Below are 57,671 nucleotides of genomic sequence, written 5' to 3'. Positions count from 1 at the left end.
CCGGGCCCGCACCCACCTTCACCTCGCCGACCTTCTCGCCGCGCGCGGTCTCCACCACCGCGAGCACCCCGGTGTCCGCGTCCACCACGTACAAGAAGGCGTCATCCCGGCTGAGCGCCACCGAGCCCGACGCGTTGGTCCACCCGTCGCGCGCCGACGAGTCCTCGCAAGCCGTCAGCCCGAGCGTCGCCGCCAACACACCGGCCAGAACGTGCCGTCTCATGAAGTGTCCTCCTCGCGTTTCCCGACGAGAATGCCGCCCGCCGCTCTCATCGCTGGGAATGCCGCGCCGTGTCGTGGAGGGGAAATGGCGCCCGGCCCTGGTCGCTCGCCGCCCCCACGAGCCAGCCATGCTTGCATCAGAAGGCCCCCGAAGTCGATTCCTTCCCCTCCCAGGGTGCGGGTGGCGAACAGTCGAGCCCCGGCGCCCGGGAGAAACGCCACGAGCGTGTAGCGCCGGGTGGGAGTAAAGGAGAGGGGCGTGTCCCGCTCCCCCTCCGTCATCCTCAGCTTCCGACGCACCTTCGCGCTGCTCATCATCCTGGTGGTGCTGCCGTCCGCGGGCCTGTCCGGCTTCGGGGTGGTGGCCATCATCAATGAGCGCGCCGCGGTGGAGAAGCGTCTGGAGTCCGCGTGGCGGGGCACGCTGGAGGCGCTGTCCCAGGAGCTGCCCCGGGAGCTGGCCGCCGCGAAGCTGGAGGAGGAAGGCGGCAAGCTGAGCCTGGTGGCCCCGGACGGACGCGTCCTGTCGGAGCCCGACGGCACCTTCCAGCTCTCCGGCGGGCGCACCATCACCGAGGACCCGCTGTTGATGGAGGCCCTGGGCGCGGTGCTCCCGGAGGCCGGCTCATTCCCCGAGACGCCCACCGTCTTCTCCCTCTCCGCCGGAGGCCGCTCCGTCGTCGTGGTGGCCGAGCGTCAGGGCGACAAGGTGCGCGGCGTGCGGCTGTCCGTGCGCGCGCTGGAGCTGCTGCTGACGGAGCGCGTGGAGCCTCGCGCGGTGTCCAGCGAGCCGGTGCGCTTCACGCTGATGCCCGTGCCTCGCGAGAGCAACGAAGGCGGCGGGCTGATGGGCAAGCTGGTGTCGGAGGTGGCGCAGGCCCGCGCCAGCGCGCTGGGGCCGCAGGTGCTGGCCGAGCGCGTGCTGTCCCCTCCCCTTCAAGATTTCCGGCTGGTGGTGCTGCCCACCGGCGAGGACCCCGTCGCACGGGCCTCCGCGCGCAACCGCGCCGTGTACGGCGTGCTGCTCGGCCTGTTCTACCTGACGCTGACGTTCGGCGTCGTCTACACGGGCCGCGTGCTCTACCGAGAGGCCCGGCTGTCGCGCATGAAGACGGACTTCGTCTCGCTGGTGAGCCATGAGCTGCGCACGCCGCTGACATCCATCCGCATGTTCATCGAGACGCTGGCCCTGGGACGACTGAAGGACCCGGCGCAGATGCAGGAGGTGCTCACCCTGCTGACGAAGGAGACGGAGCGCCTGTCCGTCTTCATCGAGCGGGTGCTGGACTGGTCTCGAATCGAAAGCGGCCGCAAGGTGTACCAGCGCGAGACGATGCCGGTGATGGACGTGGTGGATACGGCGGTGACGGCCTTCCGCGCGCAGCGCCTGGAGGGCGGCGTGGACCTGAAGGTCGAGGTGGCCGAGGGGCTGCCACGCGTGGACGTGGACAAGGCCGCCGTGGCCGGGGCGCTGCTCAACCTGCTCCAGAATGCCTACAAGTACAGCGGGCCGAAGGACCGGCGCATCGAGCTGAGCGCGCGCCGCTCCGGCCGGTGGGTGGACCTGGCGGTGGAGGACAACGGCGTGGGAATCGCTCCGAAGGAACGCAAGCGCATCTTCGAGCGCTTCTACCGGGTGGACAATCTGCTGACCCGCAAGACGGAGGGAAGCGGGCTGGGGCTGGCCATCGCCCGGCGTATCATCGAGGCTCACGGCGGACGCATCGCCGTGAAGAGCGAACTCGGTCGAGGCAGCCGGTTCACCATCCACCTGCCGGTGCAGAAGGCATGAGCGAGACGACCCGCCGCATCCTGGTGGTGGAGGATGACCTGTCCATCCTCGCCGGCCTGTCCATGAACCTGCGCTTCGAGGGCTACGAGGTGCTCCAGGCCCAGGACGGTCGCACGGGGCTCCAGCGCGCGCTGGACGAAGCCCCGGACCTCGTCGTTCTCGACTTGATGCTCCCGGAGCTCAACGGCTTCGAGCTGCTCAAGGAGCTGCGCCAGCGCGGCCGCGACACCCCCGTCGTCGTCCTGTCCGCAAAGGGCATGGAGACGGACAAGATTCTGGGCCTCAACCTGGGCGCGGACGACTACGTGGTGAAGCCCTTCGGGCTCCAGGAGCTCTTGGCGCGAATCAAGGCCGTGCTGCGCCGGCGCTACCCGACGCTCGGGGCCGCGCCACCGGTGACGTTCGGCGACGTCAGCGTGGACATGAACGCGCGCACGGTGGCCAAGGCCGGCACGCCGGTGGAGCTGACGGCGCAGGAGTTCAAGCTGCTGGCGCACTTCCTGGCCCACCCGGAGCGGACCTTCACGCGGGAGGAGCTCTTGTCCGGCGCGTGGGGCTACCACTACGAGGGCAGCGCGCGCACGGTGGACAACTTCATGCGCCAGCTGCGCCTCAAGTTCGAACCGAACCCCGAGGACCCCCGCCACTTCGTCACCGTGCGGGGCCTGGGCTACCGCTTCGAGAAGTGAGCACGCTCCGGCCCCGACTCACGGGCCGGCGACACCGATGTGGCGCGAGTCCTCCAAATCGAAGGGCTTGCCGTCGAAGCGGCCATAGCGCTCGCGCGGAATGAAGCCCGCGCCGGTGAGGGCCGCGTCCAGCTCCTCCGGAGAGAAGTGCCGCAGCTTGAGGCGGCGGATGGGGCTGGGCGCGCCGGGCTGCTTGCGCTCTCGCAGGTGGAGGGCGAACAGCGGGCGGCGCGGCTCCAGCCCCGCGTTGGGCTCCTCGTCGTCGCGCGGCAGCACCGGCTCGCGCGGCGTGTTGAGCACGTCGTAGACGAAGGTGCCCCCCGGGGTGAGGTGGTGGCGCACCGTGGACAGGAACGCCTCCAAATCGTCATTGCCGGGCATCAGCCCCAGCGCGTGCTGCGGGGCGAGCACCAGCGGGAAGTGCTCTTGTAGCCGGATGGAGCGCAGGTCCGCGACGAGGAAGCGGGCGCGGCTGGAGACCTCTGGGGGTTCCGAGGCGCGGCGCTCCTCGGCGGAGCGAATCATCACCTCCGAGGGGTCCACTCCCACGGCGGTGAAGCCGTGCTCGGCCAGGGCCCAGACCACGCGGCCGTTGGCGGCGCCCAATACCAACACGGGCGTCCCGTGCTCGGTCGCCTGGCGTGTGTAGAACAGGAGGTCCGGCTCCTGGCCCACCAATGACAACGGTGTGCGACCGCGTGCGTCGTTCCCACCCATTTCCGATAGCCACTAGCACGAATGAGGGGGTCTTCGGGACAGCGACTTTCCCTGACTGGGGAATGCGTTTCCCACCGGCTGTCCGGGAACGGACGGAGTCCTGCCTGGAACGGCGGCCGGCCCTGGCATCGACCTTGCGATGGAAAGGCCCCGGACGGCTGCCCATTCTGGGCGGCCCAGGTTTTCGCGGGGTGGGTTCGGATGACGCGGGGATGGCGCTGGGCAGGGGCGCTCGTCATGGCGGGCGCGATGTGGACCGTGGCGGGTTGCGGTTCCAACAAGGGCAACGACGAGTCGGAGCAGGACAACCCGGGCATGGATGACCCGATTCCTCCTCCCGGGCGTCCGGGCTCTCCGGACGAAGTCCCCGACGCGGGCACTCCGACGGAGACTCCCGACTCGGGCACACCCACGGAGACCCCCGACTCGGGAACTCCCACGGAGACTCCCGACTCGGGAACTCCGACAGATGGCGGCACTCCCACCACGGATGGCGGCACTCCGACGGACCCTCGCCAGGACGTGGAGATTCCGCCGCTGCCGACGCCCGCGGGCTGGCGCTTCTATGGAGCGGACCAGGGCGGCCCCGTCACCATCTACGGTGTGACGGCCGACGAGGGCGGCAACGTCTGGGTGGCCGGCGGCGCGGAGGGCCTGTTCCTGCTCAAGCGCGGCGCGGAGAAGTTCGAGCGCTTCGGCATGGAGAACGGCCTGCGCCCCTATGGCTTCATGGCGGACGGCAGCATTCCGCCGGGGCCCAAGTACCTGAAGGTCATCTCCGTGGCGGGCGGCAAGTCGGGCACCGTCTTCGTCGGCTACGAGGGCATGCCGGGCACGGGCTCGGACCACTGCGAGAACAACTGGGACGGGCCGAGCCCGGACCCGGCGCGCTACAAGAGCGGTGACGCGGACAAGGTGACGCTCAACTCGGACGGCACGCTGGACGTGGTGCACTACGACATCTTCTCCGGCCCCAACGTGGTGGCGGCCGAGAAGCGGGGGCGCGAGAAGATCTGCAACGTGCTGCGCATCCGCTACGACAAGCACGCCCTGGGCAACAACAAGTCGAGCGTGTGGTTCGGCGGCAACCACGGCTTCGCGCGAGGCAACGCGGAGTTCGACGGCGCGCCCATGTGCAACGGCCAGCTCAACTGCACCGGCGTCTTCGAGCACGTGCACCCGCACGTCAACGCCCTGGACGCGCAGGGCCGCGTGGTGCTGCTGACGGATGCCTACTACGGCGTCGCGGTGGACCCGAGCGGCGATGTCTGGTTCGGAGGCTCGGACCGCACCACGCGCTTCCGCTACGGCACCAACGCGGGCAACTTCTGGCGCGCGCAGACGGGCTCGGAGAACGACTCCAGCAACAAGCTGGATTTGTGGCCGGACGCCAAGCCCGAGTACTCGAAGCCGGGTGAGCGCGTGCCGGACAACATCTCCGGCGCGGTGGTGGCGCGCGACGGCACGGTGTGGCTGAGCTCGTTCGGCAACGGGCTGGTGCACGTGGACGCGAACGGCAACGTGCTGGGCCACATGGGCTCCGGCTCCGGGCTGGTGGACAAGTACCTGTCCGCCATCGGCCTGGACCCGTCCGACGGCAGCATCTGGGTGGGCGCGTCGTGGGGCGGTGGCCTGTCCCGACTCAAGGGCGGCAGCATCACCCACTACGGCCTGTCTGAGTTCGGCCGCAAGTACGGCATGTCCCGCATCAGCGACATCCAGGCGGACAGCTCCGGCGGCGGCCGGCGCATCCTGGTGAGCTTCATGGGCTACCAGGACACCACCACGAAGAAGTGGGTGGCGGGCGCCATCGGTATCTACGAAGGCAACTGACCCACGAGCAGCCCTCGTCCTTGAAGTCACACGCGGCGGCCGTCCTCACCTGGGGGCGGCCGCCGTCGCACGTCGAGGCTCGCGCTACTTCGCCGGCAGCACGCGGTGCTTCTCGAACAGGGCCTGCTGACGGCTGACGAGCGGCACTTGCTGGCCGGCCAGCCACATGCCCACGGGCCGCGACGCGGACTCCAGCGGGTCGCCGTTCCACAGCACCACGTCCGCCACCGCGCCCGGCGCGAGCCTGCCCACGGGCAGACCGAACGCGTCCGCCACGCTGGAGGTCATCGCACGCAGGGCCTCCGTGTGAGGCAGGCCCCACGCCACCGCGTTGCCCGCCTCCTGCGCGAGCGTGCGCACCATGGCGGGCTCTCCCAACACGGAGAAGAGCACCTTCACGCCCGCGCCACTCAGCAACGCCGCGGAGTCCAGCCGGCTGTTGAGCCGGTCGAAGTCCATGGGCAGGTTCTGCGTGGGCTGGAGAATCACCGGCACCTTCGCCGCCGCCAGCTCCGCCGCCACCAGCCACGCCTCGCTGCCTCCGGCGATGACGAGCTTGAGGTTGTACTCGCGCGCCAGCCCCAGCGCCGCGCGGATGTCCGACGCCTTCTGCGCCGTCACCACCACCGGCAGCGTGCCCGCCAGCACCGGCTGGAGCGCCTCCAAGTCCAACCGGCTCGCGGACACGTCCCGCATGCGCCGCTGCTCGAAGTCACCCTTGCGGCGGCCGTACTCGCGCGCGTCGGAGAGGACCTCGCGCAGCCTCTCCAGCACCAGCGCCCGCGAGCCCGATACGGCATCCCGTCCACCGATGCCCAGGTTGACGTGCATCGCCAACGAGGCGCGGCGCACCGAGCCGTCCGTCGCCACGAAGGCGCTCTGTCCGGCCACCAGGCCCCCGTGCTGCACCGTCACCGCGCTGGTGACACCGCCGAGCCGCGCCACCGGGAACGCCGCCGAGACAGGATTGACGCTGTCGGCCGACACCAGCGCCGCGCGCACATCCCGCTTCGCCGCGTCTCCGCGCAGCCCGTCATCCTGCGTGGACACCTCCGCGCCCACCTCCACCAACCCCAGCGACGTGAGAGGGTCCACCAGGCCCGGCGTCAACAGCCGCCCCTTGCCCTCCACCGTCCTGCAGCCCGAGGGGAGCGCGCCGCCTTCACGCACGCTGGACACCTTGCCGCCCTCCAGCACCACCGTGGCGCCCTTCACCCAGCCCGTGCCCGTGAAGGCCGTCACGCCCTGGAACACCGTGCACGCCTCCTGCCCCTGCGGCACCAGCTCCGCGCACGCGCGCTCCTTCGAGACGTCGCAGCGGGCGACGAGGCCCAGCTCCGCGAGGGACGGCGTCGGCGCGGGAGCAGCCACCAGCTTCGCCGCGCCCGCCGCCAGCTCACCCACCTCGAAGTCGCTCGCCTCCACCGCGCCCGCGCCCGCGTCGAACGTCACCACGCCGTCCGCCCACACGCGCTGCGCCCGCGCGTAGACGCTCAGCGGGTGGTTCTTCCACAGCACCACGTCCGCCATCTTCCCCGGCTCCAGCGAGCCGGTGACGCCCTCCACGCCCATCACCCACGCGGCGTTCAGCGTCACCCAGCGCAGCGCCTCTTCCTCCGAAATGGGGATGCCGGACTCGCGCGCCCGCCACATCGCCTTGCCGGCCTCCTGGTTCAGCCGCTGGATTCCAAAGCCCGAGTCCGAGTGGATGACGCTCTTGCCACCCGCCTGCGACACCAGCCCGGCGTTCTCGGGGATGCCGTCCCACGCCTCCAGCTTGAAGCCCCACCAGTCCGCCCACGTCGCCACCGCCACGCCCTTCGCGGCCAGGCTGTCGCGGACCTTGTAGGCCTCCAGCGCGTGGTGGAAGGCGCGAATCGAGTAGCCCGCCTCCTCGGCCACCTGGAGCATCACCTCCATCTCGTCCGCGCGATAGCAGTGGGTCTGCACCAGGATGTTGCCGCGCAGCACCTCCGCCAGCGTCTCCAGCTTCAAGTCGCGCAGCGGCGCGGGGCCCGCCTCGTCCGGCGTCTTCTGCTTCTTCTTCGCCCACTCGTCCAACTTGGACATGTACTCGCGGGTCTGGGCGAACGCCTGCCGGTAACCCGCCACGTTGGCCATGCGGGTGGACGGCGCGACATTGCGGCCCTCGCCGTAGACGCGGCGGGGATTCTCGCCACACGCCATCTTCAGCGCGTCCTTCGCGCCCGGGAAGCGGACCTCCGCCGCCGAGCGTCCGAAGTGCAGCTTCACCGGGAAGCCCCGGCCACCAATCAGGTTGGCGCTACCCGGTAGCACCAGCAGCGACGTGACACCACCGGCCGCGGCGCGCCGCAGCCCCGGGTCCTGCGGCCAGAAGGAGTGTTCGGCGGAGACCTCCGCCGTCACCGGCGCCGTGGCCTCGTTGCCATCTCCCGTGGAGAATGTCTCCGGCGTCGCGTAGACGCCCAGGTGGCTGTGGGCGTCGATGATGCCCGGGGTGACGTAGAGGCCGGTGCCGTCCACCTCCTCCGCGCCCGGAGGCGTCGTCACGTCCGAGTTACGTCCCACCGCCGTCAACTTGCCGTCCACCCAGGCCACGGCGCCATCCTCGATGGCCGGGCCCGTGGCGGGCATCACCGTGGCATGGCGGACCACCACCGCGCGCGGCTGTTTCCAGACACGCGTGGGAGCCGGGGGGGCCGTCGAGGGGGCGGTGGGGGCGGGAGCCTGCGGGACAGTGGCGCAGGCGGAGGCCAGCATCAGGAGCAGGAAGCGGGTGCGCATAGGGGTGGCCCGTCGTATCACGCTCCGCTGGGGCTCCAACCATGCCCGGCTGGCCGGAGGGCGGGCGCCTCCCGACTTCACAGGAAGTCACCTCGCGACGAGAAGCCGTCTACAATCCCCGCCCGGTCATGCCCCCTCTTCCCCCAGCCCCCATCCCCTCGCACACGGTCATCAACGCGCGGGCACAGGGTGAGCGACTTTCCGCGCAACAATTCCACCTCGTCCTGCTGGACACCGAGCGCGCCGGCACCGTCTTCCCGCTCGCCACCGAAGCGCTTCGCGTGGGCAAGGCGCCCGACAACGACGTCGTCATCGACCACCCCACGGTGAGCCGCAACCACCTGGTGGTGCGTCGCCAGGGCGACCGGTTCCTGGTCCAGGACCTCGGCTCCACCAACGGCACCTTCCTCGACGGTGCCCAGGTGCGCGAGGCGTACCTGCGCCCCGGCGCGCTGCTCGAAGTGGGCGACGTGCGCCTGCGCTTCAGCCCCCAGCTCGCCCCCGTCCAGGTGGAGCCCACGCTGGAGGACCGGCTGGGAGACCTGGTCGGCCGCAGCCTGCCCATGCGGCAGATTTTCGCGCTGCTCCAGCGCATCGCCCCCACCGACTCCACGCTCCTGCTCGTGGGCGAGACGGGCTCCGGCAAGGGCGCCGCCGCCAAGGCCATCCACAAGTTGAGCCCGCGCGCGCCCGGGCCGCTCGTCGTCTTCGACTGCGCCAGCGTCTCCGACTCCCTCATCGAGAGCGAGCTGTTCGGCCATGAGAAGGGCGCCTTCACCGGCGCCGTCAGCCAGCGCATCGGCTGTCTGGAGCGCGCCAACGGGGGCACGCTCTTCCTGGACGAAATCGACGACCTGGCGCTGGACCTCCAGCCCAAGCTCTTGCGAGCGATTGAAGACCGCGAGTTCCGGAGGCTCGGCGCGTCCACGCCCATCACCTTCGACGCGCGCATCGTCGTCGCCAGCAAGAAGGACCTCTGGTCGGAGACGCAGGCGGGCCGCTTCCGCGAGGACCTCTACTTCCGCCTCTCCGTCTTCACCGTGAACCTGCCGCCCCTGAGAGATCGCAAGGAGGACATCCCCCTCCTGGTGGACGCGTTCGCCGGAGAGGGCCTGTGGCTGCGGCTGCCGGAGAAGATTCGCGAGCAGTTCAACGGGCACACCTGGCCGGGCAACGTGCGCGAGCTGCGCAACGCGCTCGAGCGCGCCCGGCACATGGTGGATATCCCGGAGCTGGCCGGGGACACGCTGCTGCGCGAGTTCACCCGCGAGCCTCCCGCTCCCGCCGGTGACTTCCTCCCCGCCGAGTTCACCGGGCCCTTCAAGGTCTGCAAGGACGAGCTCATCCGCGCCTTCGAGCGCGAGTACCTCACGCGCCTGCTCGGCCGGGCCAAGGGCAACATCGCCCGCGCCGCGCGAGAGGCAGAGCTGGACCGCAAGCACCTCTACTCGTTGCTGCACAAGTACGGCCTGGTGCAGAGCGAGGGCGACTGAGCGTCACCGCGCCGGAGCGCACGCGGCGTCCAGCAGCTCCGGCCGGTATTCGAAGTGCATCGTGTCGTAGTGGTACCAGCGCCCGCCCCAGATGAAGCCCTCCGCCTCGAAGGCGTCCACCAGCGCCTGGGGCACCGCGTTGCGCCAGCGCACCGGCGTCCGGGGCCGCTGCCATTCCCAGTAGTGCGAGCGCGCGGTGTTGAGGTCGATGGACACGCCATAGGAATGCGCGCTCCGCCGCGTCGTGTTCGCGATGTTGCGCCAGGCGAAGGTTCCGCCCACGCCCTGGAGGAAGGGCGCGAGCGAAGGGTCCTTCGCCACCAGCGCCTCCAGTCGCGCGGCGAGCCGCTCGAAGGCCGGCGCCACCTTGCGGTGCACCTTGAGCCGCTGGCCGAGGAACACGAGCGGCACCACGTCCACCTTCTCCTTCGCGGCGCCATACGTGGCCTCGAACAGCGGCTCGAAGCGGATGCGCCCGGGGTCCTCGTCCTCGCGAGTCACGGGCGCAATGGGCACCGCGCGGTAGGCGATGGAGAGCGTGTCCTCCAGGTCCGGGGCCTCCAGCTTCCGGGAGAATGACTTCTGCTGTCCGTCGTCGAACGGGAAGGAGCGGCCGTCCGGCAGCGTGAAGCCCCAGCCCGTGTCGAGCCGCACCGGCGTCAGCACCGGATACCACTTCGCGAGACAGGTCAGCGCGGCGGGTGGCGCTTCGACAGGGGGAGCGGCCTCGGACGGCGTCGCCGCCTGGGACAGGAGCCCCATCACCCAGGCTCGCGTGAAGAAGTGGACGAGAATCACCCGGGCATCCTCGCACCCCAGGGTCGACCGAGTGGTGAGCATCGGACGGGGAGACGAACGGGGCGCCGCCGCGAAGACCCGACGTGGCATGGTGGGTCCGCCTTCGCAGTCCTTCCATCCTCCCGAGGAGGGTTCATGATGAAGCGTCCGTCTCCGTGGCTCGCCGTGCTGTGCGCCGGTTTCATCTCCATGCACACGACCGGGTGCTTCGGCAGTTTCAAGCTCACGCAGAAAATCTGGCAGTTCAACAAGAACATCTCAGGTCAGAAGTTCGTGCAGTGGCTGATGTTCCTCGTGCTCGTCATCATCCCCGTCTACGAGATTGGGACGCTCATCGATGCGCTCATCATCAACAGCATCGAGTTCTGGAGCGGCAACAACCCCGTGTCGAGCGCGGACGGAGGCGACGGCGACACGCGCGTCGTCCGGCTGAGCCCCACGGACGTGCTGCGCATGTCGCGCGACGCGGAGAGCGGCATCATGAAGCTGGAGCTGGAGCGCGAGGGGAAGGAGACCCTCATCCGCTACTTCGAGCCGCTGGAGAACGGCATGGCCGTGCGCGACGACGCGGGCGCGCTGCTCGTCCGCGCGGAAGGCGCCGCGGACGGCGCGGTGGCGGTGACGGACGCGACGGGCACCACGCTGACGGTCCACGGCTCGGAGGCCGTGGCGCTCGCGCGGCGCATCTACGAGGAAGGTGGCACGACGGCGCTCGCCCGGCACACCGTGGCCCAGGCCACCGTGTCGCGAGGGCTGGCGTTCAACACCTGCGCGGTGCCGTAGGCCTTGCTCCACACGGAGGAGGGCTGTGTCCCTCCTTCGTGGCGGCTCGCGCTTCGAAGCCAGCGTGGTGACGCCCGAAACTCCAGGCGTCACCCCGGGGACACTCGCGCTACGGGACGACGACGCTACCGTCGAGCGGCTCACCCTCTTCCGGGCCGAAGCCCGCATCCAGCGCCTCGGAGGAGAACGTGCCCTCCAGGCTGCGACCGGCGCCGTAGCCGTCGCCCTTCTTGAAGGACATGGAGAAGTCCCCGCGCGTCTGCTCGCCGGGGTTGCCTCCGGACTCCAGTTGCAAGTCCCCCTTCTCCACCGGCGCGAAGACGCGCGACGGCTCGCCCGCGTTGAGGTGCACCACCGTGGCGCGCGCCAGCCCGGAGGGCGTGTTGCCCGCCAGGTTGATTTTCGCGCCCGGCCGCAGCTCCAACCCTTCCGTGGACACGGTGAGCCGCACCACCAGGTCCACGTCCAGGTCGTTGTTGCGGAAGTAGCTCACCTGGAGCGCCTCCGCGTTGCGGAGAATCTCCACGCGCGACACCTCCAGCGGGAAGAGCTCCGACACGCTGCCGGACAGCGAGTTGTCCGGACGGCTGCACGCCACCATTCCGGCGCCGGAGGCGAAGCCCGCCAGTGTCAGCGCCGCCAGGGCGCGGACCGCATTTCTCATTGCTCCACCGCGAGCGTCAGCACGCCCTTCCTGGTGAGCGCCGCCACCGGGATGCGGTACAGCACCACGCGCTTGCCCGTGGAGAGGAAGCCCAGCTTCGGCGACCAGCCGCCGTTGGTGTCCACCACCGTCTCACGCCAGTTGCCGGCGATGCGCGCGCTGATGAGGAGCTGGTCCTCGTTCGGGTTGCAGCTCGTGTCGTTGCGGCCCGTCTCCGACGAGCAGAGGTAGTGGGCGATGTGCGGCTCGTGGTTCACCGGGTCGAACGCGAGCGACGGATACCAGCCGCCCGTGCCCCGACCGAACACCGGGTCCGGCGTCGACCACTCGCCCGTCGTCGCGCAGCTCGTCGCGCTGGGGCTCGGGCAGTCGTAGTACTGCAACACGTCGCCCCGGGAGGAGCCGCGGTTCTGCACGGCGATGCCGAAGCCCTCCGTCGAGTCGTACGCGATGGACGGGCCCAACTGCGTGTTGCCCACGCTCTCCGCCGTGGCCACCTGCACCGGCGGCGTCCAGGCCGCGCCGTCCGCGTTGCGCCGCTGGAAGACGATGCCCGCGCCCGTCGCCTGCGCGCCTTCCTTCACCTGGTCATGCACCACCGCGGGCTGCGCGCCCGCCATGATGAGGCCGATGTGGCCGCCGTAGCCCGCCTTCGTGTCGCCCGACGAGGCCAGCATGCGGAACGTCCAGCTCGTGGGCCCGCCGCTCGCCAGCTCCAGGTCCGCCGACTCCCAGTCCTGCCGACCGAAGTTGCCGTTGTGTCCGTCGCGATACGCGACGAGCGCCTGATTGCCGGAGAAGACCATGGACGGGTTGAGCCCGATGAGGAAGCCCACGTCGCTCAGCGGGTTGCCGATGGGCGCCGCGTTGGAGCGCGTGGCGACCACGCGCTGCGTCCACGCGCCCGCCGCCGAGCGGAAGGAGACCGCCAGGTCACTCTGGAGCCAGAACGTGGAGTCGTCCCTGTCACCGCCCAGGTACGTCACCGCCGGCTGTCCATCCGGACCGAAGGCGAGCGACACGCCGTACACGCGCTGCACGGTGACAATCTTCTCCACCGGCCCGAGCACGCCCGCGTTGAACTCGCGGTAGCGCAGGTCGTAGTTCACCACGCTGCCCGTCATCGTCCCGTTGTTCACGAAGTACGCCATGCCGATGCGGTCCTCGGGACCGATGGCCATGGCGATGTTGGAGATGGGGTTGAACTCGCTCGGGTCCGCGTCCACCTCCAAGCGCGTGAAGCTCGAATCCGTGGGTCCCGGCCCGGCATCCGGGCGACCCGCGTCCGGATTGTCCGGATTGGAATCCTTCCCGCATCCCAATGCCAGCGCCAATCCCAGTGCCCAGACATGCCGTCTCATCTTCAGTCTCCTTGCGTTGTCGGCCCTGCACATCGTCGTTTCATCCTACGTCACCACCACGCCCGAGGAAGCAGGCGAGCCATGCATCCCGACGCGGCGAAGCGCCGCGCGCTGGGTTACGCTCGCGCACCTATGCCCCGTGCGCGTCCCCCTCGTCAGCGCCTGTCGCGGCGCTCCTTCATCCGGCGGCTGACCTTCCTGGGCGGTGGTGTCGTGCTGCTCGGACCGCTGGCCTGCAAGCGCTCCTCCGAGGAAGCCCCCAAGCCCGCGGTGGACCCCGGCCCCCTGGGCACCGCGCCCGGCGGGCAGCGGACCCACACCTTCTCCTCGTTCGAGCTGGCCGTCGTCGCCGCCGCCGCCGAGCGCATCCTCCCGCGCGACGAGGACCCCGGCGCGCTCGACGCCGACGTGCCTGTCTACATCGACCGCATCCTCCAGACACCGGAGATGCAGCCCATGCGCGACGACTTCCTGGAGGGGCTCGCCGCGCTGGAGCGCCGCTCGCAGCGCATGTTCCAGAAGGGCTTCTCCGCCATCACCCCCGCCGAGCAGGACGAACTGCTCACGCTCTTCAAGGACAGTCCACCCCGGAGCGGCGAGGCGCACTTCCTGGAGCTGCTCACCGTGCTGACGCTGGAGGGCTTCCTGGGTGACCCGTCCTACGGCGGCAACAAGGGCAAGGTGGGCTGGCGGCTGATGGGGTTCGATGCCGTGGGCACCATCGCCATGGCGCCGCCCGAGGGCTACGACGGACCGAAGTGCCTGCGCGAGTGCGGGGTTCACAAGTGAGCCTGCCCCAGGTCGACATCTGCATCATCGGCAGCGGCGCGGGCGGCGCGCCCATGGCGCTGGAGCTGGGCCGCGCGGGCTTCAAGGTCGTCGTGCTGGAGAAGGGCCCCCACTACCGCCCCCAGGACTTCGTCCACGACGAAATCCTCAACAGCCGCCGCAACTTCTTCATGCCGCTGCCCTGGGAGGAGCCGCACCTGGTGCGCAAGGGCGCCAAGGGCAAGTACGAGCGCAGCACGGCGGCGTGGACGGCCAACTGCGTGGGCGGTGGCACCGTGCACATGAGCGGCTTCTTCTACCGCCTCAAGCCGGTGGACTTCCGGCTGCGCAGCACGCTGGGCGCGGTGCCCGGCAGCACGATTGCCGACTGGCCCATCTCCTACGAGGAGCTGGCCCCCTTCTACGACAAGGCCGAGCAGGAGCTGGGCGTGTCCGGACAGGCCGTGGCCCACCCCTTCGCGGAGCCGAGAAGTGGCCCCTACCCGCTGCCGCCCCTGGACGTGCACCCGGTGGCGGGGGAAATCGACAATGCGTGCAAGGTGATGGGCTGGCACTCGCTGCCCACCGCGCGCGGCATCATCAGCCGTCCCTACAAGGGCCGGGCACCGTGCGCGTACTGCGCGCTGTGCGGCAGCTACGGCTGTGAGATGGGCGCCAAGAGCGGCACGAACGCCAGCCTCATCCCCGCCGCCGTGGCCACCGGAAACGTGCAGCTGCGGCCGGGTTGCATGGCGCGCACCGTGGAGGTGGACAAGAAGGGACGCGCGCGCAGCGTCATCTACGTGGACACGGACGGCGTCACCCAGGAGCAGCCGGCGAAGGTCATCGTCGTGTCGTGCACGGCGGTGGAGAGCGCGCGGCTCCTGCTCAACTCCACCTCCAGCCGCTTCGCGAGCGGCCTGGCCAACGGCAGCGGGCTGGTGGGCAAGAACCTCATCTTCAGCTCCTTCGGCGAGTCGCAGGCGACGTTCCGGATGTCGAAGCAGGCCGAGAAGCGGCCGTGGCTCAAGGACCCGGGCCCCTTCGTCAACCGCAGCATCCAGGACTTCTACCTGATGCCGGACGAGCGCTTCGGCTTCCGCAAGGGCGGCACGCTGGGCTTCATGTGGACGCACCCCAATCCCATCCATGCCGCCACGGGGCTGGCCGGCAGCGGCGCCTCCGCCGTCTTCGGCAAGGCGCTGAAGGACCGGATGCGGGCGTACCGCGACTCGCGCATCCTCCAGTTCGAGGTCTACGGGGAGTTCCTCCCCACGCCCGGCAGCTACGTCGGCGTGGAGGGCTCCGTGAAGGACAAGTACGGCATCCCCGTGGCCGCCATCACCGTGGAGCGCCACCCCACGGACCTGGTCGCCACGCGCTTCCTCGTCGAGCGCGGCGAGGAGGTGCTCCTGCGCCTGGAGCCGGACGAGCTCAAGCGCACCAGCACCTCCGGCGAGACGACCATCCTCCAGCACGGCACCTGCCGCTTCGGCGACGACGCCGCCACGTCCGTGCTGGACAGGAATTGCCGCGCGCACGAGGTGCCCAACCTCTATGTCGTGGACGGCAGCTTCATGCCCACCGGCGGCAGCGTGCCCTCCACGCTCACCATCGCCGCCAACAGCTTCCGGGTGGCCAGCCACCTTGTTCGCGCGTTGAAGCAAGGCGTCGCCTCCGGCGGTTAGCGATTGCGCAGGGGCGTCACGTCGACCTTCACGGCGTAGCGCGCCTGCATGTCGGACTCGAACTCGATGAGGTGGTCGCCCACGCCGGTGACGTCCGCCTCCTTCGTGAAGACGCTGAACTTCTCCATCGAGTCGAGCACCGCGCGCCCGTCCGCCGCCAGCCGCGTGCGGGCCCGGCACCCCTCCTCGTGGAAGATGACCACCGTCTCCTCGCCCGCGGCGGTGACCTCGTCCAGGTAGAAGCTCACCTTGACGTGCGACGCCTCCGGCACCTGGACGATGAACTTGCTGCGACCAGGGAAGCGACCCTCCGCATAGCCTTCCGCCCCGAGGATGCAGCCGGCGACGCTGCCACACACGGGCCACGTCTCATCACAGGCATCCTTCACACGCGGGCCAATGAAGTCGTCGCGCGTGTCGCCACAGCCCACCAACGACAACATGAGCAGGAATGCACCGGCGCTCTGGGCCTTACGACAGAACACTGTTACAACATTCATCATCTTCGACCCTCTAGCGAGGAGTGAACGTCCATGCGACTGCGCACCCCGTGGCTCCCCATTCTCTTCTTCTCATTCGCGGCCTGCGGTGAGAGCGCCGAACCACTTCCCAAGGCCCCGCAGCTCATCTCGGACCGCGACGAGATGTCTTTCGACCGCGAGTTCAACTCTGGCACCTTTGTCGGAACGAGTGGCTTCAACTCGGTCATGGTGACGAACATGGGCGAGGATACGCTGGAAGTCACCGACATCGCCCTCAACGCACCGTCCGTGTTCACGATGAAGGTCTCCCAAGAGGGGGCCGAGCATCCGGCCAATCAGCCCATGCAGGTCCTCGCATTGAAGCGCTTCTTCATCGAGGTGACCTTCAGGCCCCGCGAGGCCCAAGCGTATCAGGGCACACTCACCATCAAGTCCAACGCGGCGAACCTTCCCGAAAAGGTCATCGCCCTCAACGGACTGGGTGTCGCGCCTCCGGCGCCCTGAAGCTCCCTCGGGTGGAGGGTGACGGGCACCACCCGCCACCCCACCCAGGTGGGTGTCATCCGCTCGCCCGCCCGCCGTGTCTCGCGGGCAATCACACACATCCAGCCAGACAGCGGGTGACGGCCCCTTGCAAGCCGGGTCTCCCCGCACGAGCCACCCCAGGTGGCCGCGCCTCACGCGGGCCACCTGCTCGCCTCGACTGCTCAGGGCTGACGGGTGAAGACGCAGCCCCCGCGCGGCGCGACTCCACCGTCCGGCGTGCCCGCGTCGTCCAGCCCCGGGCACTGCGTCGCGACGCCGCCATCCCGCGTGTACGACTGGGGATAGTCGCCGTAGCCGGTGCGCAGGGTGTACTCCACCTGCTCGTAGGACGTGCGCTCGGCCGCCGACACCTCCACGCGCATCTTCCCGCCACGGATGAAGCGCGGCTCCAGGCAGCCGCACGCGTACGGCGCCAGGGTGACGACGGTGGAGCCAGGGCGCTCCTCCAGCGTGTACAGTGGCTGGAGGCTGCTCACCGAGGCGTTCGCCGGCGTGTGCCAAGCCCGCAGCGCGTCCGAGCGGTAGCCCAGCGTCAGCGACTGGTTGCGGCTGCCCGCCCTCACCGCCACGCACCCCTCGCCCATGCCGCTGTCCGGCACCGTGCCTCCATCGGCGCCCGCGACGGCGTCGCCATCACAGAAGGTCAGGTCCAGCGCGAGGCCGTGCACGGAGCCACCGTCCTGCTGCTTCGCCACCTCCCACTGCACCAGCCACGCGCGGTCTTCCGGCGCCGGCACGGAGGGGAGCTGGAACAGGTAGGAGTCCACGTCCGACGGCACCGCGTCGTAGTCCATGGGGCCGCGCACACCCCGGCCGTTGACGCGGTCATCGCCGTTGCGCAGCCGCCCGTAGCCATGCGACAGCCGGCCGGTGACGGTGTACTCCGCCGTGTCCGGAGGCGACGGGTAGGCCGAGGTGGAGGCCAGGGGCTTGGAGACGGGCGACTCCGTCGACGTCCCACCAAAGCGGCTGACCTCGTCCGCGTCCTCCGCCTCCCAGGTCACGTCCAGCCGGTAGTCCTTGTCATCCGCCCAGTTGGTGCCGTCGTCCTGGACGTTGAAGTAGTAAGTCGCGATGCCCGCGTGCGGGGGCACCGGGATGACGCCCTCGAAGTTGCTCAGGTTGGTGAAACGCGGGTTGTTCGCCGTCTCCTCGCGCAGCGAGTGAAGACACATGGGCGCCGGCAAGTCCGTGCGCTGGCAATAGCCCTGCACCAGCGCGACGATGTCCGGATTCTCTCCGTAGCCCTTGGGGCACGCCGTCGCGTCGTTGGTGCACGAGGTCCGCCACTCATCCAGGTTCGCACCCTTCGACACCAGGGTGAACACGAGCACCTGGCGGTCCGGCGTGTCGGGCAGCGGAGGGAAGCGGCCTCCGGTGGCCAGCGGCGCCATGCGGTAGTGCAGCCGCGTGGGCACGTTGGACGCCGGCACGCGCACGCCGTACCAGTCCTGGTCCCCGATGTAGCCAATGCGTCCGGAGAAAGCCGTGGACGAGGCGGGCGACGGCGAGGCCAGGTCTCGCAGCAGCGCGTCCGCGACCTTGTCGTTGCCAGGCGCCGTCTGGTCCTGGGCGTCCGCCTCGTCCAGCACGCGGATCTCCACGTCATACCCCTGGCGCACGTCCCCCTGCGACGTGTCCCGGTCGCTGATGCCCCGGTAGCCGCGCACCACCAGCATCCACTTGCCCGCGTGCTCCGCCTTCACCTTGCGCGCCGTCGCCAGCACGCCCGGGCGCACCTGCGGACGCACCTCGCCCTCGTCCTCCTTCTCCTCCTTGGTGAGGAAACCGGGGCGCAAGAGCTGGTACGACAGCCGCCAGTTGGGCACGAAGCCCAGGTCCGGCGCCGTCACGCTCACGTACGCCACCTTCCCCGTCGGCAGGTCGAAGGTGTAGCGGTCCACGTCGTTGTCCGTCGCCAGGAAGCCCGACACCGTCCCCACCTGCACGCCCGCGCCCTGCGCCACCAGCGGCAGCGGCGTGGCGGCGGTGATGGCGTCGTTGGGCTCGTGCGTGTCCGGGTTCTCGGTGATTTGCAGCGTCAGCCGGTAGGGGTTGCGCGCATCGAACTTGGGCTGGGAGACGACGTCCGGCGCGTCCTGCACCAGCACCAGCAGCGTCTTGCCCTTCAGGTCATCGCGCAGCGGCACCACCATGTCCACCGGCTTCGGCGCGCCCTGGCCGTGCTTGTCGTCCTTCTTCGCCAGCGAGCCTTCCGTCCCGTCAGGCAGCGGCCCCAGCACGCTGATGGACAGCTGCACCGCGGTGCTGGAGGCCACGTAGAGGCCGTTCAGGTTGAGCAACGTGCGCGCGCTGGTGTTGGCGGGCAGGACGATGCGGTACCAGTCCTGGTCGCCCTCGCGCGTCGCGCCTTCCTTGACGAGCAGGCGCTCCAGCGGGACGCCGGGCTTCAGCTCGCACTCGGCCAGCGTCAGCGCCTCTTCCCGGCTGTTGCAGAGGTCCTGCACCTGGGGCGTGCCCGCGTCATCCTTGTCATCGCCCCCGGAGGAGCAGGCGGCGAGGGCGAGCAGCGCGAGCGACAACAGTCGGACTTGGGTCTTCATGGGAGCGTCGATTCTCACGGCGTCGGAAGCGAGACGTCGGCGCGGCCGGGGCAGCCGTCGACGAAGTCCTCGGGGGCTACGCGGATGATGCCGTCGGAGGGGGACTTGATGCCGCCCACCGGGTAGCGCACGGTGTCCACGCGGAAGGTGCGCACCAGGGTGCGCGCGGTCGGGTCGTCCGCGGGCACCATCGCCACGGACAACGCCACGTTGTTGAAGCCCGCGCCGCGCGTGACGATGCCCGCGTCATCCGCGGCGGCGATGGTGGGCGCCAGCAGCACGTTGTCCACGCGCAGCGTGTAGCACTGCCGGCCCAGCTCATCCGGAGGGCCGTCCGCCTCGAAGGCGTACCGGTAGCCCTCCGCCGCGAGGTTCGCGGTGTCCACCTCCAGCGGGCGGGTGTGCAGGCGCAGCTCCTGGCGGCTGGTCAGCCCGTCGTTGTCCGGGTCCTCGTCCAGGTCGTTGCTCGCGCCCTGCGTGCCGCCGCGCCACTCGATTCCGTCCGGCACGCCGTCGCGGTCGCTGTCCGCCAGCGTCGCGTTGGTGCCGATGAACTGCTCGTCGCAGTCCAGGAGTCCGTCACAGTCGCTGTCCGAGGCGCGCAGGAGCGGAGGACAGCCCTTGTCCAGGCCGCCACCGTCCGGGTCCGCCACCTGCGTCGGGTCGAAGTCCACGCCGCGGTCGCGGAAGTAGACCTCCACGCCGTCGCTGAAGCCGTCACCATCGGTGTCCATCAGGTTGGGGTTGGTCCCCACCTCGGCCTCGCGCGCATCAGACAGGCCGTCCCCGTCCGTGTCCGCCTCGTCCAGCGGGCTGCCCGGCGGCGCGGAGAAGTTGGTCGCGATGACCTCCTTCACGATGAACGTGCGCCGCACCTGCCCGAAGGAGAAGTCCAGGAAGTTGATGGGCTCGTTGTTGCGGAAGTCGCGGAAGTTGCCACCGCCCAGCGCGGCCATCTTCTCCAGCCGGTCCGCGTTCTGGTTGATGATGAGCAGCGGGCAGCCGCCGTCTCCGGACAGGTCACACACCGACGACACCGGCTGCGTGGGGTTGAAGACGTGCACGGTGTTGACGCGAACGTCCTCCACCAGGTCCCGGAGCTGCCGGATGCGCACCACCGCGTCACCCTGGAGCAGCTCGTCGTCCTGGTCCGTGGTGGGACGGCCGTCCGACAGGAACACGAGCGAGTAGCGCGCCTGCGCCAGCGCCTGCTGCCCGCCCGGCTCCAGCCGGCTGCGCGCGATGTCCGTGTTGATGAGCGAGTAGATGTCCGACAGCGGCTTGACGAAGTCCGTCGAGTCCCGGTTCGGGGAGTTGTCCGGGTTGCGGAAGGTGAGCAGTTGCTCGGTGAGCTGGCGCAGCCGGGCGTCGTCCATGGAGGACACCTGCACGAAGCCATCCTCCGGCGGGTTGCCCGGCGCCTGGGTGAGGAACGCCGTGGTGCTGCCGGCGAAGAGCACCACCGCCAGGTAGACCTCCGGGTCTCTCGGCAGGTTCTGGATGAGGTCCACCAGCGCGGTGGCGCGCGTGCCGTCCGGGTCGCTCACGCGCATGGACTGCGAGGCGTCCATGGCGATGATGAGCTTGATGGGGCGCACCACCTCGTTGGAGCCGACGGTGCAGAAGCGGCCCTGCAACGAGATGGCCCGGTCCACGGGGACTTCCACGTCCCGGCGCGGGTCATACAGATACGAATCGGAGCAGGCCACCACCAGCACGAGGGCGACGAGCAGGCCCGCCAGGACACGTCCAGCCACACTCACGGGGTGAATCCTCCCTGCTGGCCCGCGGGCGGCGAGCCCACGCATCGACCCTGGTTCTCCCAGGGGTTGCCCATCTCCGTGGGCACCATGAAGTTGTCGTTCGTCAGCGTCAGCTCCGGGCCCACCGGGACGCGGATGCTCGGCGGCGCGTACTGGGACCAGGCACAGGCCGAGCGCCACACACCGTAGTCGGTGGCCACGCCGCTCTCCGGCGCCTCCGCGAACCACAGCTTGAAGAGGTTGAAGCCCTGCTTCGCCCCCACGCGGTCCGGCGTCGTCACCATCTGGAGGTTGGTGACGGTGTAGTCGTAGCAGATGCTGCCGTTGGGCAGCACCTCCGCGATGCGCGTCTCATACTGGAAGCCGTTCTTCTCGAAGAAGGACCTGTCCCGCCGCGTGGGGTCCGTGCCCGCGCGCAGCTCCACCTCGTCCGGCAGGCCGTCACCATCCGTGTCCAGGCCCGCCACGCTGGGCTCCAGCGGGTTGAGGCCCCAGCGCGCCTCGATGCTGTCGGGGATGCCGTCGCCATCACTGTCGACGATGGTCTCCCGCGTGCGCAGGTACCCTTCCGCGAACTGCGACAGGCCATCTCCGTCCGTGTCGCGGCACGTGCAACGCGGCGTCAAGGGAGAGTCCGGGTTGCACCCGCGCGCGTCCAAATCGTTGGCCGGCTTGAAGCCCTGGTCCTCGCGGCGATGCTCGAAGCCGTCGCTCAGGCAATCCCGGTCGCTGTCGGCGTTGAACGGGTTGGTCTTCAGCGTGAAGGAGTTGTCGATGTCGTCCGGCACGCCGTCGCCGTCGCTGTCCACCACCCGCGAGTCCAGCCCCGGTCCGGAGCTGAGCGGCTCCACCAGCAGCGTCTTCATCACGTTGCGCGACGCGAAGGACGAGTAGTCCAGCGCGCCCAGGCCCAGGTTGGAGATTTCGGCGGTGTCGTTGAACTCCTGGTACACGCCGTTGCCCATCTCCGCGAAGCGCGTCAGCAGCCAGGAGGCGATCTTCTTCGCCGCCGCCGGGTACTCGGCCTGCGGCACGCCCGGGTAGATGCCATAGATTTCCTGGCAGATGGGGCCACACGCGCGCACGGCCTCCTGGTTGAAGAGCAACACCGTGTGCATGCGCACGTCACCCACGTTGTACTGGTCCTTCAGCTCCATCAGCCGGCGCACGTAGCTGAAGAGCTGGTAGTTCTGGTTGCGGTCCGTCCCAATCTCGAAGCCGTCAATCTGGTCCGTCGTGTTCGTCGCGTTGCAGAAGCTCACGATGGAGTCCGCCCACGTCAGGTCCGGGTTGTCCGGGTTGGCGTAGACGCTGAGGTTGTCGGTGGCGGAGCAGCGCGGATACGGCGTGCCGTCGGTGAGGAAGACCACGACGTAGCGGGTGCGCGGCAGCACTTCCGGGTTGGACAGCGAGACGGCGTTGATGTCGCTGGCGATGAGGCTGTAGGCGTACGACAGGGCGCCCTGGTAGTCGGTGCCCTTGCCCAGCTGGCTCTGCAGGCCGTCGATATAGGTGTCGATGTTGGTGTCCGGCCGGGCGAAGCGGTCACCCGTCGTGGCGGGGGGCCAGACGTTGCGGACGTTCGTCTCGAAGGGGGCGACGGACACCTGCACGTTGCCGCCCGCGGCGTTGACCTGCCGGAACTGCGCGACCAGGCGCTTGAGGGCGCGCACGCGCGCGGGCTCGGTGACGCCGGGAGGGATGATGGCCTGGACCGCGGCCTGCTGGCAGAAGCCGCTGTCCAGCTGCGCGCCGGGCGGGTCGGAGATGCACATGCTGCCCGACTCGTCGAGCACCACCACCACCTTCACGGGGAAGCCGGCGGGGTTGGGCGGGCGCGTGCAGACGCGCCCCTGGAGCATCACCCGGTCATCGACGTGGTTCTGCAGTTCCGTTCGAGGCTCGAGCATCGAGTCGGTACAGGACAACAGTCCCGTGGCCAGGAGGCCCGCCGCGAACAGCGGGTAACGAAGAAGGCGGCGCATAGGGGAACGACCTCCTGGCAACACAGACAGCGGGATTTACTGCTCGCGGCGACGACGGCGCATCAGCACGCCCAGCAGCGCGGCGCCAAGGGCCGTGGCGCTGAAGCCCGCGGGCACGGAGCTGCAGTTGGAACCCTCGTCATCACCCTTGCCCACCGTCAGCACGAGGGTGGAGGTGGCGACGCGGCTGTCCGGGAAGACGCGGTCGGCGAAGGCCAGGCGGGCCTCCACGGTCAGCTCGTACGTGCCCTCGGTGTCCGGCACGAAGTTGGGGACGCTGCCGTCCACGTAGGTGTACTGCCAGTTGCGGCTGAGCGTCACCGCGCCCTGGGGATTCTCCACCACGGCGTTGGAGCCGTCGGGGCGCCTGGTCACCGTCCAGCGGTACTCCATGGCCGCGCCGTTGCGGTTGGCGAACAGCGGCGGACGCAGCGTGTCGCCCGACTTCTCCAGGCGCATGGTGCCACCGGCGCTGACCGTGAAGGGCGACTTCGGGTCCAGGCACTTGTCCTTCTGGGTCGGGTCCACCACGAGGCAGTAGAGGCTGTCGCACGCATCGCCCAGGCCGTCGCGGTCGTCGTCCGCCTGGTCGCGGTTGGCCACGTCACGGCAGTTGTCGGCCTCGTTCAGGATGCTGTCGTCGTCGATGTCCGCGTCGCACGCGTCGCCCAGGCCGTCGTTGTCCTTGTCGGACTGGTCCGGGTTGGCGATGCCGGGGCAGTTGTCACCGTTGTCGGAGATGTTGTCGCCGTCCGCGTCCACGCGGCACTGGCTGCCATCCGCCGGCATCACCTGGTCCGGGTTGGCCAGACGGGGGCAGTTGTCCGCGCCGTCCGGCACGCCGTCGTTGTCGTCGTCGGGGTCACACACGTCGCCGAGCGCGTCGCTGTCCAGGTTGGACTGGTCCCGGTTCGGAATCAGCGGGCAGTTGTCGGCCGCGTTGGCCACGCCGTCGTTGTCCTGGTCCGGGTCGCAGTCGTCGCCCACGCCGTCGCCGTCCGCGTCGCGCTGCTGGAAGTTGGAGAGCCCCGAGCAGTTGTCACAGACGTTGCCGACACCGTCGCCGTCACTGTCCGTCTGGTCGCGGTTGGACGCGAACGGGCAGTTGTCGCGGTCGTCCGCGCGGCCGTCGCCGTCCGCGTCGTCCGTGTAGGCCAGCGTGTCGCCGTCATCCGTGTAGTTCACCCACACGGAGCCTCCGCAACCACAACCACAACCTCCTCCCTCCTCCTGAGGGCGGCCGCAGCTATCGCCGAGGCATTCCGGGTTGTCCGGGTTGTCGTTGGACTGCGCCTGAGCGGTGCTGGGGTTCACGACCAGGAAAGCTCCGAGCAGCAGCGCGGGAGCAAGACGAACGAGTGACATGGTGACTCCTTTCAGCCCCGGGCCATTAGCAAGAGACGATCCGCACCTTTGCCCGAAGCGAACTCCAGTGGTTTCAGGCATTTGTGCACGGCGCATCAGGGTGAGGACCGGGGGTGTGGGGGGAACGCCCCAGTCCAAGCGAGGGGCAGACCCCCCACTTACGGGTGGATCACGTTCCGAGGATGAAGGCCTCGGGGTCGAGGGGAAGGATGCCGGAGGGGGTGCGTCCCTCGTCCTTGTCGTACTGGATGGGCTGGATGAGCAGCGAGCCGATGCCGGCGCCGCGCGGGTCATTGTCCCGGCCGGCCTGGAGGTAGAGGTAGATTTCGTTGGTACCCGCGGGGATGACCTCGCCCGGGATGAGCGGGTGGGGCCGCTCGCGCGTCGCGACGAGGGAGACGTTCTCCACGCGCGTCGCGTAGCAGGTGCGGCCGTCAATGGTGGGGTCCGTCTCCACCAGGTCGTAGCCGTAGCCGCGCTCGCGGTGGAAGTCGAGGTCGGCGCTGAGCGGATCGCCGTGGGCCTCAATCTCCGCGATGTTGGTCAGCCCGTCGCGGTCCGAGTCGAGCAGGTCCTCCGGCACCAGCGGGTTCAACTGGGACAGCGCCTCCACCAGGTCCGGGATGGTGTCGCCGTCGGTGTCGCCGATACAGGGGTTGGTGCCCAGCACGCGCTCCTCGCAGGTGTTGAGCCGGTCGCCGTCCTCGTCCAGGGAGATGCTGCAGCCGTTGATGACGTCGGGGACGAGTGGATCCAACCCCACCCGGACCTCGATGCCATCCATCAGCCCGTCCTGGTCCGTGTCGAGCAGCAACGGGTCCGTGCCGAGCGCGTCCTCGTCCACGTCGGGAAGGCCGTCACCGTCGCTGTCGACGAGCAGCTGGCCGGCGCGCACCACCACGTTGCGGTTGAAGGCGAGGAAGCGCTTGAGCTTGAGGGTGTTCGTGCGCGCCGAGTACCTCAGCCCGCTGAGCGTGGGGGACAACCCCACCGCGTCCGTCTCGATGACCTGGGTGCCGCCGGCATGGGCGATGGCCGCGACATGCGCGCGCGTGGAGGGGTCCGCCACGGCGCCACGGACATAGATGGGCTGCACCACCACCTCGCCCGCGCCGTACTGCTGGGCCAGCGCCTTGATTTCGCCGGTGACGGCGATGAGCTCGCACTCGCTGCAGGCGATCTTGTCCGTCAGCGCGTTGCAGGCCGCGTCCAGGCCGATGTTGAAGGCCGGGTTGGAGCAGCTCGTATCCTGGCTGCGTACCACGACGACCACCATGTAGCGCGTGCGGGCCACCTCGCCGCGACACGCCGTCTGCATGTCGCCGGACAGGAGCGTCTTCGCCAGCCGCAGCGAGGAGCGGACGCTGATGGGCCCCGTCTCTTGATAGGTGGCGAAGCGCGGCAGCGCGGCCTGGAAGTCCGCCGCGTCGGAGAAGCCGCCGAGGATTCCGGTGGCCACCGAGTGGTAGGCGACGAGGCCGAACTTCACGAACGGGCCGGAGAAGCGACTGGAGAGCGTGGACAGGCCATCCGTGGCGTAGCCCACGATTTCCGTCTCCACGCCCTCGCCGCCCTGCAGCGCGAAGAGGACCTTGGTGGGAAACGCGTCGCCGCCCGCGAGCGGGACACAGACGGTGCCGGAGAAGTTGGCGCGGTCACCACGGTTGGCCCCACGCCCGTCGATGGCATAGAGGCCCGCGTCGGAGCAGGACAGGAGCAAGATGGGGAGCAGCGGCCACGCGGAGCGCGGAAGGGGGCGCATCGGATGGATTGTAGACCGCAGCCCCCCACGACAACGCAAGTGACAGCGGCGTCCGCGTCGAATTCTTCAGATGCTTGCACACACCGCGGGCCGTAATTTCGCCCCGCCACGGAAAGCCGGACGCGCGGAGTTCCGGCGCGCGCTCACAATGTGAGCAGGAAGGCGAGCACGTCGTCCCGCTCCTCCGCGCTGAAGGCGCGAGCATCACCGTGCGCGGGTCCGGCCGTATCCAGCACGGTCCTCAAGGGGAAGCGCGTGTCCACCACCAGCCGGCCATCCTTCACCGCGTAGCCCGCGGTGGCGCTCGTGAGCAACGGCCACATGTCCCACGTGCCCACCAGCGAAGGCGGCGCCGCGCCCACCATCAAATCCTGGAGCTCGATGCGCAGCGGCAGCGCCACGGGAGTGCCCACATCCAGGTACTGGCCTCGCGTCGCGGGGTCCTGGTCCAGCGTGTAGAGCGGCGCGGGATGGCACGCGAGGCACCCGCCGCGTCCCTCGAACAGCGCGCGCCCGCGAGCCGGACGCCCCACGTGTCCATCCGGGAGCGTCACCGTCTCCAGCGGCGCGCCGTCCTCGCCCCGGTACGGGTTGGGTGGGGTCGCCATCAGCGACGTATAGAGGGTGAGCGCCTCCACCTCTGAAGGAGAGGGGTCCGGATTGTGGAAGCGGTTTCGCGCGCCCACGAAGCTCGCCGTCTCAGCCAGGCTGTGCTGGCTGGCGGGCGTGAAGAAGGGCGGCGTGTCGCGGCTGCCCAGCACCGTCGGTGAGCGGTAGATGCGGTTGGGCTTCGTCTTTTCATAGAAGACGCCGCCGGTGTGCCCCTCGATGTGACACCCATCGCAGGTGATGCCCGTGCGGCCCAGGTCCGCGTAATAGAGGACCTGTCCCAGCCGGCGCTTGGCCTGCGCGCGCGACTCGACGATTGGCAGCCGCCGCGTCACCGCCAGCGGCCGTTTCCTGCCCGCGTCGCGCACGTCCACCACCGCCACCTCGTGGGTGAAGCGGTTGAGGACATAGAGGGTGGCGCCGTCGGGCGAGAGCACCAGCGAGCGCGGCCCCGAGTGCAGCTCCTCGCCCGCACGTCCCTTCGTCGCGAAATCCTCCGCCGGGCGGATGCGCGGCGTCCCTTCCGGAGGCATCAGCGAAATCTTCTGGAGGACGGCGCCGCGCGCCACCGTGTCGTCGCCGGAGATGAGCGCCCGGGCGTCAATCACCCGCACCCAGCCGATTCCTACATCCGCCGCGTAGAGCAGCCCGGTGGCCTCGTCGAGCGCCAGCCCCTCCGTCACGCCCGCGCCGAAGCCCCGGTGTCTCACATAGTCGCCACGCGCCGGGTCGATGACGGCCACGCCGCTGTTGTTGCTCACCTCCATGCGCTGCGGGTTGGGCCCGACATTGGGGCCCAGGCTCGCCATGAAGAGGCGGCCCAGCTTCTCGCTCGCGATGACCGTGCGCGGCGCCTTGCCTCCCATCACCTGGGCGCGGAAGCGCTCGGTGTTGCCTCCGACGATGGCCACGCCCGGCCCGGGCACCACCGTGAAGACGCGCGAGCCGTCCTTCTGACGCAGCAGCTCCAACTGCCCCGTCTGGAGGCTGCCCACCGCGAGCACGTCCTTCCACCGGGCGAGCGCGCGCGGATTGGGGTCCACCGGCACGGCCCACTTTTCGCGACCGTCCTCGAGCGACAGGGCCCGCACGGTGTCCCTCACCTGCTCCGCGACGAAGGCCACGCCCTTCGCGCCGTCCACCTCCAGCCCGGAGGCGCCCAGGGGCGCGGGCAGCACCCGCGGCTCGCTCGCGGAGTCCAGCGCGAACACCCGCAGCTCCGGCTGGTAGCGGTGGACGACGCCCAGGAAGGACTGGCCGCGAGCATCCTTCCACGTGGCCAGCGCGGAGGGCCCGTCCCCCACGGCGAGCCGCTCCACGCGGCCCGTGCCTACATCCAGCGAGTACACCGTGTCCGTGGGCGGCGAGACGATGAACAGCGTGCGCCCATCCGGCGACGCCACCATCCCCGTCAGGTCGGGGAAGGCACGGTCATTCACGATGGTGAGCCAGGCGCTCCCTTCGAGGAGAGTCCCTTCGCCGGGAGCCCCCCCGCCCGACACCAGCCGGGCCTCCACCAGCGCCTGGGGCATGTCCTCCGGCAGCGTCACGTCCGAGGGCAGCCGGGTGAAGGCATGGCTCGAATCCACCACCGTCAACGGCAGCTCGCGTGACAGGGGTGGACCGAGTGACAGACGCAATCCCGCTACCAGCCGCGCGCCATGGACGGACAGGGGCTGCGAGGTCTCATTGCTGGTGAGCCGGGGCCCTACCGCCTCCAGCCTGGGCGCGGTTCCCGAGGAGGCCGACGCAGCGGCGTTCGGCGAGGAGGCCCGCTCGCCGCGCGTGCTCAGGCGATAGCCCACGACCCCCGCGGCGCTCCACAGCACCACGCCCACCGCCAGCACTGCCCCTCTTCGCGCCGCGCTCGTCAATCGTGTCCCGGTGCCTTTCGCGAGGAGCATCCTCCCACCTCCGGCGCGAGGCCACGACGATTCTCCTGGTGCTTGCCCGGTTGGGCACCGACTTCAGACACGGAGCGGCACGACATCTTTCCGTTCGGCCGGCAACGAGCAAGTGCTGTCGTGGAGAACGCGCCCCACATGGGGTGGAGTGCCCCCCACACCTGTTGACCCACGTCTCACGAACAGCCCTGGAGTGTGCGTTGACAGGTCCATACACGCATCGCTTAACCTGTTGATGATGCGACGCTTCCTCCTCTGCATGGCCGTCGCCCAGCTCCTCGGCATCGGTACGCTGTTCATCCCGAGCGACGCCTGGGCCCAAGGCCGCGGCCGTTCCGCGAAATCGGCGAAGGCGAAGGCTGGCAAGAAGGCCAGCTCCAAGACTCCGCCCAAGATTGAAACCAAGGGCGCGCCCGTGACGGACCCGGTGACGGGCGAGTCGGACGCCACCGCTTCCTCGGCGCCGCCGCAGCGCGGCCCGTCCCGCATCGACTTCGACGACCGGCTCATCCAGGGCCAGACGAACAAGTCGGGCGCCGTCTATCTCTATGACCGCAAGGAGCTGAAGACGCGGTCGATGATCCGCGAGCGCGACAGCTTCCGCGCCGAAACGCTCGCCACGGTGTACGACCAGTAGGGCAGCACCGCCCACCAGCCCTTGAAGGGAGCGTCACCGTTGAGCGGCCAGCCCAGCGTCCTGCAAGTCGTCATCCTCCGCGACGGACTCCTCGTTGGGACGGAAGTCTTCGTCCCCGGCACGTATGCGCTCGGTTCGGACCCGTCCTCGGACCTGAGGCTGGAAGACCCGGCCGTGGAGCCGCGCCACGCGTTGCTCTACTTCCAGAATGGCCGCGCGGCCATCCAGGACGCGGGCACCACCACGGGCCTGTTCGTCAACGGCCACCGCGTCACCGCGTGTGAGATCCGCTCGGTGGACGAGGTGCTGTGCGGCCCGTTCGTCCTGAAGACGCGCGTGCTCGCCCAGAAGCCGCAGGAGGCCAAGCCGCAGCCGCCGCCAGAAGTGGCCGCGCTGTTCGGCACGCCGCAGCCCGCGCCGCCGCAGCCCATGGCCCCCGCGCAGCAGCAGGGCGCGCCCGTGCGCCAGTTGCGCCCCAACGCTTCGCCCGCGCAGCCGCTGGCCACCACCGTGCCCGCGATTCGCGCCGTGCCGTCGCCGCAGCATCACCCCGCGCACGCGGCGACGCAGGCCAGCTTCCCGCAGCAGTCCGCCGCGCCCGCGATGGTGCCCCTGCCGGCGCCCGTCACCCACGCGCCGCAGGCCTCCATCAACGCCCAGGCCCACGTGGCCGCCGCGCCCCAGCCCGTGCCGATGCAGGCCCCCCAGCCCGTGCCCGCCGGCACCGTGCCGTCCGTGCGCCGCCGGGTGACGCAGGAGCCGCCGCAGGCCGTCAACACCGGCATGCTGCTGGCGGATGACCTGCTCGCGGACGTCGCGTTGGACGCGCTGCCCGAGCCGCAGGGGCCGCTGCTCCAGGAGGCTCGCGCCACGGTGTCGCGGCCCACGCACGCGCCCCGCCTGGACCCGGGCAAGGGCGCCCCCCAGCTCTACCTGGAGCTGTACTGGGGCACCGTCCGCCGCGACGCGCGCCGCTTCAAGCCGGACAAGAAGCTGCCGGTGAAGGCCTCGCTGGACCTCCCGGAGGCGATGCCGCTGTGGGGCTTCACGCTGCCGGAGAGCACCGGCCCCTTCACGCTGGCCGAGTCGGCCAACGGCGCCTTCCGCCTCTTCGTGCCTCCGGGCACCGAGGTGGAGAAGAGCGGCACCGACGGCCGCTTCACGCCCGTCACCGGCGCCGCGCTGGAGTCCGATGGCAGTCGCCGCTTCATCACCCTGCGCGAGGGCGTGGGCGCCCGGCTGACGCAGGGCCAGATGTCGCTGGTGGCCTACGCCGCGCCCATCCCCGCGCGCGTGTTCATCAACCCGCTCAAGGGCCTGCCCTGGCTGGCGCTGTCGACCTTCGTCCTCTTCGCGGCGGTCATGGCCGCGTTCATCGTGCTCAAGCCCGCGACGCCGGAGACGGCGGACTTCACGCAGAAGAACCTGCCGCCCGTCGCGCTGCGCCTCATCGCCCCCGAGCCGAAGAAGAAGGAAGAGGCGAAGCAGAAGCTGGAGGCCATCAAGAAGAAGGCGCCGCCCAAGGAGAAGATCGCCGAGAAGGCGCCTCCCAAGCCGGTGGAGAAGGCCGCGCCCGTGCAGCAGCAGCAGCCCGCCAAGCCCGTGGCCGCGGAGAACAAGGCGCTCAAGGCGCTGGCCAAGCTGTCCGCCGCGGGGCCCGCCACGAATGACCTGCTCGCCGCCGTGGACAAGCTGGGCAGCGGCCCGGGCAGCAAGAACGTGAAGAACTCCAACTACAAGCTGTCGGGCCTCATCGGGAAGGCGCCCATCGCCAACGCGGGCCTGGGCACGTTCGGCCTGGGCGGCGGCGGCAAGGGCGGCGGCGCGACGCTGGGCGCGGAGCTGTTGCGCGGCAAGGGCGGCGGCGGCATCGGCGCGCTGGGCGTGGGCTCGGTGGGCAAGGGGAAGGTCGGCGGCACCGTCACGCGCGCCACCGCGCGCAGCATCGCCTCCACCCAGGGCACCGTGGACCGCGAGGCCGTGGCCCGCGTCATCAACAGCCACCTGAACGAAGTGCACGGCTGCTACGAGCGCGCGCTGCTCAAGGACCCGGGCCTCGCCGGCAAGGTGGTGCTGGAGTGGACCATCGGCGCCAACGGCCGCGTGGCCGCGGCGAAGACGAAGTCCTCCACGCTGCGCAATGCCTCCGTCGAGGCGTGCATCCTCACCAATCTGAAGTCCTGGACCTTCCCCGCTCCCAAGGGCGGCGTGGTCATCATCACCTACCCGTTCCTCTTCAACTCCGTCGGCTACTGACGCGGGCTCTCCCCTCCCGCGTTTCGTTCCGCTCATCCGCCAGGAAGCCCCCACCGTGCGATACGCCCTGCTCATCCTCTTGTTCCTGGCGCCCGGCCTTGCCCGCGCACAGGCCGAGGCGCTCGAGAATCCCGGCGCCGTCTCCGCCATCCAGGAGCGGCAGTACCGGATGAATCACGAGCTGTACCTCGGGGTCGGCGTGCTGCCGGCCGACGCCTTCTACAAGGGCCTCACCGGAAGCGTCTCGTACACGTACCACTTCAGCGACACCTTCGCGTGGCAGGTGGGCCGGGGCACCTACAGCTACAACATCCAGACGTCGCTGCGCCGTCAGTTGGAGCGCGACTTCGACGTGGCCCCCACCGCCTCCGCGTTCGAGGACCAGGTGCAGTGGATGGTGGGCTCGGACCTCGTGTGGAGCCCGCTCTACGGCAAGACGGCGGTGCTCAACAGCTCCGTGCTGCACTTCGAGGCGTTCCTGATCGGCGGCGGCACGGTGGTGAAGATTGATCGCCAGGACGGCTTCCGCCCCGCCATCAACCTGGGCCTGGGCGTGCGCATGTTCTCCGGCAAGACGCTGTCCTTCCGCCTCGACGTGACGAACAACGTCGTGTTCGCGGGGGCCTCGCGCATCATCAACGTCCCCGTGGTCCAGCTCGGTACCGCGTTCAACTTCGGCGCCACGGAATGACCTCTCGCTCACTCATCGCCGCGCTCGCCAGCGCCGCGCTCGTCGTGTCTCCAGCGAGGGCCCCCGCCCAGTCTGGCGGTGGCTCGCTGCCCATGCCACCGCCGCCCTCTGGCGCGAAGGCCACGCCCGCCGCCGCGTCCAAGCCCGCTCCGGGTACGCCCGCCGCCGCGCCCGGCGCGAAGCCCGCGCAAGGTGCGCCCGCCGCGTCCGGCGCGAAGCCCACGCAGGGCACACCGGCCACGCCCGGCGCCGAGGCCGGTGCGCCGGCAACCGGCACCGAGGGCACGCCCGCCGCGACGGCTCCCGCCACCGACAAGAAGCCGCAGGCCGCCGCCGAGGCGCCGCCGCCCGTCCCGCAGAAGGTGGACCCGGGCGTCTTCGACCAGGCGTTGAAGGACTACTTCGACGGCAAGCCGCGCGCCGCCGCCGGGCCCCTCTACGCCTGGCTCCAGGCCGCGCCCAAGACGGACGACAACTACGCCTGGGCGCAGTACTTCCTCGCCCGGAGCCTCATCGACCTGGGGCTGACACACGCGGGTGCGTCGTACCTGGCGCGCATCGCCCGTGAGCGCTCCAACCCGAACGTCATCCCTCGCGCGCTCGACACGCTGAAGGAGCTGACGGACCGGCCGCACGACGACGTGATGATCGACGAGCAGGTCTTCGGCGCGTTGGACCTGGGCTTCCTCCCCGAGGACACGGGCGCGTACGCGCACTACCAGCAGGGCCTCGTGGACCTGCGCGTGGGCAACGAGCGCTGGGCCAACACGCACTTCGCCAAGCTGTCGGAGACGAGCGCCGAGGCCAGCCGCGCGAAGTTCGCGCTGCTCGTCACCCGGCTCAAGCAGGTGAAGGAGCCCTCCGAGGAGCTCATCGCCGACTTCCTGGGCCTGTCCAAGGACGAGAAGCTCACCCGCGAGGCGCGCAACGAGGCGGCGCTCGCGGTGGCCCGACTGCGCTACGAGCGCCTGGACTACCCGGGCGCGCTGGAGGCGTACAACCTGGTGAAGCTGCCGGAGCTGGACCCGGGCCGCGCCAGCCTCTACCTGGAAGAAGCGTGGACCCGCTACAAGCTGGGTGAGCTGCGCGCGTCGCTGGGCATCCTCACCACCCTGGACGCGCCGTCGTTCCGCGACGAGTTCCTGCCGGACAAGTACCTGCTGCGCGCCCTCATCTACCGCGACCTCTGCCACTACCTGCCCGCCAAGCGCGCCGCGAAGGAGCTGACGCGCAGGTTCGCGGACTCGCTGGAGGCGGTGCACAACCGCGACGACCTCACCCAGGACATCCGCCTGCGCCGCGCGGCCAACTCGCACGGTGGCACCCAGCGCGCCTCGCGCTTCGTGGAGACGCTGGACCTGGAGGGCGAGCGCCTGGGCCGCTACGCCGGCAGCTTCGGCGACCGGCTCTTCACGCACCTGACGAAGCTGTACGACTTGTCCCGCGCCGAGGCCGTGCGCGTGTACGACGCGCGACTGGCGGAGGCCGTGCGCCAGGAGGCGGACACGCTCCTGCGCGCCGCGGAGCAGGTTCGACTGATGGAATACGAAGTGGGATTGAAGCTGTACGAGCGCGTGAAGAAGGGCGCGAAACTCGTGGCGCCCGAGGATGAGCAGCTCCTGACGCCCGACAGCGTCGCCTTCCGCTTCGACGGCGAATACTGGAACGACGAGCTCAAGTCGTACCGGGTCAGCATCGAGAGCCGCTGCATCGAGGAGACCCCATGACCGGCCACCTGACCGGCCTGATTACCGCTGCCCTGCTGGCGGCGTCCCCCGGAGGCGCGGGCCGCGAGGGCCCTGGCCTCAACCCGATTGTCTCCAAGGCGAAGGAGCGCGACGAGTTCATCGCCAAGCTCAAGCGCGACATCTTCAAGGTGGACCGCGCCATCGGCGAGACGGAGAAGCTCATCTCCAAGAGCCGCAACGCGCCGTACCTCCCGGACCTCCAGTTCCGGCTGGCCGAGCTGTACGTGGAGAAGAGCCGCTACGTGTACTACCTCCAGGCCGAGTCGCGGCCAGAGGGAGCCTCGGGCGCCATCGTCTCCCCCGAGACGCGGCTGATGAAGCAGAAGGCCGTGCAGATGTACTACCGGCTGCTGCGCGAGTACCCGGACTTCAAGGACGGGGACCAGGTGACGTTCTACCTGGCGCACGAGCAGCGCGAGCTCGGTCAGTTCGACGAGATGCTCAAGACGCTCGGCGACCTGACGCGCAAGTTCCCCAACAGCCCGCTGCGGCTGGAGTCGGAGCAGATTCTCGGAGACCACTTCTTCGACAAGGCCGACCTCGTCGAAGCCGAGCGCCACTACCAGGCGATTCTCGAGGCCCCGCCCTCCCCGGTGCACGACCTGGCCCGCTACAAGATGGGCTGGATTCGCGTCAACCAGGCCAAGCACGCGGAGGCGGTGACCTTCTTCGAGGCCGCGGCCGCCAGCGCCCCGCTGCCGGGCATGGACGTGAAGAAGGCGCTCAACGTGAAGCGCGAGGCGCTGCTCGACCTCGTCTACAGCTACACGGAGGCGAAGCCCCCCAAGGGCGCGCTCAACTACTTCGAGAAGCTCAGCGAGAGCCGCGCCACCTACGCGCTGGCGCTCGACAAGCTGGGCAACCGCTACTTCATCAAGCAGCAGTACGAGTGGGCCATCCCCGCGCTGCGCAAGCTGATGGAGATCCAGCACGACCCCGAGCTGGATTTGGAGCGAGGCCAGAAGCTCTACGACGCCATCAAGGCGTCCAAGGGCAAGGTGCTGCCGGAGCCCGAGGACCTGCGCATCCTGGTCCGCGCGGCGGTGCAGTCCAAGACGGACCCGGAGCTGGCGGAGGTGGACCGCAAGAAGCAGCTCGTGGAGCTGGAGGAGATGGGGCGCGACCTGGCCACCCTGCTCCACCTGGCGGCGCAGAAGAAGGAGGAGAAGGAGCTCTACCTGAGCACCGCCGAGGCGTACGAGGCGTACCTGAGCCTCTTCCGTCCCGACCAGTACGTGCGGCCGATGATGAAGAACCGCGCGGAGGCGCTCTTCTCCGCCAAGGACTACACGCGCGCCGCGCGTCAGTTCGAGGAGCTGGCCCGCTACGAGGCGAAGGCGAAGGACGTCAAGGGCGAGGAAGAGGCCCTCTACGCCGCGCTGCTCGCGCACTTCTCCACGCTCAAGCCGGAGGAGGCGCTCAAGCGCAACGCGTATGAAGTCGCGGACGCGCGTCAGGCGATGAAGCTGCTCGGCGCGGAGTACGTGTCGCGCTACCCCAAGAGCCCCAACGTCCTGGACGTGAAGTTCAACATCGCCCGCGCCTTCTACGAGGACGGCGACTACCCCAAGGCGGCGGAGCTGTTCACCGCCTTCGCCCTCACCCATCCGCAGCACAAGGAAGCCACCGTCGCCGGCAACCTGGCGCTGGACAGCTTGCGGCAGGTCAACGACTTCAAGGGCCTGGACGAGACGGGCAAGAAGTTCCTCACCTCGCCGCTGCCCGGCAACTTCCGCGCGGAGGTGCAGAAGATCCTCACCCAGAGCCGCGCCGAGGCGCTGGACGAGCTGGCGCTGCAGAGCGCCCAGGAGACGGGCGACGTCATCCAGGGCCTCGTGAAGGTGGCCGACGAGAACAAGAACAGCGACATCGGCGAGAAGGCCCTGTACGGCGCCTTCACGGCGGCGCGCGAGAAGCGCGACTTGCAGGCCGAGCGCGAGCTGGGCACCAAGCTGTCGCAGGACTACCCCAAGAGCCAGTACATGTCGGATGTGCTGCTGACGCTCGGCCGGCACGCGGCGGAAGCGGCGGCGTTCGGCGAGGCGGCCACGTGGTTCGAGCAGGTGGGCCAGAAGCTGGGCGCGGACATCGCCGGCGTGGATGGCTGGCTTGCCGGCGCGCGGCTGCGCATGGCGCTGGGTGAGTACAAGGAAGCGGCCCGGAATCTCGAGACGGCGGCGGAGGTCTCCGGCGCTCGCAAGTCGGAGGTGCTGGTGCTCTTGGCCGAGGCGCGGCTGAAGGCGAAGGACTACCCGCGCGCGAAGCTGGCGGCGGACTCCGCGCTGAAGCTGAACCCGCGCAGCGCGGGAGCGGCGGCGGTGCTGGCGGAGGTCCAGGCAGTCACCGCGCCCACGACGTCCGCGGACGCGCTGGTGGCCACGCTCACCACTGCGGTGCAGGGCCCCGACGGCCAGACGGAGGAGGCGGCCAAGGGCCTGTGGTACCTGGGCGAGATTCTCTACCGCGGCTACAAGGACCTGCCGGCGGACAAGGTGGAGGAGAAGGTCGCCGCGCTCCAGAGCCTGGAGGGCATCTACACGCAGGCCGCGTCGCTGGGTTATCCCGAGTGGGCGGTGGCCTCGCTGTGGCGGCTGGCGCTGGCGTACGGACACATCGCGGACGTCGTGGAGTCCACGCCGGTGCCGGCGGGCCTGTCCGCGTCGGAGTCGCAGCAGTTCCAGGCGGCGGTGAAGGAGCAGGTCGGTCCGCTGAAGTCGCGCTCGGAGGAGGCGTTCAAGGCGTGTCTGTCCCGCGCGGAGTCGCTGGATGTCTTCAGCGCCGCGGTGGTGGGCTGCCGCTCGCGGTCCGAGCAGGCCGCGCTGCCGGTGCCCCAGCCGGGCGCGCCCACGCAGCTGGCCGTGTTGGATGACCTGCGCAAGAAGGCCGAGCGCACGCTCAGCGTGGAGTCGCTGGAAGCGCTGGGCATGGCGTACCTGGAGGCCCGTCAGTTCGGCGTGGCGCAGTTGACGTTCGGCCGCGTGACGGAGCTTCAGGACACCAAGGCCTCGGCGCACTCGGCGCTGGGCTGGGCGCTGCTCAACATGGGTGACGCCATGGGCGCGCGCGCCGCGTACGCCAAGGCGATGGACTCCGACCCCACCTACGACAAGGCGCGCCTCAACCTGGCCGCGCTGCGCTGCCGCTTCGGCGACGTGGACGGGGCGCGGCGGGACCTGGCCGTCCTCAAGGACGTGGGCTCGCTCAATGGAGCGGACGTGGACACCGCGGGCTGGAAGGCGTGCAAGTGAGCGCGCGTCTTCACCCGACACGCGCGCACGGCCTGAGGGCCCTGGCGAGCCTGGCGCTGGTGGCCGGGCTGTGCGCGTGTAGCGACGAGGGCGGCGCGCTGGAAGGCAGCGTGTCGCCGTTGTTGGACCTCAAGTACAAGCGCGCGGAGGCGGTGCTGGCCGAGGGAGAGCTGTCCGTCAACTTCGTCACGCCCCAGGGCTCCGGGGTGAACACCGTGCTGAAGGTCAGCGCGCGCGTGGGGGACATGATTCCCGAGGGCTACACCGGCGGGCTCACCATCAACCTGGCCGAGGCCCTGGAAGGTGGCGCGCAGCGCGGCGTCATCGGCCGCAGCGTGCTGGATGAGCCCGTGCGTGCCTTCCCGCAGTTGGAGCGCGGCACGCTGGTGGTGGACCGCATCCCCACCGGGCAGGGCCAGCGCGTCACGGGTGACTTCCACGTCACCTTCATCAACGGCATCGACATCTATTCCGGCCGCACCATCTTCGGCAGCTTCGAGGCGACCGTTCCATGAAGCACATCGTCCTGCTCACCCTTCCGCTCTTCCTGGCCGCGTGTGGCCCCAGCTACGGCATGAAGGTGCCCGGCTCGCTGGTGAAGAAGCTCCCGTTCGAAGTCCGCATCGAGCTGCTGGAGGCGGAGAACGAGCTGGCGCTCGCCGTCGACAAGGTGGACGAGAACAACAACGAGATTGACCGTGCCCGCGACAACATCCGCCGCGCCCGCTCCCGCCAGGAGGCGGCGGAGGACGAGGTGGACCGCGCGACGGACGAGGTCTCCCGCGAGGTGGCGAAGCTGGCCATCGAGGAGTCCGAGGCCCGCGTGGAGTACCTGCGCGCCAAGCAGCGGCTGTCGGTGGGCCTGCGTGACGTGTCGGAGCTGTCGCGCAACTGCGCCTTCGCCAGGTTCGAGTTCGCCAAGCTGACGGCCGCGCGCAAGGCGAAGGTCGAAGGCAGCGAGAAGCTGGACCCGAAGGAGTTCGAGGAGCAGGTGGCCGAGTGTGAGGCGGAGGTGAAGGAGGAGCTCGCCGACCTCTCCGAGGAACAGAAGGAAGAGAAGACGACGCGAGAGGCTTGGGAGGCCAAGAAGACGGCCCTCGCCAAGAAGACGTTCGACGCGCGTGCCAGTCCCTACGTGGAGAACCTGTGATGACGAAAGCCGGCGTCCTAGTCCTCCAGTTGCTCACCGCCCAGGCGCCTCCGCCGGACGCGGCCGCGCTCGAGCGCACCGCCGCGGTGGAGAGTGCCCGGCTGCGCGCGTCCCCGGACGACGCGGATGCGCTCTATCGCCTGGGCACGGCCTTCCTCGCGCTGAACAAGCCGAAGAAGGCCGTGGAGCCGCTGAAGAAGCTGGTGGAGGTGGAGCCGGACCTGATTCCGCCGAGGCTCGCGCTGGGTCGGGCGCTGCGGCTGGCGGGTGACGCGGAGGCGGCGCGCACGCTGTTGGACCAGGCCATCGCGGCGTTCCCCGAGGACGCGTCGCTGCGCTCGGAGCGGGGCCTGCTGGCCCGCGTGCTGGACGAGAATGACGTGGCCATCAGCCAGTACTCGATGGCGGTGGAGCTTTCGCCGAAGGACGCGGAGCTGCGCTTCAACCTGGGCGAGGCGCTCCAGCGCGCCAACCGCACGGACGACGCCATCGAGGCGTACCGTGAAGCGCTGAAGATGGACTCCAAGCTGAACGTCGCCCGGGTGAACCTGGGCAAGGCGCTGGCGGAGAAGGGGCTCAACGGCGAGGCCAAGGAGACGCTGCGCGAGGCAACGAGGGAGAAGCTGGGCGACGCGGAGGCGCACTACAACCTGGGCGTCCTGCTGCTGCGTGAGAACGACTTCGACGGCGCCATCGCCGAGTACCAGCGCGCCATCGCCGCGGACCCGAAGCACGCGCGCGCGCAGAACAACCTGGGCGTGGCGCTGAACGAGAAGGGCGACCCGCGCAAGGCGACCGAGGCGTTCCTCAAGGCCATCGCGGCGGACTCGAAGTACGCGGAGGCCCACTTCAATCTGGGGCTCGCGTACTACCAGTTGGGCGACAACGTGCGCGCCACCAAGTCCTTCGAGAAGGCGCTGGTGCTGGAGCCGCGTCGGTCCAGCGGGCCGTACACGCAACTGGGCCACCTGTACCTGGAGCAGGGCAAGAAGAAGCAGGCGGTGGAGGCGTTCAAGAAGGCCATCGAGAAGAGCACCGACGACGGGAAGCGGACGACGGAGGCCTATCAGGGCCTCGCGCGCGCGTACCTGTCGCTGGGCAAGGCCGAGGAGGCCGTGGCCACGCTGAAGACGGCGGTGGAGGCGTTCCCCAAGGATGCCGCCGCGAAGTCGGGCTACGCCGAGGCGTTGAAGGCCAAGGGTGACCTGGACGGCGCGATTGCGCAGTACGAGGAATGCATCGCGCTGGCGCCCACGGTGGAGAACCGGCTGGCGCTGGCGGACACCTACGCGAAGAAGCGGGTGTCGGCGAAGGCGCAGCCCTTGTACCTGGAGATCCTGAAAGAGGACCCGAACCACCGCGTGGCGAAGCTGGCGCTGGCGGACCTGCTGATGGCCATGGGGGACTATCCGGGCGCGGAGACGTACCTGCGGCCCAAGGAGGGCGAGGAGGCGGACACGGCGGCGCTGGCGCGGCTGGGCATCGTCCACTCGCGGCGCGGTCGTCCGGACCTGGCGGTGACGGAGCTGGAGGAAGTGGTGGCGAAGGACCCGGCGCAGATTGAAGCGCGGGCCGAGCTGGGCTTCCTGTACCTGCGTGGTGGCGACGGCGCGAAGGCTCGCAAGGTGCTGAGCGACGCGCTGGCGGTGGAGCCTCGCAACTCGCTGTTGTTGCTGTATCTGGGGCACGCGCTGTACCAGCAGGGCAACGCGAAGGACGCGGAGAAGTCCTTCCGGGGCTCCTCTCAGGTGGACCCGACCTTCGCCGAGCCGCACAACGCGCTGGGGCAGCTCCTGGAGGCGTCGAAGCGGCTGGATGAGGCGAAGCAGGAGTATGAGGCGGCGCTGAAGCTCCAGCCGAACCATGAGGACGCGCAGCTCGCCTTGAAGCGGCTGGGTGCATCCGCCAAGGCGCAGTAGGCACGATGGCTTCGCGCGGTCCTTCCCCGCGCTGGCGGAGAGGGCTGGCATGGAGCCTCGTCCTTTGCCGAGCAGGCTCGACGGCTTCGCATGGTCCCTTCCCGCTCCGGCGGGAAGGTCCGACCTGGAGCCTCGCCCTTCACCCTTCGCGTGGCCCGCCCTCATCGAGGAGCCGTAGCGGCAACCACTGGCTACGTGGGCATGCCCAGCAACACCGCGCCCACGGAGACCAGGGCCGCGCCCGCCAGCTGGCGACGTCCGAGTCGTTCACCCTGAAGCGCGGCCAGTGCCAGCGCGAAGGCAATGGACGTGTTGCGCAGCGTGAGCACCGCCCCTGCCCCGCTGTCGTTCAGCGCCGAGAGCAGCAGCGCGAACGACAACATGCAGATGGCTCCCGCGAAGACGACCAGTCCGGGACGGCTCCATGCTTCTCTCTGGAGGCCGGCCCATCCCATCTGTCGACTCCGCTCCAGCAGCAGCACGGGCAACGCGACGAGCAGGCCCGTGGTGAAGAGTGCCGGTGGCTGTGCTCCTTCGGAGAGCGCCATCTTGTAGCTCAGGTGATAGCCCGCGATGGCCACCGCCGACAGCGCGGCCCACGCGACTCCGGAAGCCGCGCGCCCCGTGGGCCGAGACAGGTGCATCACCGCGAGCCCGCCACCCAGCACCACGGCTCCCGTGACGGTCCACGCGGAGACGGACTCGCCCAGGGCCAGCACGGACACGGGCCAGACCAGCAACATCGCCCCGCCGCGTGACACCGTGTACGCGAGCCCCAGCGGAGCGCGGTTCAGCGCACGGGAGAGCGCCGCCAGATAGACGCTCTCACACGCTCCTGCCCCGAGCGCCCAGACCAGCCCCCTCGTGGACGGGAAGGCTTCTCCTCGCATCCCAAGTGCCCAGAGGCCACCACCCACCACCGCCACCATGATGACGCCCACGACGCCCGCCTCGGGGTTCGGATGCCGCTTGAGCATCGCGTTCCATGACGCGTGGAGGAACGCGGAGACCAGCACCAATCCCAGGGCAGCGGTTTGCAACGGACGTGGCTCCTCGACCGCGGAAGTGAGCCCGTATGTAGCGCGTCCCCGCGCGTCTCGCAGTCCTCATGCGAAGGGAGCGACTCTCCGTCAGAGATGAAGCACTGGAGGCCACGGCGGTTCATGCCGCGATGGGCATCCCTCAGGGAGCATCATCCTCATCGGAGTCCTCGGAAGACTCCGGCGCATCGCCCGAAACGAAGCGTGCTGGCAGCACGGGCCCCGTGGGCGACGGCCGCCTGTCGACGAGACTCTGTCGTCCGAAGGTGTAGCGCGCCTCCGCATGGGCACCGAAGGCCGAGCCTTCCGCATGGGCCACCAGCACGAGGTCCGTCGGCGGCACCACGCCCTGCGTCACGCTCACCACGCAAGGCACCGCGCGCACGTCCTCTCCCGTGCCTTCCGGGAGAACGAACTCCGTCGTCCCTTCGACGAGCCGCGCGTCCGGCGGCAGCACGATGCTCACCGCGATAGGCACGTTGAAGCCCGCCCTTCGTTCGACCTCGGCCACGAGCCGGAGCCCTCCCGCCTCGGCGTCCACCACGCGCCAGCTCACGCGCATCGGCGCGGGCACTCGCGTGGTGAGCCCCGCCAAGGAGCCTCCGCTCAACTCCGTGGCCGTGGTCTCTTCCGGGGATTCTTCCGTGGGTTCTTCGCCCGCCACGACACCTCGCCTGGGCGCGATGTGGACGGCCTCGCGCCCCTGCCGTTCCCCACCCGAGTTCACCTTCGGTGGTGACGCGGTCGACACATGTGCCGCCGACAGCGTTCTCGAAGGTGACACTGGAGCAGCCTGAGTCCGCGTCGTGAGCCGCGATGCATCCTCGTCCTGACGAGGCCCGTGTGATGGCGCGTCATCTCGCTGGGAGAAGGGAGGCGGAGGCTCGGGAGGCTTGCGCGGCTTGCCTCGGGCTCGCTCCACCCCTGAGGCCACTCCCGCCGAGAGCGCTCCAATCAGTGCCAGGGCCAGCACCGCACCCGCGATGCGTCGTCGCGAGGTCATGAGCACGCTCCCTCGCGAACCCGGGCAACGAGCCCCACCACCGAAACAACACCCCGGTGAACGAGGGCCTCCTGACCGTCCCGCCAGACACGCTTCATCATCGACACCACGGACTCCAGAACGGGCCCCTGCTTCACCAAGATGCGCATCACGGCTTCACCGGCACAGAGGTTCATGACTGGGATACGGATACGCCACGGTCGGCTCGGTGGCGGCGTCCATCAAGGCGCGCGGGTAGCCCTCGCACATCAACGTGTCCAGGAAGTCCGCGAGACACGGCGCGGCCTCCGCCGTCTCCACCACGTCCACCTGCCTCCCCTCCACCATCCGCCACGTGTGCTTGCGATAACCCCGCGCCCACGGCGCCAGGTTCATCGACGGAGCCGCGAGCGCCTCATACATGGCCTGCCGTGACGACGTGCCAGTGCCCAGCCGATAGAGCATCGCGGCCACCTCGTTCTCTTCAATCGGCTGGAGCAGTCCCTCCTCGGGCCGCGGTCGAGACCACGAGGCCAGCTCCGGCGAGCGCGTCTCCAGGTCCAACCAGAACATCGTCCCGCCCTGCCTGTCGTAGTAGCGGGGATTGCCGCGCGTGTCGGAGCTGAACCACGTGGCCCATCCCTCGCTCCACGCCTGTCCCGGGAAGGTGGGCACGCCGACGTAATGAGGACCACCCTCGGAGGGACTCGTCCCATGGCTCGCCATCGCCCAGTGGCCCAACTCGTGGAGCACCATCGCCTCGGACCACCACGCGGCGTCAGCGTCTCCCGGCAACCACAACTGTGCGCCCCAGCGTCGCCCCGCCGCCGTCACCTGCCACGGCGCGAAGCACGCTCCACAAGACCATGTCGTACCGAAACCCAACCACGCCACCACGGGCAGCCCGGTGCGTCCATAGCGCTCACGCGTGCTGTTCCACGCCGCGCTCACCGCCTCGAACACCGCCGCCGCGCCTGAACCCTCCGACTCCTCGATGGCGACCACGGGCGACTCCAGCAGCGCCTGCGTCGGCCGAGCCCAGCTCCACAATCGCGCGGAGGCACCTGGTGTCACGGGCAGCACCTGCGCACCGGACAAGCCCGGGTCCGCCACCGCGTAGTCCACCGTGCCCTTCTTCCCCTGCCCCGCCGCGTACACGACGACGAGGTCCTCCGGGCCCACCTCCGTCGGCAGGCGCACGGTGAAGCGACCCACCCCGTCCGTCACCCCCAGGTCGATGAGCGAGCCTGCCTGAAAGGACGCGACGAGGAAGCCACGCGCCGGCACCCACTCCGTCTCCGACGTCCAGTCATGGAAGGCCGCATCGGGCAGGCGCCGCTCATAGCGGGCGATGCCACTCAGCGTCCGTCCCGGTGCACCACACCAGCCCCGGTTCCCCTCCGCGACACAGCCCGCCTCACACGGCTCCTCCAGCCAACGCCCCGCCGAGCATCGCTCCAACGCCCCCGTGGCCGAGCAACGCGACGTGCTCTCCACACAGGCCGCACCGACCTCACAGCGAGCACCGCCACCCGACTCGGATTCGACACAGGCCTCGCCCGCCGCGCAGTCCACGCGCGAAAGCTGCCCGTCATCACAGCGCTCCACCACGCGAGGCCCCAGACACCGACCTCCAGCGGGAAGCGCGGAGCAGTCGGCCTGCGCCTTCACCGACTCATCGGGTGCGGCGGAGCACGCGGCCAGCCGGCAGGCTTCATCGGAAGCCTCGCAAGCCGCGTCACACGGCCTCTCCTCCTCCGAGCCCGCGCCACCACAGGCCAGCAACGCCACGCCCAGCACCCAGAACACGAGCGCCCACCCACCCGCGCGAACCGCCGACTTGAAACCCAACGCCGTGCCACCTCCACGTCCGCCACGGGGGTGACGGGTGCGCGGCAGGACAACACGGCGTCCTCGAAGGACAGCATGAGCAGGAGGCGCGGGGGTCCCCCGCCTGCTCGCATCCGCGGTGAACCCATGTCAGCCATCCGACAACGTCAGCCTGCCCGCCTGCTCGAGCCTTGGAGGCGAGCAGGCAGCGAGACGTGACGCCGTATCAAAAAGCACTCCTCGCGGGGGCGGGCGCCCGGCGGTGAAACCTGGAGGGGGGCCGGGTTCGCCGCACACCCCCGCGAGAAGCAACCTGCGAAATTCGAAGCCACCCGCTCACGCGGGAGGCGGAGCCCGGCCTGACGGAATGATGAAAGGCGCGGGTGAATCCGGATACTCGACGACACGGACCTGGAGACCGAAGGTGCTCGCGATGAGGTCCGGTCGAAGCACCTGAGCGGGAGCCCCCAGCTCCACCAGCTTGCCGTCCTTGAGGACCGCGATGCGGTGCGCATAACGCGCGGCCAGGTTCAAATCATGAAGCACCGCGAGCACTGCGCCGCCCTGCCGCGCGAAGCGCGTTGCTTCCTCCAGCACGAGATGTTGATGCGACAAGTCCAGGCTCGAGGTCGGCTCGTCGAGCAACAGATAACGATGACCGTGCGCGGGCGCTTCCCAGAGTTGCGCGAGCACGCGCGCGAGCTGCACCCGCTGCCGCTCTCCACCTGAGAGCGAGGTGTACGGCCGCGACGACAGGTGCCGGATGTCCATCACCTCCAGCGAGGCCAGCGCCGCCTCCATGTCCACGCTCCCCTCGCCGCGCGTCGCGTGAGGACTGCGCCCCAGCAGCGCGACCTCCAGCACGGTGAAGCCGAACCCGAGGGACGACTCCTGGGGAAGCACGCCCAGCCGCAGCGCGCGCTCCCGGGGTGGCCACTTCAACAGCGGGCGTCCGTCCAGCAGCACCTCTCCCACGGTGCAGCTCAGCTCTCCGCAGAAAGCCGAGAGCAGCGTGGACTTGCCCGCGCCATTCGGGCCCACCACGGCGAGGACCTCGCCGGGCACCAGCTCCAGGGACAGCGGCCCGAGCGTGCGCCCCCGGCCTCGCCACACCTCGATTCCCCGTGCCTCCAGGCTCATGACATCCCCTTGCCGCGCACCAGCAGCGAGACGAAGACAGGGACACCCAGCATGGACGTGAGCGCACCGATGGGAAGCTCCTGGGGCACCGCCGCCGTGCGAGCCAGCACATCCGAGGCGACGAGCAACGCCGAGCCCAGGAGCGCGGAGGCCCCCATCAACCGCCGGTGGTCCGGCCCGAGCGCGAGCCGCAACAGCGCGGGGACGAGCAACCCCACGAAGCCGATGACGCCCGAGACGGACACCGCCGCGCCGACACCCAGCGCCGCCGCGAGGACGAGCCGTCGCTTCAGCTTCTCCACGTCCACGCCCAGGTGCCACGCCTCGCGCTCTCCCAGGAGCAGCAGGTTGAGCGAGCGTGAATCCTTCAGCAGCAACACCAGCGCGATGAGCAGCGGCACCGTGGATGCCACCACCACACTCCAGGAGGCGCCGGCCAGACTGCCCCAGGTCCAGAAGGTGATGGTGCGAAGCTGAGCATCGGTGGCCATCTGCGTGAGCAGGCCAATCCCCGCGCCCGCGCCCGCGCTCACCGCCACGCCCGCCAGGAGGATGCGCGCCGTCTCCGTGCGTCCACCGCCCCCGCCCAGCCGCTGCGCGAGCACCGTGGCACTCAGCGCGCCCAGGAACGCCGCGCCCGGTACCACGAGCAGACGGAACGGCCCCAGCCGCGAGCTGAGGGCCGCGTCCAGGACGATGGCCGTCACCGCGCCCAGGGCCGCGCCGCTGGAGGTCCCCAGGAGGCCCGGCTCCACGAGCGGGTTGCGAAACAGCGCCTGGAGCGCGGCGCCGCTGGTGGCAAGCACCGCGCCCACCATCACCCCGAGCACCACGCGCGGCAGACGGATGGACAGCAGCACCGCCTGCTGCATCGGCTCCAGCCGATAGCCCGTCTCCAGCCCCAACGCCTCCAGCACACTTCCAAACAGCCCCAGCAGTGGCACCCGGTATGAGCCCACCGAAAGCGACGTGAGCGTGACGACCACGAGCGCGGCGCCCAGCACGAACCACGGGCGAGGACGCCCGCCAGGTACCTTCACCTGCTCCCGCGCCGGATAGGTCGCGGGAGTGGGTGCCACGTCCGAAGCGCTCATGTCCCGTCCTGCGCCGGAAGTCCCATGCCGTCCTGCAAGCGCTGCACGGCCTTGCCCAGCTTGGGCCCCAGGCTCATGAAGTGGACGTCCTCGATGGTGGTCAGCTTCCAGCCCTGCGCCTGGGACAGGCCGGGGACCTGCCGAAGCCCCGCTTCACCTCCGACGGCCTCCAGCGTGCCGGCGGGAAGCAGGATGATGTCGGGCGCCGCGCCCACCACCGCCTCGGCCGTGAGCGGCCGGTGGCCGGTGTAGCTCGTCACGGCATTCACGCCGCCCGCCAGCCGGATGAGCTCGTCGGTGGCGGTGTCCTTGCCCGCGACCATGAGGGCGTTGGCGCCCCGGGCATACAGCGCGAGGATGCGCTTGGGCTTCGCCTGCTTCGCCGAGGCGGCCCGAGCAGCGGCGCGCTTCAGGTCCGCCTCCAGCTCCGCGACGAGCGCCTCACCCTCGGACACCCGGCCCAGCTTCGTGGCGAGCGTCCGGATGCGCTGCCGCGCCACATCCAGCGTGGGCAGGTTGGACAACACGACGACGTCCATTCCCGCCGTGCGAAGTTGCTCAAGGACACCCGGAGGTCCCGCTTCCTCCGTCGCCAGCAGCCACGACGCGCCGAGCGCGAGCAGGGGCTCCACGGCCAGCGCGCGCTGGTAGCCCACCTTCGGCCGGCTCCGGGCCACGGGCAGCGCCAGGCTGGTGTCGTCGACTCCCACCACCTGCGCGCCCGCGCCAAGCGCGAACACCGTCTCCGTGACAGCGGGCCCCACCGTCACCAGCTTCGGCGCGGCGGCGGCCGGTGCCGTCTTCGCCGCGACGGGAGCCTGTGCCGTCTTCGCTGCTTCGGGCGCCGGAGTCGTGGGTGCCGGTGCCGTCTTCGGAGCAGCGGGCGCGGCAGTCGCGGCGGGCGTCGAGGCCAGCGCGGCCTGCGACATCAGCAGTGCCGCCAGGAGCACGGTGACGCGCTTCATGATTCCGCCCCAGTCGCGGGCAGCGCGGCGATCAACTCCTCCATCAGCGCCCGCCATTCGGGCTGCTCGGGGATGCCGGGCTTCCGCTTGCCGAAGAGCAGCGCGATGTTCTCACCGGCCGCGTCAAACAGCTCCAGCGAGGTGACGACGCCATCACGCGTGGGCTTGCGGACAACCCAGGCCGTGTGGATGTGGTCCGTGCGCAGGTGCAGGTTGAAGCTCGGGTCCAACACGTTCATCCACGGGCCCATGGCGCGCACGGTGTGCACCGGGCCGGTGTGAATCTGGATGGCGCCAGGGTTGCCCACGAACACCATGATGGGCTGGCCCGAGGCCGCCACCTTCTCCAGCGTCCACGTCAGGGAAGCCGGGGCCACGGGCGTGGTCAGCTCGCTGCCCACCAATCGGAGCGCCTGCGTCCGCGCCACCTTGAAGCGACGCAGGAGCGGGAAGAAGTCATGCGTGTCCTGGAGCCCGCGCCAGCCGGACACCAGGCCCGCCACGTCGATGTCGCCATCCGGCCGGGGAACCTCCGGCGCGGAGGCCGCCTCCACCGGCACCACGCGCGACTGCTCCGCGTGGGCGTAGTCCTCCACCAGGCGGTCGTACGCGCCGACGCCGGACTCGTCCTCCAGGTAGATTTTGTGCACGGCCATGCCCGTGCCGTCGAAGAAGTGCAGGCTGCGCCGCGTGCCCTCCGGACGAGCCTCACGGAACGCGAAGCCGAAGCGCCAGCGCATGAGGAACAGCCGCAGGTCGATGTTCTCGTCCAGCACCAGCGCGACAGCCCCGTTCACCTCGACGTTGCGGTACAGGCCGCGCTTCTCGTGCACGGCGCTCTCGTTGCGCGTGAGCGTCATCACCTTGCCCAGCGACTCCAGGCGAGGCAGCAACGTGTCGAGACGCAGGTCCAACCGGACGACGTCTTCACCCACACCGGTGGCGAGCAACTGCGCCTCGCTCACGCCAAGTTGTTCGGCCGCATCACGGATACGCGTGCGCGGCTGGGCCTCGAGCAGCGACTGCCAGCGCTGACGGAGGGCGGTGGGCTCGGAGGAAGACGCCGTGGGAGCAGGTTGGGAAATCATGGCAGACACCAGGGGAGAGGAGGACTTCGACTTCAGTGAGACACTTCGACAGGGGAACCACTGGGAGAGACGCCATCCTCGAGCGCGCCTCCGGAGACGGGCGCCGTCACCTTCGTCCAGCGCAGCTTGAGCATCGCGGGCGTGCCGGCGTCGTCGTAGTAGGACAGCATCTCCACCTTGAAGTACGCCCTCGAATCGGAGCGCACGACGTACACCTGCGCGCGCGGCGACAGCTTGTGCGTCGTCACGTCGTAGGCGTACCAGCCACCATTGGCCTGGAAGACGGTGTCCGGGTCCGAGCCCTCGTCGGCGCCGTCATCCGCGTCGACCGCGAAGCCGCTCGCGGGCGCCTGCGTGAGCTGGAGGAAGTCCTGCGAGGGCAGCACCGCCACCTCCACGCCGCCCGTGCCATTCACGCCACCTCGCGAGCGGATGCCGAAGCGCTGGAAGGACAAGTCCCACGCGGCGTCCTCGCTCGCGCTCACCTGCAGGCCCGTATCCAAATCCAGGCCCACCCAAGCCTCCTTGCTCGTGGCGTCGACGACCGTGGTGATGGAGCCGTCCGCATTGCCCACGTGGCGCACGTGCGTGCCATTGGCCGGCACCTCGACTTCCGACGGGTCCGGCGTGTTGTCATCGTCATCCCCCGGCGTGGGGACCAGGTCGTCACCACAGGCGGACAGCAGGCCAGTCAGGCACAGGACCGCGGCGGCACGGCCGAAACGGGACACAGAGAAGAAGGGGGGGCGGGACATTCGGGCTCCTTGAGTTTTCGAGAGGGACTCACAGCCGGAACGAGACGCCGGCCTGGAAGGTGCGAGGCGGAATGGGCAGGTCCGTGGGGTTGCCCGCGTCCGCGAGGTTGGAGCCCAGCACGAAGAACTGGAGCGACTCACGCGCCCTCCAAGCGATTCGGGCATCCACCGTGACATAGGCATCGGACTGGTAGGGATTGGCGACACCGTCACCGTCCGTATCCGGATAGAAGGGCCGCTTGCCGACGAGCGCCGCGCGGACCCACGTCTCCAGACCCCACTCGCGGTGACGCCACGTGGCCTGCGCGGTGAGCCGATGAAGCGCCTGGCCTTCCAGCGCCCGGTCCAGTTCCTCGTCGTGTCCGTCAGTGAGCGTGTAGGCCACCTCGCCGGACAGGCGCCACGGGAAGCGCTGACGCAGGCCCAGCTCGCCGCCCCTCACGCGTGCACGCGCCACGTTGGTGTACGTGAAGAGCTGCTGCGCCCCACCCTGTTCCAGCGTGGAGGCAATCATGTCGCGCAGCGAGTGCTGATACGCGCTCACCCAGAGGAGTGACGCATCCGACGGCCGAACTTCCGTGGACAGGCTGAAGCTGCGCGAGCGCTCCGGCTTCAGGTCCGGGTTGCCGCGCACCACGTAGCCGACGGTGGGGTTCTCGAAGTCGATCAGCAGCTCCTGGAAGCCCGGCGCCCGGAAGCCCCAGCCGTAGCTGCCGCGCACGGTGAGCCACGACAAGGGGTCAATCTTCGCCGCGAGCCGAGGCGTGACGGCCGTGCCGAACTGCGTGTCCACATCCACGCGCGCGCCCGGAACGACGACGAGCTTGGGCCCCGTCGCGAGCGTCCAGCTGTCCTGCGCGTACAGCGACGCACGGCCCCGGTCTCCCCCGCCCGTCTCCAGCCGGTCCGCGACCAGCCACTCGCCCAGGAACTCCGCGCCGACGACGAACGCATGTCGCTCGCCCACGCGCGCGTCGAGCTGCGTGCCCAGTCGACCCTGCTGCTCGCGCGTGTCCTCCACCGTGTCCAGCGCGGAGGCGCGACGCTGGTCTCTCAGGTAGCGGCGCTGGAAGTGGGTATAGGAGCCCTCCACCCGCAGCGTCGCGTCGCCGTTCAACTTCCACGACGGCGCCAGCCGCGAGGTGATGGACGTGTCGCGGCTCGCCCGGTCGAACACCGCGCCCGCGACGCCCATGTCCACGCCGCGCTGGGTGCGCCGCGAGAAGCCGGCGGAGCCCTCCATCGACAGCGGCCCTTCGCCCTTCAGGTCTCCACTGGCGGAGACGTCGAAGCCCTCCAGGCTGCTGCCCGTGGTGCCCACGTCGGCGGTGTCCAGGTCATAGGACGCGCGGCGCTGCAGGCCACCGCTGAGACGAAGGCCCCAGCCGTCGCCCCGCGCCTCGCCCGTCGCGTCCAGGTCCAGCCGCTCCAGCGCGCCGTAGGCCGCGCGCAGCTCACCACCGAGCGGCTTGCGCGCCCGGCGCGTGATGAAGTTCACCACGCCGCCCACCGCGTCACTGCCGTAGAGCACCGACGACGGGCCCTTGACGATCTCCACCTGCTCCACGTCCTCGAGCGACAAGCGCGACAGGTCCACGCTGCCCGCGACACGACCCGCGACGCGCTCTCCGTCCACCAGCACCAGCACGTACTCGGGCCCCAGGCCCTGCACCTGGAGCGACGCTCCGGCGAAGGTCTGCGCCACTTCCAATCCGGGATGCGCGGCGAGCAGCTCCGACGCGTCCCGGGCGCCGCTCGCGACGATGTCCGCGCGGGTGATGACCTCGGTGGCCACGGGCGTCTCGCCCAGGCGCTCCTGCGTGCGCGACGCCGTCACCACCGTGCGCGCCACCGGGACGTCATCCTGCTCGGCGGATGTCGAAGATGCCGAGGTCGTCGAGGCCCCTGGACCCGCGACGACCTCGGCCTGCTTCGACACTTTCTCCTCGGCCTCGGAGTCGCTCGACGCGGCGGAGACGGGCTCCTCCGGGACGGCTTCACGCGAGACCTCGGAACCGCTCGTCATGGAGGAGTCGGACTCCGCCGCGACGGGCACAGCTTCATTCGTGGACGCATTCGACGAAGGAGCTGGCTGCTCCGCCTGGGGCGACGCGCGGCCCCACGCCACATCAGGGGCGGCACACGCCAGCACGAGGAGACACCAACTCCCACGCATTCCACGTCCTCCAACTCATGGCCGATAGGACTCCCTCTGACGGAGTCCCCGCGGGGCACTGGGCTCGAGGGCCTCTGGCCTCAGTCAACTCTCGACACACCCCGGGCCTTGTCCCGCCCAGGCACTCCCACCCGCTCAGCCGCGTGCGGCCGTCGCGCTCGCACCACCCGGCGGCCGCTCCAGCGGCACCACCCGCGTGCGGTGGCAACGACGGCACTTCAGCTCCACACCCTCCGGCACCAACCTCGCCAGCAGACTTCCGCACAGACACCGCAACTCGCCCGCTTCACCGCCCTGCTGGCATCCGTCGCGCATCACCACTCCGCTGTCTGAAACGCGACGGACGATATTGATACTCATTATCAAAGTCAAACGATTCAGACGAACAGTGTCCTGGGGTGTACAGGGTGGCCAGGAAGCGGACTGTCAGTGGACTTTGAGGCGGACGACGGCTTCACGCGGGACGCGGGGCTTGGGCGTCACCATGCGTGCGATGCCGTAATAGAGCTGGTCCTCGGTGTAGACCTTGCGCACACGTCGGTGCGTCCCCGGGACGTAGGCGGGACCTGGGCGTTCCAGCCACTGGAGGACGCGCACCTCGCCGGTGAGGGCCAGGGCGGAGAGCAGCTCCGGAGGGCACATCTTGAGGTAGCGACGCACGAGCGGGCGCAGCTTCCGGGCGAAGTCCTTGCCGAGCACGGCGTGGCGCCGGCCCGAGTGCAGGGTGCCGTCGAAGCGGCGCGACAGGTGGAAGAGCTCGTGCAGCACCGTCTCCAGGCGGGCCTGGGCGGTGGAGCCCCTGAAGAAGAGGGGCCGCAGGGTGATGCAGTACAGCATGCGCCGGCCGCGGATGCGGATGACGGGCTTGCGGCGCCCGGTGCGGTCCGTGGACTTGCCGCCCCGGAAGCACAGCGGCTTCACGGTGCCGCGAGAGGCACGGCGCGCCTCACCCGCGACCACCAGGATGCGGCCCGCCTTCACGTGGGCGAACTCCGGCAGCTTCGTCGCGATGTCCCGGATGAGGGAGCGGACCGTCTTGTTGAAGTTGGGGCGGCGTCGGACCACGAGTGGTGGACAGTCTAGCGGAAAAGCCCTTGGGGGCGGCTTCCGGGGTGCACACAATGTCTAGCGTGATGCGCTCGACTTCGCCCGTCGTCCAGCTTGCCGCACTGCTCCTGGTGGGGATGGGGTGTGCCTCGTCCCCCACCCGGCCGGCTGGTTCCGCCACCCTCACCGCTCAGGACACGTCCGTGGTGTCGCAGGGGCTGACAGAGGCCACCCTGCGCTACAGCGCCCAGGTGGCCAGCACCGCGCCCGGCGTGGTGGAGCGCGTCGACTACGAGCTCGTCTCGGAGGGGAAGGTGCTGAAGAAGGGCACCCTGAAATTGGAGACGCGGCTTACGCCGGGCACTCCCGGGGACGTGTCTTTCGAAGAGCGCGCGGCCTACGTACAAAGCGCGGAGGACCTGGCGCGGCTGAGCGCGCAGGGCGGCACGGTGCTCCTGGCGCTGCGCGGGGTGCTGGTGGTGCGCTCGGGTGACGCCGAAGAGCAGGTGCCCTTCGCCGCGAGTCGCGCGGTGCGCGTGCCCCGGCTTCCCACCATCGTCGTGGAGGAGCTGGACGGGGCGCGCTACTCCGCCGAGGAGGTGCAGTTGAACCTCCGGCTGGGCATCCGGAACCCCAACCCGTTCCCGCTGAAGCTCAGCGGGCTGACGTGGCAGATGGCGGTGGCGGGCAAGGCGCTGGACAGTGGGACGCTGGCGCAGTCGGACAGCGTGGATGCGTCCGCCACGGGGGTGTACCCGGTGGAGGTGGCGGTGACGAAGGACTCGTGGGGGCCGGAGGTGAAGGCGCTCATCTCCCGGGGGGTCCTGCCCTACGGGGTGACGGGAGAGCTGACCGGTCCACTGATGCGGGTGCCGTATTCACTCTCGGGCGAGGTGAAGCTGAACGTGTCCCGGTAGAGTGCGCGGTGCGTGCCCATCTACCTGTTGAGTGACGAGCACCCGGAGCTGTTCCCGCCTCCGGAGCGCGCTGACAAGAGCGGAGTGCTGGCCGTGGGCGGGGACCTGAGCCCCGAACGGCTGCTGGCCGCGTACTCGCGCGGCATCTTCCCGTGGTTCAGCGAGGGGGACCCCATCCTCTGGCACTCGCCGGACCCTCGCTTCGTGCTGACGCCGGACTCGCTGCATGTGGGCCGCAGCCTGCGCAAGGCGATGGCCCGGGGCGAGTACGAGGTTCGCTACGACACGGCCTTCGCGCGCGTCATCACCGAGTGTGGCCGCGTGACGCGTCCCGGGCAGAACGGGACGTGGATTACAGACGAGATGCTGGAGGCGTACGTCGAGCTGCACGAGCGGGGCTTCGCGCACTCGGTGGAGGCGTGGCAGGGCGGCGAGTTGAAGGGCGGCCTGTACGGCGTGTCACTGGGCGCGGCGTTCTTCGGTGAGAGCATGTTCGCGCTCGCGCCGGACGCGTCGAAGGTGGCCTTCGTGTCGTCGGTGGAGCGCTTCAAGGAGTGGGGCTTCCAACTCGTGGACTGCCAGGTGGAGACCGAGCACCTGGCGAGGTTTGGCGCGGAGTCATGGCCGAGGAAGCGCTTCCTCACCGCGCTCCACAAGGCCCTGCGCGAGCCGACCCGGCAGGGGAAGTGGACGGAAGCCCCCGCGCGGTGAAGGGCGCTCGGACTCAGCGCTTCACCTTGCACGGAGACAGCGTGCGCCGGGTGAGAATCAAATCCTCCTCCGTCGGACTCCCGTAACGCACCGCCTTCGGAGCGGCCTTCGGCTTCGCGGCCTCGTGCATGTAGAGCGAACCGAGGTCCCGACTGAGCACGAACCTCAGCCCCGAGCTGTCATGCAGGCCTCCGAAGAACTGCGTGCCCCCATTGCGCAGCAGCGCCGGGGTGAGCGAGCCAGGCGGACGGAAGAGCAGCAACGAGAGGTCCTCGGTGGGCCAGTCGCACGGGTCCTTCTTCCCCTTGCGCTCCATCCACGACACCGTGAAGTCGCCCACCGTGGTGGTGTCATCCCAGCTCGTGCCGATGCGCTCCCACAGCCGCAGGCACTCCGGCGACTCGCAGTCGCGCACGGGGATGAACTCCAGCACATCGGGCGGCAGGCCCTCTCCGTCCTTGCCCGTCTCGCGCTCGGTGGGCCTGCGCAGCTTGCACCCCGTGGGCTCATCCTTCTGCCGCAGCGCCACCGGCGTACCGGACAGGCGCCCGGGCGGCAGCACGTCGCAGTCCACTTCAATCTCCGCCATGAGGAACGTCTTGCGGTCCGCGTCCGTCGCCCCCATCCGCGCCGCCCACCAGTGGACGGGCAGCGCGCGACAGGCCGGCGCGTCCGCCTTGCCGAACACCCACAGCGGGATGGTCGGGTCCGGTGCGCCGTACCTCCGCGCCTCCTCCTCCGGCACCCGCTTCACACCCGAGCGCTCCCGCTCACGGCCCTTGAAGAAGGTGTCCTTCGACTCGGGGATGATGGCCTGGTGCACCAGCCAGCCCGAACCCTCCATGCCTATCTGCGCGCGCGGCGTGAAGGGCACCAGGTCCGGGCGCTTCGGACAACCCCGCTCCGGCTCCGTGGGCGCGGTGAGTGACGCCTCACCATCATCGAACTGGGCGCTCGCCCCCAGCGGCGCGAGCAGCGTCAGGCCCAACACCAGTGAAGTCGACCGCATCGAGAATCGCATCGGCTCCTCCAGAAGACCCCGGCGACATGACGCACCCGCACGTCACGGCCGGTCCGGATACTTCGCGCCGTCATACCTCATGCCGGCCTCCTCACGGCACACCCTGAAACGTCCCCGGCGTCGACCCTTCCCACGCGGACACGTGCTCCGCGCACACGACAGGCGAAGAGCCCGCCGTCGCGATATGAACACGTCGGCGTCCCACCGACGCGGACACACCCCACTCTCCTCAGGATGAGCTCCATGCGTGCCCTGTTGATGCTGGCCGCGGTGACCCTGGCCCTGACGGCCTGCAGCGACGACAAGCCACCACCGACTCCGGAGCCCTCGGGCGGGGCGGACGAGGGCGACTGGAAGGACACGGGCGCCTTCGCGGCGTGCACGGTCGACACGGCCTCCAATACCTGCGGAAGCGTGACCAGCTTCGGCACGAGCGGCTGTAGACCCGGAGAGCTCGCGACGCTGGAACTGGAGGGCGTCTACACCCTGCACGTCCGCGCGAGGAACCCGCGCTACGGAAACACCTACAGCTTCTCGTCCCAGTCCATGCGGCTGGCCTCCACCGGCACCCAGTACGCCGGAGGCCTGACGCTGGACGCGCGACAGGTGGGCGCGGGCGGCAACGTCTACATCTCGGGCTCTCGCACGGAAGGAACGAATGGCGTCCGTCGCCGCTCGTTCCTTGGCTGCCAGTCGCCCGAGACCGACCGGTTGCAAGGCTGCTACGTGGAATGTCTCAACGGACGCGTGGAGGGTGAGGGCACCTTCGACGCGGTGAAGGTCACCGCCCGCGTGGACGAGCCGGAGTCCTCCGGCATGGAGCGGGTGTCCGAGACGGCCGTGGCACCCGGCCTGCCCGTCGACGTGTACATCGCGCATGGACACGCCTACGTCGTCGCGCTCGGCGGCGGCCTCTTCGTCTACGACGTGAGCAATCCGAGCCAGCCCGTGCTGACGGAGCACATCCAGCGCACCAATGACACGTACTGGAACGGCGTCTGGGCCCATGGCAACGCGCTCTACGTGGCCAGCGGCGTGCGCGGCGTCATCGTCTTCGACCTGACCGACCCCGCTCACCCCGTGGAGGTGTTCTCCACGGGCACCCGCACCAACGTGCACACCGTGTTCGTGTACGAGAACACGCTGTTCGCCGCGTCGCCCGCGCCCACTGGAGAGGTGCTCGTCTACGACGTCACCCAGCCTTTGTCTCCGGAGCTGACGGGCGCCTTCCAGGCCGCGGGCTTCGACGCCGCGAGTTCCTACGGGCCGCACGACATGTTCGTCTTCGAGGGGCGGCTCTACGTCAACTTCTGGCGCGCCGGCTACGTCATCGGCGAGCTGAACCCGAGCGGGACACCCCGGCAGCTCGGCTCCTACCGCTACGCGCACTCCACCAGCCACGCCAACGCCGTCGCGCGCTATGGCGAGCGGCTCATCGCCTTCGAGGGGGGCGAGGACTGGGGCGCGCACCTGCGCGTGCTCGACGTGACGGACCCGGCCTCGGTGAAGCTCATCGGCGAGCACCGGATGCGCGACTACGTCTCCATCCACAACATGGTGCTGTCCGGGACGAAGCTCTACGTCGCCTGGTACCACGAGGGCGTGCGCGTGCTGGACGTCTCCACCCCGGAGAGCCCGCGCGAGATGGCCCACTACAACACCTTCCGGCCGGACGACGCGGGACGAGGCGAGAGCTTCTACGACGGCGCCATCGGCATCCGAGTGCCGGGCGATGGCTTCATCTACACGGTGGACACGTCGCGCGGACTCCTCATCCTGCGCGAGACGACGCCCTAGCCTCCGCGCTTCTTGCGCGGCGCCTTCTTCGGAGGCGGAGAGAGGATCTCCACCTCCACCGGCGGCTCCACCTGGACGGCGGGGCCCGCGTCCGGCACGGCGGCGGGAGGTTCCGGGGCCTTCAGCTCCACCCGGTCCTCCAGCGGCACGCGGCCCACGGAGCGGCGGAACAGCTCCCACAGTGAGCGGCGCCAGTCCTCGCGGCTCGCGGTGCCCGTCACCACCAGGCCCGCGCCGCTGTAGCTCGCCTCCAACCCCAGCGGCTGGAGCGCCGAGACGACCGAGGCGAGCTGCTCCTGGAGCGCCGGCACGTCGAAGGTCAGCTCCAACTCCCGCGCCACGTAAGCGTCCGTGCGCAGCACCTCCAGCAGCGCGGCGCGACACGCGGCGTCCTTCACCGTGGCCGTGAGCGAGCGCTCCGCGCCCTGCGTGGCCTTCAGGTCCGGACACGCCTTGCGCGCGGAGGCCAGCTTGGGCGCCACGTCCTCCGCGGGCGGATTTCCCACCGTGAGGCGCCACACCGCGAAGCGCCCCTCCGCGAACAGGAGGAGGAGCGTGCGCCCTTCCTTCTGACCGGTGAGCAACAGTTCGTTGGTGCCCGGGAGCACCTCCGCGCTGGCGATGGAGGCGTCCTCCACCTCCACCCATTCCACGGCCGCCAGCTTCTGGAAGCGCTCCTTGCCCGCCTCCAGCGGGAGGACCATGTCCACCGGCCACGCGCCAGCGACGGCGGGCACGAGGAGGGCCAGGAGTGCTCCAAGGGAATACACGCGAGCGGGCATCGGGGCTCCAGCGGGGTGGAACGGACCCTTAGCACGGGTTAAGAACGGGCCTCTATGCCTACCTGGGCCCTCTGGGTCGCCTGCCTGGCGCTGTGCTTCGTCAGGTCTCTGGTCGCCGCGGCG

46 protein-coding genes (2 of these 46 cut by a window edge) are annotated in these 57,671 nt (G+C 69.8%); 20 read left to right on the top strand and 26 right to left on the bottom strand.

Translation table 11 applies throughout. The features are described from left to right. On the bottom strand, nucleotides 1–223 hold the 5' end (the start) of the coding sequence (locus G4D83_RS20665) for a c-type cytochrome (protein WP_163866504.1). The gene continues 1,775 nt to the left of window position 1, outside the view; only the first 223 of its 1,998 coding nucleotides appear in the window; its start codon is at nucleotides 221–223; its stop codon lies beyond the left edge, outside the window. Between the two features lie 258 nt (nucleotides 224–481). Here G4D83_RS20665 and G4D83_RS20660 point away from each other — a divergent pair, with 258 nt between their 5' ends. Next, the gene (locus G4D83_RS20660; protein WP_163866503.1) at nucleotides 482–2,014 is read left to right on the top strand and encodes a sensor histidine kinase; all 1,533 of its coding nucleotides are present in this window, start codon (nucleotides 482–484) and stop codon (nucleotides 2,012–2,014) included. After that, nucleotides 2,011–2,703 (top strand): response regulator transcription factor, encoded by a 693-nt coding sequence (locus G4D83_RS20655; protein ID WP_163866502.1) that lies wholly within the window; start codon nucleotides 2,011–2,013, stop codon nucleotides 2,701–2,703. Before G4D83_RS20660 ends, G4D83_RS20655 begins: the two co-directional genes overlap by 4 nt. An 18-nt stretch (nucleotides 2,704–2,721) precedes the next feature. Here the strand turns inward: G4D83_RS20655 and G4D83_RS20650 are convergent, their stop codons facing one another. After that, nucleotides 2,722–3,420 (bottom strand): class I SAM-dependent methyltransferase, encoded by a 699-nt coding sequence (locus G4D83_RS20650; RefSeq protein WP_163866501.1) that lies wholly within the window; start codon nucleotides 3,418–3,420, stop codon nucleotides 2,722–2,724. A 201-nt stretch (nucleotides 3,421–3,621) separates the two neighbouring features. Between G4D83_RS20650 and G4D83_RS20645 the strand changes: the two genes are divergently transcribed. After that, nucleotides 3,622–5,253: a ligand-binding sensor domain-containing protein gene (locus G4D83_RS20645; protein WP_163866500.1), complete on the top strand. Its 1,632-nt coding sequence runs from the start codon at nucleotides 3,622–3,624 to the stop codon at nucleotides 5,251–5,253. A gap of 84 nt (nucleotides 5,254–5,337) precedes the next feature. Here the strand turns inward: G4D83_RS20645 and G4D83_RS20640 are convergent, their stop codons facing one another. Next, nucleotides 5,338–8,019: an amidohydrolase family protein gene (locus G4D83_RS20640; protein WP_163866499.1), complete on the bottom strand. Its 2,682-nt coding sequence runs from the start codon at nucleotides 8,017–8,019 to the stop codon at nucleotides 5,338–5,340. A 128-nt stretch (nucleotides 8,020–8,147) separates the two neighbouring features. Between G4D83_RS20640 and G4D83_RS20635 the strand changes: the two genes are divergently transcribed. Next, the gene (locus G4D83_RS20635) at nucleotides 8,148–9,512 is read left to right on the top strand and encodes a sigma 54-interacting transcriptional regulator (protein WP_163866498.1); all 1,365 of its coding nucleotides are present in this window, start codon (nucleotides 8,148–8,150) and stop codon (nucleotides 9,510–9,512) included. Nucleotides 9,513–9,515: 3 nt separating this feature from the next. Here the strand turns inward: G4D83_RS20635 and G4D83_RS20630 are convergent, their stop codons facing one another. Then, entirely contained in the window at nucleotides 9,516–10,310 is a 795-nt protein-coding gene (locus G4D83_RS20630) for a M15 family metallopeptidase (RefSeq protein WP_240356450.1), read from the bottom strand. Between the two features lie 138 nt (nucleotides 10,311–10,448). Here G4D83_RS20630 and G4D83_RS20625 point away from each other — a divergent pair, with 138 nt between their 5' ends. Beyond that, complete coding sequence (locus G4D83_RS20625) at nucleotides 10,449–11,093, top strand: DUF3332 domain-containing protein (protein WP_163866582.1); 645 nt, start codon at nucleotides 10,449–10,451, stop codon at nucleotides 11,091–11,093. Nucleotides 11,094–11,202: 109 nt separating this feature from the next. On the opposite strand, the gene G4D83_RS20620 is transcribed toward G4D83_RS20625, so the two are convergent. Together G4D83_RS20620 and G4D83_RS20615 are read right to left on the bottom strand one after the other, a co-directional pair. Continuing rightward, a complete protein-coding gene (locus G4D83_RS20620; RefSeq protein ID WP_163866497.1) occupies nucleotides 11,203–11,757 on the bottom strand; it encodes a hypothetical protein in 555 nt (184 codons plus the stop codon). After that, nucleotides 11,754–13,118, bottom strand: a complete 1,365-nt coding sequence (locus tag G4D83_RS20615) for a hypothetical protein (protein ID WP_163866496.1) — start codon at nucleotides 13,116–13,118, stop codon at nucleotides 11,754–11,756. Before G4D83_RS20615 ends, G4D83_RS20620 begins: the two co-directional genes overlap by 4 nt. Before the next feature lie 81 nt (nucleotides 13,119–13,199). Between G4D83_RS20615 and G4D83_RS20610 the strand changes: the two genes are divergently transcribed. Both G4D83_RS20610 and G4D83_RS20605 read left to right on the top strand, forming a co-directional pair. Further along, complete coding sequence (locus G4D83_RS20610; protein ID WP_240356449.1) at nucleotides 13,200–13,907, top strand: gluconate 2-dehydrogenase subunit 3 family protein; 708 nt, start codon at nucleotides 13,200–13,202, stop codon at nucleotides 13,905–13,907. After that, entirely contained in the window at nucleotides 13,904–15,574 is a 1,671-nt protein-coding gene (locus tag G4D83_RS20605) for a GMC family oxidoreductase (RefSeq protein ID WP_163866495.1), read from the top strand. Before G4D83_RS20610 ends, G4D83_RS20605 begins: the two co-directional genes overlap by 4 nt. On the opposite strand, the gene G4D83_RS20600 is transcribed toward G4D83_RS20605, so the two are convergent. Next, the gene (locus G4D83_RS20600; protein ID WP_240356448.1) at nucleotides 15,571–16,059 is read right to left on the bottom strand and encodes a hypothetical protein; all 489 of its coding nucleotides are present in this window, start codon (nucleotides 16,057–16,059) and stop codon (nucleotides 15,571–15,573) included. The genes G4D83_RS20605 and G4D83_RS20600 overlap by 4 nt on opposite strands. A gap of 48 nt (nucleotides 16,060–16,107) precedes the next feature. Here G4D83_RS20600 and G4D83_RS20595 point away from each other — a divergent pair, with 48 nt between their 5' ends. Then, nucleotides 16,108–16,560 (top strand): hypothetical protein, encoded by a 453-nt coding sequence (locus G4D83_RS20595; protein WP_163866494.1) that lies wholly within the window; start codon nucleotides 16,108–16,110, stop codon nucleotides 16,558–16,560. A 203-nt stretch (nucleotides 16,561–16,763) separates the two neighbouring features. Here G4D83_RS20595 and G4D83_RS20590 read toward each other — a convergent pair whose 3' ends face one another. The 6 genes from G4D83_RS20590 to G4D83_RS20565 form a co-directional block, all read right to left on the bottom strand. Next, nucleotides 16,764–19,166 (bottom strand): hypothetical protein, encoded by a 2,403-nt coding sequence (locus tag G4D83_RS20590; protein ID WP_163866493.1) that lies wholly within the window; start codon nucleotides 19,164–19,166, stop codon nucleotides 16,764–16,766. Between the two features lie 14 nt (nucleotides 19,167–19,180). Beyond that, nucleotides 19,181–20,974 (bottom strand): vWA domain-containing protein, encoded by a 1,794-nt coding sequence (locus G4D83_RS20585; RefSeq protein ID WP_217911257.1) that lies wholly within the window; start codon nucleotides 20,972–20,974, stop codon nucleotides 19,181–19,183. After that, nucleotides 20,926–22,914 (bottom strand): cell-cell cohesion protein MtsD, encoded by a 1,989-nt coding sequence (mtsD, locus tag G4D83_RS20580; RefSeq protein ID WP_163866491.1) that lies wholly within the window; start codon nucleotides 22,912–22,914, stop codon nucleotides 20,926–20,928. Before mtsD ends, G4D83_RS20585 begins: the two co-directional genes overlap by 49 nt. A gap of 36 nt (nucleotides 22,915–22,950) precedes the next feature. Beyond that, a complete protein-coding gene (gene mtsC, locus G4D83_RS20575; RefSeq protein ID WP_163866490.1) occupies nucleotides 22,951–24,279 on the bottom strand; it encodes a cell-cell cohesion MYXO-CTERM protein MtsC in 1,329 nt (442 codons plus the stop codon). Between the two features lie 169 nt (nucleotides 24,280–24,448). Then, nucleotides 24,449–26,041 carry a calcium-binding protein gene (locus tag G4D83_RS20570; RefSeq protein WP_205522670.1) on the bottom strand — a complete coding sequence of 531 codons (1,593 nt, stop codon included), beginning with the start codon at nucleotides 26,039–26,041 and terminating at the stop codon, nucleotides 24,449–24,451. A gap of 143 nt (nucleotides 26,042–26,184) precedes the next feature. Beyond that, nucleotides 26,185–28,554, bottom strand: a complete 2,370-nt coding sequence (locus G4D83_RS20565) for an MtsA protein (RefSeq protein WP_163866489.1) — start codon at nucleotides 28,552–28,554, stop codon at nucleotides 26,185–26,187. A gap of 235 nt (nucleotides 28,555–28,789) precedes the next feature. On the opposite strand from G4D83_RS20565, the gene G4D83_RS20560 reads away from it, so the two are divergent. From G4D83_RS20560 to G4D83_RS20525, 8 genes are read left to right on the top strand one after another with little or no spacing between them, the layout of a single operon-like run. Further along, nucleotides 28,790–29,191, top strand: coding sequence for a hypothetical protein (locus G4D83_RS20560; protein WP_240356447.1), 402 nt, complete (start codon nucleotides 28,790–28,792; stop codon nucleotides 29,189–29,191). Nucleotides 29,192–29,230: 39 nt separating this feature from the next. Then, a complete protein-coding gene (locus G4D83_RS20555; protein WP_163866488.1) occupies nucleotides 29,231–31,447 on the top strand; it encodes an AgmX/PglI C-terminal domain-containing protein in 2,217 nt (738 codons plus the stop codon). Nucleotides 31,448–31,502: 55 nt separating this feature from the next. After that, on the top strand, nucleotides 31,503–32,138 hold the full coding sequence (locus tag G4D83_RS20550; RefSeq protein WP_163866487.1) for an outer membrane beta-barrel domain-containing protein: 636 nt from the start codon (nucleotides 31,503–31,505) through the stop codon (nucleotides 32,136–32,138). Then, nucleotides 32,135–33,865, top strand: coding sequence for a hypothetical protein (locus tag G4D83_RS20545; protein ID WP_163866486.1), 1,731 nt, complete (start codon nucleotides 32,135–32,137; stop codon nucleotides 33,863–33,865). Before G4D83_RS20550 ends, G4D83_RS20545 begins: the two co-directional genes overlap by 4 nt. Then, complete coding sequence (locus G4D83_RS20540; protein WP_163866485.1) at nucleotides 33,862–37,134, top strand: tetratricopeptide repeat protein; 3,273 nt, start codon at nucleotides 33,862–33,864, stop codon at nucleotides 37,132–37,134. Before G4D83_RS20545 ends, G4D83_RS20540 begins: the two co-directional genes overlap by 4 nt. Further along, nucleotides 37,131–37,649 (top strand): hypothetical protein, encoded by a 519-nt coding sequence (locus G4D83_RS20535; RefSeq protein ID WP_163866484.1) that lies wholly within the window; start codon nucleotides 37,131–37,133, stop codon nucleotides 37,647–37,649. The genes G4D83_RS20540 and G4D83_RS20535 overlap by 4 nt, the downstream gene beginning before the upstream one ends. Beyond that, on the top strand, nucleotides 37,646–38,284 hold the full coding sequence (locus G4D83_RS20530) for a hypothetical protein (protein ID WP_163866483.1): 639 nt from the start codon (nucleotides 37,646–37,648) through the stop codon (nucleotides 38,282–38,284). Before G4D83_RS20535 ends, G4D83_RS20530 begins: the two co-directional genes overlap by 4 nt. Then, the gene (locus tag G4D83_RS20525) at nucleotides 38,284–40,203 is read left to right on the top strand and encodes a tetratricopeptide repeat protein (RefSeq protein WP_163866482.1); all 1,920 of its coding nucleotides are present in this window, start codon (nucleotides 38,284–38,286) and stop codon (nucleotides 40,201–40,203) included. Before G4D83_RS20530 ends, G4D83_RS20525 begins: the two co-directional genes overlap by 1 nt. A 191-nt stretch (nucleotides 40,204–40,394) precedes the next feature. Here the strand turns inward: G4D83_RS20525 and G4D83_RS20520 are convergent, their stop codons facing one another. The 11 genes from G4D83_RS20520 to G4D83_RS20470 form a co-directional block, all read right to left on the bottom strand. Further along, the gene (locus tag G4D83_RS20520; protein ID WP_163866481.1) at nucleotides 40,395–41,243 is read right to left on the bottom strand and encodes an EamA family transporter; all 849 of its coding nucleotides are present in this window, start codon (nucleotides 41,241–41,243) and stop codon (nucleotides 40,395–40,397) included. A gap of 142 nt (nucleotides 41,244–41,385) precedes the next feature. Beyond that, on the bottom strand, nucleotides 41,386–41,907 hold the full coding sequence (locus G4D83_RS20515; RefSeq protein ID WP_163866480.1) for a hypothetical protein: 522 nt from the start codon (nucleotides 41,905–41,907) through the stop codon (nucleotides 41,386–41,388). Between the two features lie 495 nt (nucleotides 41,908–42,402). Further along, nucleotides 42,403–44,076, bottom strand: a complete 1,674-nt coding sequence (locus G4D83_RS20510) for a hypothetical protein (RefSeq protein ID WP_240356446.1) — start codon at nucleotides 44,074–44,076, stop codon at nucleotides 42,403–42,405. A gap of 315 nt (nucleotides 44,077–44,391) precedes the next feature. After that, the gene (locus G4D83_RS20505; protein ID WP_163866479.1) at nucleotides 44,392–45,195 is read right to left on the bottom strand and encodes a heme ABC transporter ATP-binding protein; all 804 of its coding nucleotides are present in this window, start codon (nucleotides 45,193–45,195) and stop codon (nucleotides 44,392–44,394) included. Next, entirely contained in the window at nucleotides 45,192–46,289 is a 1,098-nt protein-coding gene (locus G4D83_RS20500; protein WP_163866478.1) for a FecCD family ABC transporter permease, read from the bottom strand. The genes G4D83_RS20505 and G4D83_RS20500 overlap by 4 nt, the downstream gene beginning before the upstream one ends. Next, nucleotides 46,286–47,254, bottom strand: coding sequence for a heme/hemin ABC transporter substrate-binding protein (locus tag G4D83_RS20495; RefSeq protein WP_163866477.1), 969 nt, complete (start codon nucleotides 47,252–47,254; stop codon nucleotides 46,286–46,288). Before G4D83_RS20495 ends, G4D83_RS20500 begins: the two co-directional genes overlap by 4 nt. Then, entirely contained in the window at nucleotides 47,251–48,342 is a 1,092-nt protein-coding gene (locus G4D83_RS20490) for a hemin-degrading factor (protein ID WP_163866476.1), read from the bottom strand. The genes G4D83_RS20495 and G4D83_RS20490 overlap by 4 nt, the downstream gene beginning before the upstream one ends. A gap of 32 nt (nucleotides 48,343–48,374) precedes the next feature. Then, complete coding sequence (locus G4D83_RS20485; RefSeq protein ID WP_163866475.1) at nucleotides 48,375–49,097, bottom strand: HmuY family protein; 723 nt, start codon at nucleotides 49,095–49,097, stop codon at nucleotides 48,375–48,377. A 28-nt stretch (nucleotides 49,098–49,125) separates the two neighbouring features. Next, on the bottom strand, nucleotides 49,126–51,123 hold the full coding sequence (locus G4D83_RS20480) for a TonB-dependent receptor plug domain-containing protein (protein WP_163866474.1): 1,998 nt from the start codon (nucleotides 51,121–51,123) through the stop codon (nucleotides 49,126–49,128). Nucleotides 51,124–51,408: 285 nt separating this feature from the next. Continuing rightward, nucleotides 51,409–51,588 (bottom strand): hypothetical protein, encoded by a 180-nt coding sequence (locus G4D83_RS20475; protein WP_176434415.1) that lies wholly within the window; start codon nucleotides 51,586–51,588, stop codon nucleotides 51,409–51,411. Between the two features lie 111 nt (nucleotides 51,589–51,699). Next, nucleotides 51,700–52,338, bottom strand: a complete 639-nt coding sequence (locus G4D83_RS20470; RefSeq protein ID WP_163866473.1) for a hypothetical protein — start codon at nucleotides 52,336–52,338, stop codon at nucleotides 51,700–51,702. A 56-nt stretch (nucleotides 52,339–52,394) separates the two neighbouring features. On the opposite strand from G4D83_RS20470, the gene G4D83_RS20465 reads away from it, so the two are divergent. After that, entirely contained in the window at nucleotides 52,395–53,237 is an 843-nt protein-coding gene (locus tag G4D83_RS20465) for an LEA/WHy family protein (protein ID WP_205522669.1), read from the top strand. Between the two features lie 12 nt (nucleotides 53,238–53,249). After that, nucleotides 53,250–53,948, top strand: a complete 699-nt coding sequence (gene aat / locus G4D83_RS20460) for a leucyl/phenylalanyl-tRNA--protein transferase (RefSeq protein ID WP_163866471.1) — start codon at nucleotides 53,250–53,252, stop codon at nucleotides 53,946–53,948. 13 nt (nucleotides 53,949–53,961) lie between these two features. Here aat and G4D83_RS20455 read toward each other — a convergent pair whose 3' ends face one another. Further along, nucleotides 53,962–54,957 (bottom strand): hypothetical protein, encoded by a 996-nt coding sequence (locus G4D83_RS20455; protein ID WP_240356445.1) that lies wholly within the window; start codon nucleotides 54,955–54,957, stop codon nucleotides 53,962–53,964. Nucleotides 54,958–55,212: 255 nt separating this feature from the next. Between G4D83_RS20455 and G4D83_RS20450 the strand changes: the two genes are divergently transcribed. Further along, nucleotides 55,213–56,766, top strand: a complete 1,554-nt coding sequence (locus tag G4D83_RS20450) for an LVIVD repeat-containing protein (RefSeq protein ID WP_240356444.1) — start codon at nucleotides 55,213–55,215, stop codon at nucleotides 56,764–56,766. On the opposite strand, the gene G4D83_RS20445 is transcribed toward G4D83_RS20450, so the two are convergent. After that, complete coding sequence (locus G4D83_RS20445) at nucleotides 56,763–57,548, bottom strand: pilus assembly protein N-terminal domain-containing protein (RefSeq protein ID WP_163866468.1); 786 nt, start codon at nucleotides 57,546–57,548, stop codon at nucleotides 56,763–56,765. The genes G4D83_RS20450 and G4D83_RS20445 overlap by 4 nt on opposite strands. 54 nt (nucleotides 57,549–57,602) lie before the next feature. On the opposite strand from G4D83_RS20445, the gene G4D83_RS20440 reads away from it, so the two are divergent. Next, nucleotides 57,603–57,671, top strand: partial view of a hemolysin family protein gene (locus G4D83_RS20440; protein WP_163866467.1) — the start only. 1,275 nt of this gene lie beyond the right edge of the window; 69 of the gene's 1,344 nt are visible here — the first part of the coding sequence; it begins with the start codon at nucleotides 57,603–57,605; the stop codon falls past the right edge of the window.

It is taken from the genome of Myxococcus eversor (genome assembly GCF_010894455.1).
Classification (GTDB): domain Bacteria; phylum Myxococcota; class Myxococcia; order Myxococcales; family Myxococcaceae; genus Myxococcus; species Myxococcus eversor.
Note: the sequence above shows the minus strand (reverse complement) of the source record. Positions and strands in the feature narration are given on the sequence as shown.

What these genes read in the sequence shown, in the direction of transcription:
- G4D83_RS20625 (WP_163866582.1), top strand. Translation starts at nt 10,449, where the DNA reads ATGAAGCGTCCGTCTCCGTGGCTCGCCGTGCTGTGCGCCGGTTTCATC.
- G4D83_RS20570 (WP_205522670.1), bottom strand. Translation starts at nt 26,041, where the DNA reads ATGCGCCCCCTTCCGCGCTCCGCGTGGCCGCTGCTCCCCATCTTGCTC.
- G4D83_RS20565 (WP_163866489.1), bottom strand. Translation starts at nt 28,554, where the DNA reads ATGCTCCTCGCGAAAGGCACCGGGACACGATTGACGAGCGCGGCGCGA.
- G4D83_RS20590 (WP_163866493.1), bottom strand. Translation starts at nt 19,166, where the DNA reads ATGAAGACCCAAGTCCGACTGTTGTCGCTCGCGCTGCTCGCCCTCGCC.
- mtsC (WP_163866490.1), bottom strand. Translation starts at nt 24,279, where the DNA reads ATGTCACTCGTTCGTCTTGCTCCCGCGCTGCTGCTCGGAGCTTTCCTG.
- G4D83_RS20650 (WP_163866501.1), bottom strand. Translation starts at nt 3,420, where the DNA reads ATGGGTGGGAACGACGCACGCGGTCGCACACCGTTGTCATTGGTGGGC.
- G4D83_RS20495 (WP_163866477.1), bottom strand. Translation starts at nt 47,254, where the DNA reads ATGAAGCGCGTCACCGTGCTCCTGGCGGCACTGCTGATGTCGCAGGCC.
- G4D83_RS20560 (WP_240356447.1), top strand. Translation starts at nt 28,790, where the DNA reads ATGATGCGACGCTTCCTCCTCTGCATGGCCGTCGCCCAGCTCCTCGGC.
- G4D83_RS20455 (WP_240356445.1), bottom strand. Translation starts at nt 54,957, where the DNA reads ATGCGGTCGACTTCACTGGTGTTGGGCCTGACGCTGCTCGCGCCGCTG.
- G4D83_RS20490 (WP_163866476.1), bottom strand. Translation starts at nt 48,342, where the DNA reads ATGATTTCCCAACCTGCTCCCACGGCGTCTTCCTCCGAGCCCACCGCC.
- G4D83_RS20640 (WP_163866499.1), bottom strand. Translation starts at nt 8,019, where the DNA reads ATGCGCACCCGCTTCCTGCTCCTGATGCTGGCCTCCGCCTGCGCCACT.
- G4D83_RS20620 (WP_163866497.1), bottom strand. Translation starts at nt 11,757, where the DNA reads ATGAGAAATGCGGTCCGCGCCCTGGCGGCGCTGACACTGGCGGGCTTC.
- G4D83_RS20530 (WP_163866483.1), top strand. Translation starts at nt 37,646, where the DNA reads ATGAAGCACATCGTCCTGCTCACCCTTCCGCTCTTCCTGGCCGCGTGT.
- G4D83_RS20585 (WP_217911257.1), bottom strand. Translation starts at nt 20,974, where the DNA reads ATGCGTGGGCTCGCCGCCCGCGGGCCAGCAGGGAGGATTCACCCCGTG.
- G4D83_RS20545 (WP_163866486.1), top strand. Translation starts at nt 32,135, where the DNA reads ATGACCTCTCGCTCACTCATCGCCGCGCTCGCCAGCGCCGCGCTCGTC.
- G4D83_RS20485 (WP_163866475.1), bottom strand. Translation starts at nt 49,097, where the DNA reads ATGTCCCGCCCCCCCTTCTTCTCTGTGTCCCGTTTCGGCCGTGCCGCC.
- G4D83_RS20475 (WP_176434415.1), bottom strand. Translation starts at nt 51,588, where the DNA reads ATGCGCGACGGATGCCAGCAGGGCGGTGAAGCGGGCGAGTTGCGGTGT.
- mtsD (WP_163866491.1), bottom strand. Translation starts at nt 22,914, where the DNA reads ATGCGCCGCCTTCTTCGTTACCCGCTGTTCGCGGCGGGCCTCCTGGCC.
- G4D83_RS20595 (WP_163866494.1), top strand. Translation starts at nt 16,108, where the DNA reads ATGCGACTGCGCACCCCGTGGCTCCCCATTCTCTTCTTCTCATTCGCG.
- G4D83_RS20480 (WP_163866474.1), bottom strand. Translation starts at nt 51,123, where the DNA reads ATGACGAGCGGTTCCGAGGTCTCGCGTGAAGCCGTCCCGGAGGAGCCC.
- G4D83_RS20450 (WP_240356444.1), top strand. Translation starts at nt 55,213, where the DNA reads ATGCGTGCCCTGTTGATGCTGGCCGCGGTGACCCTGGCCCTGACGGCC.
- G4D83_RS20610 (WP_240356449.1), top strand. Translation starts at nt 13,200, where the DNA reads ATGCATCCCGACGCGGCGAAGCGCCGCGCGCTGGGTTACGCTCGCGCA.
- G4D83_RS20465 (WP_205522669.1), top strand. Translation starts at nt 52,395, where the DNA reads ATGTCTAGCGTGATGCGCTCGACTTCGCCCGTCGTCCAGCTTGCCGCA.
- G4D83_RS20655 (WP_163866502.1), top strand. Translation starts at nt 2,011, where the DNA reads ATGAGCGAGACGACCCGCCGCATCCTGGTGGTGGAGGATGACCTGTCC.
- G4D83_RS20445 (WP_163866468.1), bottom strand. Translation starts at nt 57,548, where the DNA reads ATGCCCGCTCGCGTGTATTCCCTTGGAGCACTCCTGGCCCTCCTCGTG.
- G4D83_RS20615 (WP_163866496.1), bottom strand. Translation starts at nt 13,118, where the DNA reads ATGAGACGGCATGTCTGGGCACTGGGATTGGCGCTGGCATTGGGATGC.
- G4D83_RS20505 (WP_163866479.1), bottom strand. Translation starts at nt 45,195, where the DNA reads ATGAGCCTGGAGGCACGGGGAATCGAGGTGTGGCGAGGCCGGGGGCGC.
- G4D83_RS20635 (WP_163866498.1), top strand. Translation starts at nt 8,148, where the DNA reads ATGCCCCCTCTTCCCCCAGCCCCCATCCCCTCGCACACGGTCATCAAC.
- G4D83_RS20540 (WP_163866485.1), top strand. Translation starts at nt 33,862, where the DNA reads ATGACCGGCCACCTGACCGGCCTGATTACCGCTGCCCTGCTGGCGGCG.
- G4D83_RS20525 (WP_163866482.1), top strand. Translation starts at nt 38,284, where the DNA reads ATGACGAAAGCCGGCGTCCTAGTCCTCCAGTTGCTCACCGCCCAGGCG.
- G4D83_RS20500 (WP_163866478.1), bottom strand. Translation starts at nt 46,289, where the DNA reads ATGAGCGCTTCGGACGTGGCACCCACTCCCGCGACCTATCCGGCGCGG.
- G4D83_RS20645 (WP_163866500.1), top strand. Translation starts at nt 3,622, where the DNA reads ATGACGCGGGGATGGCGCTGGGCAGGGGCGCTCGTCATGGCGGGCGCG.